63 protein-coding genes (2 of these 63 running past the window's edge) are annotated in these 57671 nt (G+C 35.8%); 28 read left to right on the forward strand and 35 right to left on the reverse strand.

Annotated features, from left to right (window positions below; translation table 11 throughout):
• The 3 genes in view from EZJ43_RS07915 to EZJ43_RS07925 are tightly spaced (at most 47 nt apart) and all read right to left on the reverse strand, a layout consistent with a single transcriptional unit that may run on beyond the window.
• Nucleotides 1–466: the 5' portion of a hypothetical protein gene (locus tag EZJ43_RS07915; RefSeq protein WP_133262165.1), read on the reverse strand. 296 nt of this gene lie to the left of the window's left edge; 466 of the gene's 762 nt are visible here — the first part of the coding sequence; the start codon lies at nucleotides 464–466; its stop codon lies off the left edge, out of view.
• 47 nt (nucleotides 467–513) lie between these two features.
• Nucleotides 514–1209 (reverse strand): TIGR02117 family protein, encoded by a 696-nt coding sequence (locus EZJ43_RS07920; RefSeq protein WP_207924590.1) that lies wholly within the window; start codon nucleotides 1207–1209, stop codon nucleotides 514–516.
• Nucleotides 1210–1242: 33 nt separating this feature from the next.
• Entirely contained in the window at nucleotides 1243–1983 is a 741-nt protein-coding gene (locus EZJ43_RS07925; RefSeq protein ID WP_133262166.1) for a hypothetical protein, read from the reverse strand.
• Nucleotides 1984–2388: 405 nt separating this feature from the next.
• Here EZJ43_RS07925 and EZJ43_RS07930 point away from each other — a divergent pair, with 405 nt between their 5' ends.
• Nucleotides 2389–2637, forward strand: coding sequence for a hypothetical protein (locus EZJ43_RS07930; RefSeq protein WP_133262167.1), 249 nt, complete (start codon nucleotides 2389–2391; stop codon nucleotides 2635–2637).
• 170 nt (nucleotides 2638–2807) lie between these two features.
• Here the strand turns inward: EZJ43_RS07930 and EZJ43_RS07935 are convergent, their stop codons facing one another.
• Nucleotides 2808–3047, reverse strand: a complete 240-nt coding sequence (locus tag EZJ43_RS07935; RefSeq protein WP_133262168.1) for a hypothetical protein — start codon at nucleotides 3045–3047, stop codon at nucleotides 2808–2810.
• Between the two features lie 151 nt (nucleotides 3048–3198).
• Here EZJ43_RS07935 and EZJ43_RS07940 point away from each other — a divergent pair, with 151 nt between their 5' ends.
• From EZJ43_RS07940 to EZJ43_RS07965, 7 genes are all read left to right on the forward strand, one after another.
• The gene (locus EZJ43_RS07940) at nucleotides 3199–4026 is read left to right on the forward strand and encodes a transthyretin-like family protein (protein WP_133262169.1); all 828 of its coding nucleotides are present in this window, start codon (nucleotides 3199–3201) and stop codon (nucleotides 4024–4026) included.
• Nucleotides 4023–4775: a hypothetical protein gene (locus EZJ43_RS07945; protein ID WP_133262170.1), complete on the forward strand. Its 753-nt coding sequence runs from the start codon at nucleotides 4023–4025 to the stop codon at nucleotides 4773–4775. Before EZJ43_RS07940 ends, EZJ43_RS07945 begins: the two co-directional genes overlap by 4 nt.
• A gap of 35 nt (nucleotides 4776–4810) precedes the next feature.
• A complete protein-coding gene (locus tag EZJ43_RS07950) occupies nucleotides 4811–5860 on the forward strand; it encodes a hypothetical protein (RefSeq protein ID WP_133262171.1) in 1050 nt (349 codons plus the stop codon).
• 11 nt (nucleotides 5861–5871) lie between these two features.
• Nucleotides 5872–6024, forward strand: a complete 153-nt coding sequence (locus tag EZJ43_RS17080; RefSeq protein WP_165953107.1) for a hypothetical protein — start codon at nucleotides 5872–5874, stop codon at nucleotides 6022–6024.
• A gap of 198 nt (nucleotides 6025–6222) precedes the next feature.
• Nucleotides 6223–6717 carry a hypothetical protein gene (locus tag EZJ43_RS07955; protein ID WP_133262172.1) on the forward strand — a complete coding sequence of 165 codons (495 nt, stop codon included), beginning with the start codon at nucleotides 6223–6225 and terminating at the stop codon, nucleotides 6715–6717.
• A 102-nt stretch (nucleotides 6718–6819) separates the two neighbouring features.
• Complete coding sequence (locus EZJ43_RS07960; protein ID WP_133262173.1) at nucleotides 6820–7623, forward strand: hypothetical protein; 804 nt, start codon at nucleotides 6820–6822, stop codon at nucleotides 7621–7623.
• 3 nt (nucleotides 7624–7626) lie between these two features.
• A complete protein-coding gene (locus EZJ43_RS07965; protein ID WP_207924591.1) occupies nucleotides 7627–8361 on the forward strand; it encodes a hypothetical protein in 735 nt (244 codons plus the stop codon).
• Nucleotides 8362–8536: 175 nt separating this feature from the next.
• Here EZJ43_RS07965 and EZJ43_RS07970 read toward each other — a convergent pair whose 3' ends face one another.
• The 9 genes from EZJ43_RS07970 to EZJ43_RS08010 form a co-directional block, all read right to left on the reverse strand.
• Nucleotides 8537–9052 (reverse strand): hypothetical protein, encoded by a 516-nt coding sequence (locus EZJ43_RS07970; protein WP_133262174.1) that lies wholly within the window; start codon nucleotides 9050–9052, stop codon nucleotides 8537–8539.
• Between the two features lie 31 nt (nucleotides 9053–9083).
• Complete coding sequence (locus EZJ43_RS07975; RefSeq protein ID WP_133262175.1) at nucleotides 9084–10010, reverse strand: hypothetical protein; 927 nt, start codon at nucleotides 10008–10010, stop codon at nucleotides 9084–9086.
• Nucleotides 10011–10106: 96 nt separating this feature from the next.
• Nucleotides 10107–10580: a hypothetical protein gene (locus EZJ43_RS07980; protein ID WP_133262176.1), complete on the reverse strand. Its 474-nt coding sequence runs from the start codon at nucleotides 10578–10580 to the stop codon at nucleotides 10107–10109.
• Nucleotides 10581–10722: 142 nt separating this feature from the next.
• Nucleotides 10723–11046, reverse strand: a complete 324-nt coding sequence (locus EZJ43_RS07985; RefSeq protein WP_133262177.1) for a hypothetical protein — start codon at nucleotides 11044–11046, stop codon at nucleotides 10723–10725.
• Between the two features lie 12 nt (nucleotides 11047–11058).
• A complete protein-coding gene (locus EZJ43_RS07990) occupies nucleotides 11059–11880 on the reverse strand; it encodes an XAC2610-related protein (RefSeq protein WP_133262178.1) in 822 nt (273 codons plus the stop codon).
• Between the two features lie 481 nt (nucleotides 11881–12361).
• A complete protein-coding gene (locus EZJ43_RS07995) occupies nucleotides 12362–13378 on the reverse strand; it encodes a hypothetical protein (protein ID WP_133262179.1) in 1017 nt (338 codons plus the stop codon).
• Between the two features lie 45 nt (nucleotides 13379–13423).
• Nucleotides 13424–14119, reverse strand: coding sequence for a hypothetical protein (locus EZJ43_RS08000; protein ID WP_133262180.1), 696 nt, complete (start codon nucleotides 14117–14119; stop codon nucleotides 13424–13426).
• 16 nt (nucleotides 14120–14135) lie between these two features.
• Entirely contained in the window at nucleotides 14136–14693 is a 558-nt protein-coding gene (locus EZJ43_RS08005; protein WP_133262181.1) for a hypothetical protein, read from the reverse strand.
• Complete coding sequence (locus tag EZJ43_RS08010; protein WP_165953108.1) at nucleotides 14693–15454, reverse strand: energy transducer TonB; 762 nt, start codon at nucleotides 15452–15454, stop codon at nucleotides 14693–14695. The genes EZJ43_RS08005 and EZJ43_RS08010 overlap by 1 nt, the downstream gene beginning before the upstream one ends.
• Nucleotides 15455–15855: 401 nt before the next feature.
• On the opposite strand from EZJ43_RS08010, the gene EZJ43_RS08015 reads away from it, so the two are divergent.
• Nucleotides 15856–17289 carry a hypothetical protein gene (locus EZJ43_RS08015; RefSeq protein ID WP_133262183.1) on the forward strand — a complete coding sequence of 478 codons (1434 nt, stop codon included), beginning with the start codon at nucleotides 15856–15858 and terminating at the stop codon, nucleotides 17287–17289.
• A gap of 49 nt (nucleotides 17290–17338) precedes the next feature.
• Here EZJ43_RS08015 and EZJ43_RS08020 read toward each other — a convergent pair whose 3' ends face one another.
• The 8 genes from EZJ43_RS08020 to EZJ43_RS08055 form a co-directional block, all read right to left on the reverse strand.
• Nucleotides 17339–18046 (reverse strand): ribosomal protein L7/L12, encoded by a 708-nt coding sequence (locus EZJ43_RS08020; RefSeq protein ID WP_133262184.1) that lies wholly within the window; start codon nucleotides 18044–18046, stop codon nucleotides 17339–17341.
• Nucleotides 18047–18157: 111 nt separating this feature from the next.
• Nucleotides 18158–18631, reverse strand: a complete 474-nt coding sequence (locus EZJ43_RS08025) for a hypothetical protein (protein WP_133262185.1) — start codon at nucleotides 18629–18631, stop codon at nucleotides 18158–18160.
• Nucleotides 18632–18873: 242 nt separating this feature from the next.
• A complete protein-coding gene (locus EZJ43_RS08030; RefSeq protein ID WP_133262186.1) occupies nucleotides 18874–19161 on the reverse strand; it encodes a hypothetical protein in 288 nt (95 codons plus the stop codon).
• Between the two features lie 27 nt (nucleotides 19162–19188).
• Nucleotides 19189–19785, reverse strand: coding sequence for a hypothetical protein (locus EZJ43_RS08035; protein WP_133262187.1), 597 nt, complete (start codon nucleotides 19783–19785; stop codon nucleotides 19189–19191).
• Between the two features lie 123 nt (nucleotides 19786–19908).
• Complete coding sequence (locus tag EZJ43_RS08040; protein ID WP_133262188.1) at nucleotides 19909–20685, reverse strand: hypothetical protein; 777 nt, start codon at nucleotides 20683–20685, stop codon at nucleotides 19909–19911.
• 156 nt (nucleotides 20686–20841) lie between these two features.
• Entirely contained in the window at nucleotides 20842–21183 is a 342-nt protein-coding gene (locus EZJ43_RS08045; RefSeq protein ID WP_133262189.1) for a zinc ribbon domain-containing protein, read from the reverse strand.
• A 233-nt stretch (nucleotides 21184–21416) separates the two neighbouring features.
• Nucleotides 21417–22352 (reverse strand): hypothetical protein, encoded by a 936-nt coding sequence (locus EZJ43_RS08050; protein ID WP_133262190.1) that lies wholly within the window; start codon nucleotides 22350–22352, stop codon nucleotides 21417–21419.
• Nucleotides 22353–22425: 73 nt separating this feature from the next.
• A complete protein-coding gene (locus tag EZJ43_RS08055) occupies nucleotides 22426–23205 on the reverse strand; it encodes a hypothetical protein (protein ID WP_133262191.1) in 780 nt (259 codons plus the stop codon).
• Nucleotides 23206–23591: 386 nt separating this feature from the next.
• Between EZJ43_RS08055 and EZJ43_RS08060 the strand changes: the two genes are divergently transcribed.
• From EZJ43_RS08060 to EZJ43_RS08075, 4 genes are read left to right on the forward strand one after another with little or no spacing between them, the layout of a single operon-like run.
• Nucleotides 23592–24362 carry an MlaE family ABC transporter permease gene (locus EZJ43_RS08060; RefSeq protein ID WP_133262192.1) on the forward strand — a complete coding sequence of 257 codons (771 nt, stop codon included), beginning with the start codon at nucleotides 23592–23594 and terminating at the stop codon, nucleotides 24360–24362.
• Nucleotides 24363–24367: 5 nt separating this feature from the next.
• Nucleotides 24368–25141 (forward strand): ABC transporter ATP-binding protein, encoded by a 774-nt coding sequence (locus EZJ43_RS08065; protein WP_133262381.1) that lies wholly within the window; start codon nucleotides 24368–24370, stop codon nucleotides 25139–25141.
• A gap of 7 nt (nucleotides 25142–25148) precedes the next feature.
• Nucleotides 25149–26177, forward strand: a complete 1029-nt coding sequence (locus EZJ43_RS08070) for an MlaD family protein (protein ID WP_133262193.1) — start codon at nucleotides 25149–25151, stop codon at nucleotides 26175–26177.
• A gap of 24 nt (nucleotides 26178–26201) precedes the next feature.
• On the forward strand, nucleotides 26202–26636 hold the full coding sequence (locus EZJ43_RS08075; protein WP_133262194.1) for a universal stress protein: 435 nt from the start codon (nucleotides 26202–26204) through the stop codon (nucleotides 26634–26636).
• A 34-nt stretch (nucleotides 26637–26670) separates the two neighbouring features.
• Here EZJ43_RS08075 and EZJ43_RS08080 read toward each other — a convergent pair whose 3' ends face one another.
• From EZJ43_RS08080 to EZJ43_RS08135, 12 genes are all read right to left on the reverse strand, one after another.
• Entirely contained in the window at nucleotides 26671–27561 is an 891-nt protein-coding gene (locus tag EZJ43_RS08080) for a F0F1 ATP synthase subunit gamma (RefSeq protein WP_207924592.1), read from the reverse strand.
• The gene (locus tag EZJ43_RS08085; RefSeq protein ID WP_133262196.1) at nucleotides 27561–29105 is read right to left on the reverse strand and encodes an alternate F1F0 ATPase, F1 subunit alpha; all 1545 of its coding nucleotides are present in this window, start codon (nucleotides 29103–29105) and stop codon (nucleotides 27561–27563) included. The genes EZJ43_RS08080 and EZJ43_RS08085 overlap by 1 nt, the downstream gene beginning before the upstream one ends.
• Before the next feature lie 4 nt (nucleotides 29106–29109).
• Entirely contained in the window at nucleotides 29110–29886 is a 777-nt protein-coding gene (locus EZJ43_RS08090) for a F0F1 ATP synthase subunit B family protein (protein ID WP_133262197.1), read from the reverse strand.
• A gap of 6 nt (nucleotides 29887–29892) precedes the next feature.
• A complete protein-coding gene (locus tag EZJ43_RS08095) occupies nucleotides 29893–30162 on the reverse strand; it encodes a F0F1 ATP synthase subunit C (protein ID WP_133262198.1) in 270 nt (89 codons plus the stop codon).
• 12 nt (nucleotides 30163–30174) lie between these two features.
• On the reverse strand, nucleotides 30175–30879 hold the full coding sequence (locus EZJ43_RS08100) for a F0F1 ATP synthase subunit A (RefSeq protein ID WP_133262199.1): 705 nt from the start codon (nucleotides 30877–30879) through the stop codon (nucleotides 30175–30177).
• 6 nt (nucleotides 30880–30885) lie between these two features.
• The gene (locus EZJ43_RS08105; RefSeq protein ID WP_133262200.1) at nucleotides 30886–31167 is read right to left on the reverse strand and encodes an ATP synthase subunit I; all 282 of its coding nucleotides are present in this window, start codon (nucleotides 31165–31167) and stop codon (nucleotides 30886–30888) included.
• Nucleotides 31168–31183: 16 nt separating this feature from the next.
• Complete coding sequence (locus tag EZJ43_RS08110) at nucleotides 31184–31474, reverse strand: AtpZ/AtpI family protein (RefSeq protein WP_133262201.1); 291 nt, start codon at nucleotides 31472–31474, stop codon at nucleotides 31184–31186.
• 6 nt (nucleotides 31475–31480) lie between these two features.
• Nucleotides 31481–31858, reverse strand: a complete 378-nt coding sequence (locus EZJ43_RS08115; RefSeq protein WP_133262202.1) for a F0F1 ATP synthase subunit epsilon — start codon at nucleotides 31856–31858, stop codon at nucleotides 31481–31483.
• Nucleotides 31859–33307, reverse strand: coding sequence for a F0F1 ATP synthase subunit beta (gene atpD, locus EZJ43_RS08120; RefSeq protein ID WP_133262203.1), 1449 nt, complete (start codon nucleotides 33305–33307; stop codon nucleotides 31859–31861). It lies immediately after the preceding gene.
• 50 nt (nucleotides 33308–33357) lie between these two features.
• Nucleotides 33358–34128 (reverse strand): PRC-barrel domain-containing protein, encoded by a 771-nt coding sequence (locus tag EZJ43_RS08125; RefSeq protein WP_133262204.1) that lies wholly within the window; start codon nucleotides 34126–34128, stop codon nucleotides 33358–33360.
• A 214-nt stretch (nucleotides 34129–34342) separates the two neighbouring features.
• Nucleotides 34343–35380: a zinc-dependent alcohol dehydrogenase family protein gene (locus EZJ43_RS08130; RefSeq protein ID WP_133262205.1), complete on the reverse strand. Its 1038-nt coding sequence runs from the start codon at nucleotides 35378–35380 to the stop codon at nucleotides 34343–34345.
• Between the two features lie 146 nt (nucleotides 35381–35526).
• A complete protein-coding gene (locus EZJ43_RS08135) occupies nucleotides 35527–37908 on the reverse strand; it encodes a phosphoketolase family protein (RefSeq protein WP_133262206.1) in 2382 nt (793 codons plus the stop codon).
• 477 nt (nucleotides 37909–38385) lie between these two features.
• Between EZJ43_RS08135 and EZJ43_RS08140 the strand changes: the two genes are divergently transcribed.
• Nucleotides 38386–39036, forward strand: a complete 651-nt coding sequence (locus tag EZJ43_RS08140; protein WP_133262207.1) for a BON domain-containing protein — start codon at nucleotides 38386–38388, stop codon at nucleotides 39034–39036.
• Between the two features lie 87 nt (nucleotides 39037–39123).
• On the opposite strand, the gene EZJ43_RS08145 is transcribed toward EZJ43_RS08140, so the two are convergent.
• Nucleotides 39124–40173, reverse strand: a complete 1050-nt coding sequence (locus EZJ43_RS08145) for a response regulator (RefSeq protein WP_133262208.1) — start codon at nucleotides 40171–40173, stop codon at nucleotides 39124–39126.
• Entirely contained in the window at nucleotides 40170–41366 is a 1197-nt protein-coding gene (locus EZJ43_RS08150; protein ID WP_133262209.1) for a PAS domain-containing sensor histidine kinase, read from the reverse strand. The genes EZJ43_RS08145 and EZJ43_RS08150 overlap by 4 nt, the downstream gene beginning before the upstream one ends.
• 231 nt (nucleotides 41367–41597) lie before the next feature.
• On the opposite strand from EZJ43_RS08150, the gene EZJ43_RS08155 reads away from it, so the two are divergent.
• The 14 genes from EZJ43_RS08155 to EZJ43_RS08215 form a co-directional block, all read left to right on the forward strand.
• Nucleotides 41598–42836 (forward strand): acetate/propionate family kinase, encoded by a 1239-nt coding sequence (locus EZJ43_RS08155; protein WP_133262210.1) that lies wholly within the window; start codon nucleotides 41598–41600, stop codon nucleotides 42834–42836.
• Between the two features lie 11 nt (nucleotides 42837–42847).
• On the forward strand, nucleotides 42848–45562 hold the full coding sequence (locus tag EZJ43_RS08160) for a cation-translocating P-type ATPase (protein WP_133262211.1): 2715 nt from the start codon (nucleotides 42848–42850) through the stop codon (nucleotides 45560–45562).
• A 228-nt stretch (nucleotides 45563–45790) separates the two neighbouring features.
• On the forward strand, nucleotides 45791–46045 hold the full coding sequence (locus tag EZJ43_RS08165; protein ID WP_133262212.1) for a hypothetical protein: 255 nt from the start codon (nucleotides 45791–45793) through the stop codon (nucleotides 46043–46045).
• Between the two features lie 116 nt (nucleotides 46046–46161).
• Nucleotides 46162–46992 (forward strand): hypothetical protein, encoded by an 831-nt coding sequence (locus EZJ43_RS08170; RefSeq protein WP_133262213.1) that lies wholly within the window; start codon nucleotides 46162–46164, stop codon nucleotides 46990–46992.
• A 25-nt stretch (nucleotides 46993–47017) separates the two neighbouring features.
• Entirely contained in the window at nucleotides 47018–47452 is a 435-nt protein-coding gene (locus tag EZJ43_RS08175) for a hypothetical protein (protein WP_133262214.1), read from the forward strand.
• Nucleotides 47453–47543: 91 nt separating this feature from the next.
• Nucleotides 47544–49043 carry a L,D-transpeptidase scaffold domain-containing protein gene (locus EZJ43_RS08180; protein ID WP_133262215.1) on the forward strand — a complete coding sequence of 500 codons (1500 nt, stop codon included), beginning with the start codon at nucleotides 47544–47546 and terminating at the stop codon, nucleotides 49041–49043.
• Between the two features lie 276 nt (nucleotides 49044–49319).
• A complete protein-coding gene (locus tag EZJ43_RS08185; protein WP_133262216.1) occupies nucleotides 49320–50468 on the forward strand; it encodes a porin in 1149 nt (382 codons plus the stop codon).
• A gap of 9 nt (nucleotides 50469–50477) precedes the next feature.
• Nucleotides 50478–51908 carry an anion permease gene (locus EZJ43_RS08190; protein ID WP_133262217.1) on the forward strand — a complete coding sequence of 477 codons (1431 nt, stop codon included), beginning with the start codon at nucleotides 50478–50480 and terminating at the stop codon, nucleotides 51906–51908.
• A gap of 29 nt (nucleotides 51909–51937) precedes the next feature.
• On the forward strand, nucleotides 51938–52603 hold the full coding sequence (locus EZJ43_RS08195) for a succinate dehydrogenase cytochrome b subunit (protein ID WP_207924593.1): 666 nt from the start codon (nucleotides 51938–51940) through the stop codon (nucleotides 52601–52603).
• Entirely contained in the window at nucleotides 52603–54513 is a 1911-nt protein-coding gene (locus EZJ43_RS08200) for a fumarate reductase/succinate dehydrogenase flavoprotein subunit (RefSeq protein WP_207924594.1), read from the forward strand. Before EZJ43_RS08195 ends, EZJ43_RS08200 begins: the two co-directional genes overlap by 1 nt.
• Before the next feature lie 21 nt (nucleotides 54514–54534).
• Nucleotides 54535–55281 carry a succinate dehydrogenase/fumarate reductase iron-sulfur subunit gene (locus EZJ43_RS08205; protein WP_133262219.1) on the forward strand — a complete coding sequence of 249 codons (747 nt, stop codon included), beginning with the start codon at nucleotides 54535–54537 and terminating at the stop codon, nucleotides 55279–55281.
• Between the two features lie 61 nt (nucleotides 55282–55342).
• Complete coding sequence (locus EZJ43_RS08210; RefSeq protein ID WP_133262220.1) at nucleotides 55343–56095, forward strand: YoaK family protein; 753 nt, start codon at nucleotides 55343–55345, stop codon at nucleotides 56093–56095.
• Nucleotides 56096–56187: 92 nt separating this feature from the next.
• The gene (locus tag EZJ43_RS17085; protein ID WP_165953109.1) at nucleotides 56188–56337 is read left to right on the forward strand and encodes a hypothetical protein; all 150 of its coding nucleotides are present in this window, start codon (nucleotides 56188–56190) and stop codon (nucleotides 56335–56337) included.
• A gap of 132 nt (nucleotides 56338–56469) precedes the next feature.
• A protein-coding gene (locus tag EZJ43_RS08215; protein WP_133262221.1) for a chemotaxis protein CheB crosses the window boundary here: on the forward strand, nucleotides 56470–57671 show its 5' end (the start). Its footprint extends 2332 nt past the window's final position; only the first 1202 of its 3534 coding nucleotides appear in the window; its start codon is at nucleotides 56470–56472; its stop codon lies off the right edge, out of view.

Raw genomic sequence — 57671 nt, forward strand, 5'->3', positions numbered from 1 at the left:
ATTTTGACGCTTTTACCATCACAAAGTCGCCATCTTCACTCTCAATCATATCCACCTTTGGAAAATAGACTGTATTTAAAACAGCAATTGTATCAGTTTCTTCGCTCCATGCAACGGTTTTGTAAGCATAACCAAAGGTTTTTATAGGCTTCAACTTTTTAGTCGTCCAACCACTTTTGCTATCAATGTATATCCTATCCGATGACTGACCATCTTTAAAATAACATAAGGTATCTTTAACAATAAATGGATTGTCTAAAAGTTTGGAAGCTTCCTCTTTATCTATTTTTTTTGGGTCTTTGGCCAGCGTTTCATTTGTTGTTTTTAATTTTTGATTATAAAACTTAGCTACATTAAAATTTGTAGTGATGTTAGCCAGATTTACAATTTTCTCTTCTTGCGCTGAACACGATGAAAGTGATAGCGTGATCACTGAAAGTAGGATGATGTTATTTAGTTTTTTCATTTGTTGAAAGGTAAGACTTCAAAAAATTTGATTTGTGTTTAAAATACTTATTTATAATGCTGGAAAATACCGGAATCTGTAGGCGTCCAAAACGCCGCTTTTTGCCCTGCAACTTTTAGTGCATTATTTGTCCAGGTATTGCAAGTGCAAAAGAAGCTATAGCGCCCACTTGCCTCATAAAAAGCATCATTTTCGCCGTAGACAGCATTTGTTGGGACTAAAATATTTTTACCGTCAACGTCCTTATCAAACTTGGTATCTATAAATTTGATCAAATCTTGGTATTGCTTTGAGGTTAAAAACATCTTTTTGCAGTCGTCGTCTTCTTTCATTTCGGTGTAGTAGGTGCAGTGTAAGGCAGACTCGCCTAACCAAAATGCCGCTTTAAACGCAGTAGAAAATTTGAGTTCAGCCCAAGTAGGAGTGTCGAGATAGAAGCCCTTGTCTCCCCATCCTATGCCAATGTATTGATAGTCTGCCGTAGCGTCTTTTGTATTAGCATAAGGAATTTTTGTGTTCCAGTCTATTTGTGTGCTTTTCACAGGCAACACAATATCGGTGTGCACACCGTTGGTATAAATATAGACGGGAATATTTGCAACATCTGTGGTGGCTTTTTTTGAAACTTCGATATAAGGCAAGGCTAATGCGAGAATTACATAGATGATTACGATAGCTAATATCCCGCCTAAAACACGCAGTATATTTATGATGATTTTCTTTACCATTGTTGCTGTTTTCAATTATTGAAAATGTTTATGTCAATTCAATTTTTCTTAGTCAAAAACCATTTTAAGGCTTCTATAATCTATCCACTCTGCAGATTTTTTGCTGATGGTGCTGATCACGATAACCGTTAATTTATTCTCTTTAGTCGTTAAGTTTTCTTTAGAAATTACGTAATAGTTGGCCTTGTTTTTATCATCATTCCATTTGGTGAGTTCTTGAATAATATGGTCTGTTTCTGGCTCCCCATTGTTATCTACAAATGCGGGACGAGCCTTCGTGCTTTCTACCTTTTTGTAGAAAGTGTTTTTTCCAAAATTATTCTTCAGTTCGGCTAATATTTTTTTACAATTAGGATTGTTTTCTAGCTCTAATTCATAGCAAAATGTAGATTTATCATTTTTTAAATAAAAAACCACCAAACTTTTTATCTTCCCGATAGCAACATCGTTGTATTTATATTTATATTTTACATCGAACGCAAATTCTTCATAATCTAAATTCACGTTATATTCCAAATTGCTATTGTCGTCCTTGGTTAAATTATAAGGCTTTAATAGGATGGCTAAAGGCTGATTGAGTTTTATACCATTAATCGGAATGGCATCGGTTTTTACATTAAACGAGGTAGTATCAATCTCTTTAATTTCTTTTGTAACCTGAGTTGTGTCAATTTCCTTAGCATTTTGAGTAGGGTTATCTTTAGCCGTTCTTTTAGTTTCGGCATTGCAAGAAATGATCAAAGGTAAAATGATGGCCATTAAAAAAGTTTTTTTTGTGAGTTGTTTCATTTATTTGCTGTAGATTCCTTCTTAAAGATGATGAATATTCTTCAATTTTTCAGGCTGTTTTATTATTCGTAGTGTTTGGGTTATTATTCGTGCTGAATTAATCTTTTAATGATCTTTGGAAGGCAAAAATTTCAAAATATATTCTACTCCCGAAATTTCCTTTTCGCTAAGGTATCACGCTTCTTAACAACCCCAGATTTAATTTCTATTACCAACTGAGTTTCTGGTTATTTTAACGAATAAGCTTTAAAAGCTGTCGAATAATTGTGCAAATCAATCAAATAATCATCTTTTCATAGACAAGTTTGAATTATATGTATTTTAGTGACTCAGATAAAATTTGTAAAATAAATGAGAGCACTATCAACAGCCTTTAATTTTTAGAAATTATTGTTCACAAATAATATGAGAAAACTCGTTTTGATCTTCTTATTTATTTTTGCCAATCAGTTGGTAAAAGCCAGCGAATGTTATGATTACCATACTTCCAGAACCACAAAATTAATGGTTAAAGGTGGTAAATTATATTTTCAATTTACAGAGAAAGACCATAATGGTTTTACTTATGTCAAACAAAATAACAGGATAGTAAAAGGTATTGATTTTGCGAGTTACAAATTTTATGGAGAGTACGAAAGTATGGATCGGAAGTAATAAATCTTATGCTTCATAAAGGCTTTTTAAAATTTAAATATGAAAAATTCAGCTTTCATTTTTTACTGCATATTGGTTAATCTAGTAATTGGAAATATTACGCTGTTATTTTTAATGCCGGATACATCAATTTTGTATCACTTAATTATTTTGTTATTCGTTACGCTTTTTTATATTCGCTTATTTTCTAATTTGAAAGCAGAGACCTCAAAAATATCCAATTGGAAGTTGTTTTTTAAAGCGGTAATTGCCAGCCTTGTATGTATGATCATTGCCTGTATATTAACTTCTATTGCTAATCGATTGCCACATGACGATATGGTAACTGCAGGATTAAAAGGAATTTTACCATTATCTGTTTTTGCGTTGTTTTTTTCAGCTCCAGTTTGGATTTTAATCTCGATTTTCAATTTTTTATTTTTCAAAAAAATTGTGCAGAACGAAAAAAATAATCTTTCTTGACCTAAAACGAATAATCTTCCATTTTTCACAGATTTAAGGATAAACACTACGCATAACAGTTCTCCAAAAAACGGTAGTGGATTTGTATTATATTTAACCATGCGTAAATCGAAAATTAGAAAAAGAGCTTTTATACTTTGTTTGCTATCCATAACCTTTGGCTCTTGCATTTCTAGATTATCAAGACCACAGATTACAGGTACGATTGTAAATTACGATAAAAAACCGATAAAGGGTTGTAAGGTTGGAGAAGTATTGACGGATGAAAATGGCCATTTTACCTTACCAGAAAGACGCTACAATGCTTTTCTTTTAACAGAAATTATGGTAATGGAAGCACCGCCTTTATTTGTTTTTGAACCTATTGAAAAGGAGGGTTTTGAGAGTGATGTTATTTCTATGAGCAATCCGTTTGGTGGCGGAAAACCAAAAGGAGCAAAATCACCTATCGATACTATTTTCCTCAAGAAAAAGAACCAGCAATTTGATTTACCCAAAATGCTAAATAACAGCAATTGGAAATTGGCCTATACCAAAAATGCCGACACCATTTATATGATAAAAGATGGTTTTGAAGAATGGTGCAAAACAGACCGCTGTGGTAGTTTTTTGATGGATTACAAGGTATTAACCGATAATTATTTTTATTCTAGCGCGAAGAATCTCCCGGAAGGAATGATTAAAAGATTTATAGATGTCGCATTTAAAAAAAATAATCCTAAAATTGAGATAATCCGAATTAGACAATATAATTCTACTTTTGATGGACCAAATATACCGCCAGATACGTTGAATACTTCTGGTGTTTGGAAGTTAAAAAATGACAGTTTGATCACGCTCAATATTGATAAAATAAAAGCCATTTCTGGAGAATTTAAAATTTCAGACATCGATTTATACCAATTAAAATTGATTAAAACCAAATGAAAAATTTAATAATAAACGGTTATTTAAGTTTAATTTTGGGAGGCAGTTTGCTTTCTTGTCAACAAGTAACGGAGCAAAAGCAAACCAAATCATCAGAACTTGAAAAAAGCAAGGTTGATAAAACTGACACTGCTCAAAACATTGCAGGTCAGAATAAAACCGTAAAAATAGTTACAGATACTGTCACTTTTGTGGAGTATGATGATAATGGCGATTATCCGCTTTTATTTGCAAAGAAAGGAGGGAAGCGGTTCACCTATATTTATAATACGGATAAAGATGTTGATTTCTTGAGGGATGACCAATTGTTGATAAAATGGAAGTTAGACAGTACTTGGATTGCTGGCGAAGGCGAAAAATTAGAAATGAGACCATGGATTACCGAGGCCAAAAAAATCAAAGACGGGAGCGTTGCCAATTATCGAAAGCAACATAAAAAGCCCCTAAAATATTGGACGGCAGAGAAAGATGGCTACAGCGATACTTTTAAAGATTATTTATACACGTTAGTAGAGTATTATTTGGCAAACACAAAAAACGAATTGGTGAAGCTCAATTTAAAATCGAATGCCAATTTAGTTTATTCTATAGAGGATGGGCAGAAAAACGGTCGCTCTTACACCATTTTAGGGCTTTCCACAGAATTTGAAGACCATTCTAGCATCATCGTTTGGTTGTATTTGGACAATGAAACCCGAAGGTTTTATGAATATGATTTGGCTAATGATAAATTGGTGGAGTTTAAATAAAAAACATAAATATTCTCCACCTCAAAATATTTAAAATGATGAAAATAAAAATATCTTTATTGTTGACCATGTTAGGATTACAAAGTTGTAAAGGTCAGGAGCAAAAAGTTTTACCAGAAGAATTCAATCAATACTCGGTTTTAAATACCAATTTTAAATCGGATAATTTCGAAATTGTGTTGTTATCGGAAGTGCTCAATTACATGCCTCCACATCCTATACGCTTGTTTTACAGCGTAAACAAACACGTTATTTTAGAGGAAAGTAGAGATGATAATCAGCAGGAAGAGGGCTTGCATTACTACAAGTTAGATGAAAATGCAAATGTTATAGATAGCCTTTACGCACCGTACTCTGGGGTAGAAAATCTGATATTCATCGGCGATTACAACATTCATAAACGCCATCATGAAGATTCTACTTATGATACCTGGCCATTAAACGGAGATAAAACGCAGAAAAAAATGGCTGTTTTAAACGAGGATTTAAGTTGGCCCGATGAAAAAACGGCTAAAAAAGAAGAAGAAATCGTAAGCAAAGCAACTTATTATTTTTACGATGCATCGTATAATACCAACACAAACAACCAACGATGGACTTTGCAAAAAATCTTTTATTTCATGGATGGGAATTGGCAGATATTGTACAGGCCATTTCCAAAGATTATCCGTATTGATGAAGACCTCGATTACAGACGTTATCGGGATAATTTTTTTTACAGCAGTGATGATGGACAATCTGATGCTGTCGAGAATTATAAATTAAAGCATTATCAAAAAGAAGAAAAACTTACCTATCTCCATTCTATTGGTGGTGGTTCGCAGAGTTCTTCTGTAAACGGATGGGTAGGTACTGGTTATTTCGATATTCCGTTACTCAACGATACCCTAAAAGTGAAGAAGTCAAATCTGATTGTGGAGGAGGCGACTCCGGCTGATCCTAAAACGCGTTACTATTTAAGCAACGGTAAAAAAGAGTCCGTTTCTCCATTCAATATTAATGTGTACACCAATCCTGTTTTAAATTTTGCCATATATTCTACCAGTAAGTATAAGGTTTACGCCATAAGAAAAAAGCAGAAATAAACCATTAACCGATGAATGTGAAATTAAATATCGGACTAGTTTTCTTAACGTTAAGCGTTTTGTTTTTAGGAATAAAAGTTGATGACGAATTTGATGATTCTACTCTATTTGTAAAATACAAAACTAGTTTTCAAATTTATTTTAAATCGCCATTAGGCATGTAAGATCTGCCAGCAAACTATCCTAAAGAATTAAGGGCGGTGGAAAATACTTATAATCAATTTGTTAGAAAAAAGCATTGGAGCGATCAACCTTTTTTTGATGTCAGCATTTCTGCGATCTTAATTTTAGGCACATTTTATTTTATGTTTACGGGGATAAAAAAGCAAATTCGCTATGCTAAATAGTACCAAAATAAATTTATGAAAAACATTGAAATCAAGAAGTGGCCAAAAAAGAGAAAATTTACTGCGATAGCAGGAATCATGATTTTACTGATTAGCGTTTTCATTATCTATCCGATAGAAATGGTTAAAGCAAATTTTGTTAGTGATTTTGTTAATACTTATTTAGGCTTAGCAGTTGCGCTGTTGCTTCTGATGTTAGGTTTAATGGGAAAATATTTTGTTCAAGGACTGTCATTCATGTTAATTAGTACTATTTTTGGGTTTACACTCATTGCAGTATCAGTAGAATTTGGCGCAATTTTAGGCTTTATAATAGGTATTCCGTCTGGTGTTATAGCAGGAATGCTGTTTTTAGTAATTAATTTCTACTTTTTAAAGGATGTTAAGCGTTACCGATTACCTACACAGATTATTTCCTATTGCATCATTCTTTGCATTGTTTCCTTTTTATTTTATCATGGAGGCGACTGGATTTACGACATTACACAATATTTCAACAATAAATCTTAATGTAAAACACAATTTAGAGAATTTTAATCGTCGTAAAAACACATTCATTTGCGCAAAGCGACAATCCTTTTAGTACAGAGAATGGTTCAAATACAAAATCACATGAATACACACAAGTTAACTTTTATTTTGCTCTGCACATTCTTTATTTTCGGTTGCAACCCTTTCCCAAGGACTGATGCGCATCCCGAAGTGCCATTATTAGAAGATTTATTGAAAGATAAATCTAAATTTAAAAAGATTGTAGGAATGGAAAATCTTACTGAAATTATTTTTCTTAAAGATGATCGAATTCTTTTAAAGCCTGATAATAGTAATCTGCCGTTCAAAATAATCAACCCTGAAAACAACGTGATTTTAGCAGATAAATACGATTGGAACCTGCCTTTTTACATTGACAAACAGGGAGAGTTATATTTTAATCGTAAAAAGTACTTTTATCCCGATTATAAAAAACAGGAAGGATTTAAAAACATAGTTGTTCAGGATAGTTTGAGTAAAATATCAGAGGAGAATAACGACTTGAATGATTCTATTGGACTTAAAATATGGCAGGATTATGAGGTTAAATTATTGAAGCCTTATGGTTTAGTGCCATGCGGAAATACAATCGTAAACACTGATCAGTGTGATTTTTTTGAGGTGAGAAACAACACTTTAGTTGTAAGACAGGATGAGCGTTTTAAAATTGATTTCGTAAAACAGAAGAATGATATTCCTAAATTTGATGATAACGTTTTAATTGCATGGCATAATGGAAAAATGCCAAACCCTATTTACTTAGCCTATTATCAAATCAATACGATAAAATTTAAATGTGATGATATGACTTATCCCCAAACAGTTGTGATTGCAGATAAAACATATCTTTACTCCGCTAGTGTAGGCCTATATCAAATACTATAAATTATGAAACAGATACTTCTTATTTTTATTTTAATTATCGTGAAAACGCCTTCATTTGCGCAAGATAAAAATCCTATTATTCCAACAACAGGTGCAAACCTAAAATCATTTATCCCAAAAGGCTGGAAAATGATTTTAGAAACCACTGGCGATTTAAACAAAGATGGCTTGGCAGATAAAGTAATCGTCATTGAAAATACAGACCCGAAAAATGTAATTGCTAATGACGGATTAGGGATGAATAAGTTAAACATCAACCCTCGCATAGTATTGGTGCTTTTTAAAACTACAGCTAATTTGTACCAATTGGGAGCTAAAAATTCTGGATTTATTCCTTCAGAAAATGATGCTGAGTCTAGCTGTTTAGCAGATCCATTAATGCAGGAGGGTGGTATCAGTATAGAAAAAGGACTGCTCAAAATTTCTTATCAATATTGGTACAGCTGTGGTTCTTGGTATGTAACCAATAAAAATTATACGTTTCGGTTTCAAAATCAAAAATTCGAATTAATAGGTTATGATGAAGATAGCTTTCATCGCTCAAGCGGAGAAATGTCTAGCACAAGCATTAATTTCTCAACTCATAAAATGAGCGAAACTAACGGCGGTAACGAGTTTAATGAAGAAGAGAATAAACCTAAAACGCGTTGGACTAAGATAAAATCAAAAGATTTACTGTCTTTGGATTATTTAACAAATGATAGGATAGATCATTTTTTGGAAAATATAAAGCCATAATTAATTGTAACATGTTAATTCCCCTTTGGTTGGTGTTATCACCAACCACTAAAATTCTTATGTTGCTAAATATGCACGCTAACCTATTACCCACTATATGGAGCACATTTAATATAATAAGATAGTGATGGATAAGGTAGTGATGGTTGGTGATAACACCAATCTGGTATATCTTTTATTCCCAAAACTTCCTTTTTACTAAAGTGTCATGCTGTTTGCCCATGTTGGATATAATTTCTAGCACCAATTCATGTTCTGTTTCTGCCAGAAGCTTAACTTCAAACCAGAATACGACACCGGTTTTTGTATTGTTGGTCGAAAATATTTCACTAGGTTTTTCCGAGATTGTTTTTTCTAATAAAAAATAACGCTCCACCACTTTATAATGGTCACGATAACCTTCTACTTGGTAGTGAGCTCCATCAATTGGTTTACGAATGTAAAAATCGAAACTGAGCAGTTGATAGATGCTTAAAGTGATAAATGCAAGTCCAAAAAATAGAGAGCTGAAAAACTTAGTTTTTGAACCAAAAACAATAAAAAGGTTGACGATAAACAGGATTAACCAATACCAGAAAAAAGTTAAATAAAGTAGTTCAATATTATAAAAGTAATTGGTTATCAGGTTAATAAATCCAATAATTGGTAATAATATAGCACCTGAAAAAAGTATCGTTTTAGCAGTTTTCAAAATATTTAATGATTTTACAATTTTTAGCAACTTACAATTTCATTCGATAATCTCCTTTCTCCACTACTTTAATTAAAGCAGACATTATATTTCCTTTTTCATAATAAGAAAGCTCGTTAGTTAATAAATTAGTTGCTACGTAATTGATATCCTCATAATTGTCATTAAAATTATTGGTAAGTATCCTAACGGCCTCCTGAAAATCTGAACAATCAGAATAGCTATATTTATCTGCTGTTCCGTAAATACTTTTTAGTTTATCCAAATAATGGTCCCTAATTACTTCAGGATACTTTTTAGTAATAAGAGGCATTAATTCTGTTTTTTCTGCCAAAAAATTAGCTAATGCATTTGCCAACTGTTTGTCGGTTAATACTGCGATGTCCGTTTTTAATATACCTTGTTGCTTGTAATAGGTCAAGAAATCTGCAGTTGGATTAATGCCATGCCCTATAAACCAATCAATTGTTTTGCTGTATCTATCTGTGGGTACTTTTAGGTTTTCTAGTGAAGCAACTGATTTTATATCGTCAATCAGTTTTTGCCAAACGGCTCGACTATCGTTGTTTTTGACTAAACCAATTATTTGATATTGTTTACCAATTTTTTTTAAGAAAAGGATTTCATAATAACTTTTATTCATTTCAAATGGATAACCTATTGCCGGAGCGCAATTACTTACATTAACTAAATAATCTTCATCCTGTGTCGCCACCCTAATTTCTGCCTTTTGAAAAACAAAACCGGTCTTGTTTTTAATGATGGTATCCACAGCAGTAATTTTATAGAAATAATTGCTCGAATAATCATTGATGATTTTACTGGAGTCAATCACGTTCTTTTGGTTGCAAAACAAAATGACATCGCTTTTTAACGTTATTTTTCTAACATCAAAGCTTTGTCCATAAGTGATGACCACTGTAAAAAGTAGGAGTATAGTTAAATAGATTTTTTTCATAGGAACGATTTTTATGAATGATGGATTTAAATTACACTTTCCATAACGAACTTTAAAACTGAATGCGCTTCTTAACTTTGATAACGCAGTTTTAAATTAGGTTTTGTAATAAAATAGGAAGAGAAATAATAGCATGTATATAACTGCAAGTATGCCAGTCAGATAACTTGAATTCATTTTATAATCTAAACGATGTGGTTTGGTCGTAAAATTTGGCATTAATAATTGTGTTATAGCAAGTAACAAAGCCACCCATGTGTATGCGACTAGGTAGTTGAAAAATCCTTCAGTTATAAAATAATTGTTTAAAATTAAAGAAATTACAATCAAGGCGACCACTACTGAGCCTAAAAATATAAATATTTTCCTTTTTGAGACGCTTCCAATTACACCGTAAAACACAAGAGAAGTGGCTAGATTGGCGTAAGGCCAAAAGAATATAATTGTGTATTTAAAGGAACCAAGTTTCCCATAATAGCTCACTTTGTCTTCGCTGAAATATATATAAGCGCCAAAAACGAGTAGAACAATGATCAAGCTGATTAGATATCTGAATATAAAGTTTTTCATTGATTCGAAAGTTAAAATTTAACTATGGCTTTGAATTTTTTTGGTAGCAACTTTACAAAAATATCAGTATTATTTCTGTGAGTTTTACTATGCTTTTAACTTCTATTTAGGAAGACTTTATCTAATAAAAAACGATTACTAATTAGATAAAAAACATTATAGCCAAACTTGCCATGACTACCAAAAAAATAAGCCAATAAGCAACCTTTTTGTTTTTATCAAAACGTCTGTAAATCAATTCTATAATCATAGCCAATAGCCAAATAACTACAATAAAACCACTAAAAATTAAGAAGCCAAACATGGGCCCCATGGTATGCCTGTGCTCATCGCCAATGCAACGTTCGTGGGGATTATAATTAAAAACCACCAAAAAATATAATATGACTATCGGCACTATTAAAAATGCCAATCTGATTAAAATCTGTAAGTACCTTAGTTGGTTTCTCCTTATCCTATTTTTCATGATAATCTAATTTTAATCTGCTTGCTTTACAGCAATTAATTTCCCTAATTCATCAAATTTATATGTGTATGTTAGCCACTTGTTGCCAACTTTGCACTTCGCTACAATTTGTTTGTGTGGTTTATTCAATTTTAAATCGCCAAAACTAACGCCTTTAGTAGATGTTGCTTTTTGTAATTTATTAAATTTTTTAGTTGCGGTGTTATAGATAAATATTTCTTTAATATCTTCCACAACCTCCACACCATTGTAAATAGAAGTGCTAAAAGAGATGTCGTTTATACCATCAAAGTTATAATCTTCTATATTGATATGTCTTGCATCATCTTTATTAATTGTACTCAAAAGTTGTTTGGTTTTACTTCCATCAGCGTAAACAAATGCTAAATTATCCTCATAAAAAACATAATAATGAATTTGTACCCCATGCAAAAGCGCCATATCTTTTCCATCGTAAGTCTCTTTTTCATCAATTAATTCAAATTTAAATTTCTTTCCGTCTTTATACCTGATGTAGTAAATATCAGCTACATTTCTAGGCCATTCCGTGATGCCATATTCTCCGGTAGCTTTACCGTTATACATTTCAGTATATTTATAACTGTAAAAATCTGGCTGACCACTTTCCCGTTCAGTGCTATCAATATCTAGAGCTTTCAATTTTAATGGGATAGGCACATTTTTCCCTTTGTACCAAACAAAAGCACCTTTTTGATGCTGGAATCCGAATGTGAATTCAATAGGTTTTGGGGTGCCAACGGATTTAAACTTCATCTGAGCGAAGGTTAATGTTGGTAATAATAAAGCAATGTAAATGATCAGGTTAATTTTCATTTTCTTTTGGTATTTATTTCGTCCCTCCTTGGATCCATCCCTCTATCAAACCCTATAATAAATACAGTCGCCAAAGCAGTAAACACTATAATTAACGCAATTGCTAAAATCAATATCTTCTTGCCGATGGAATATTTTGTATTGAAAACAAAAAAAGAAATTATTAAAATAATGATGATAATTAATGGTGTTATTCCCATAATTTATAGTTTTTCTAAAAATTTTAATTAATCGTTCGAACCAACAATTTTATCGTTTTTGATTTAAGCTTAATAAATTTTAGTCTCTGGATAAATTAAAATTTAACACACAGTAAATGGTAAAAAAAAGGATGAAACCTAATATTATAATCGCGATTAGCCAAGCCTTTTTTCTTGTAGAATAAGCCGATTGCATCACAACATAAGTTATTAAAGCAACGGATAGGAGGAAAGTTAGGTTTACCCACATTGTTAATAAGCGTTTTCTTTACTTGTTATTATTATTTTAAACTGATATTCTCAGACATTAAATAGTTGAAGTTGATGATTTTATTCATCTCTTCAGCATTTGGATAATTCTTGGTTTGGCGTCGATTAACATCAGCAAAAATGAAGATATGAGAATTGCCCGATTTGAAATATTTTAAAGTAAAAAAAGATTGCACTACTGCTTGTTCGCTATCCTCGTCATATCGGATTGTATATCCTACAATATTGTTTTTTTCTTTTTTGACAATAAACATATTAGGATTTTCCGAGTAATAATTTTCTATGTTAAAAGGCGTAGGATCGGTAGAAAACCAGACACTTACCTGTTTCAATCCATAGTCAATGTTTGGATATACGAGGTCATATATTTTAGAGTTTTTTTGAAACGTGCCAACCAAAATTTTTCCAAATTGCTCATTGTTTACACTTCCGGTTTCTTTTAGTTCAATTTCTTCAGGAATAAGTAATGCTATTTCATGATCAGATTTATCATTACTTATTTTTACCGTTTTTAAGGGGAGTTTTTTTACGGCATTCAAAATTATGGGAGATTGCTTTGCTAATTCCGATTTTAAAGCATTCATTTTTCTTGCGACCTCCTGCTTATGCGCAACATCTTTTGCGATATTCTTTTCAAAATCCTCTTTTGAAATTTGTTTAAATTCTATAATGCCGTTTTTTGGGTCGGTTAAAGTATTGTCTTTAAATTTTATTAAAAATTTGTCACCAGCAAATTCATGATTTTCCATTTTAAAATATTCTTCCTCATCTATATTTAGCTGACTGAGGCTTTTAAAATTCTTTAGACTTACTTTAAATTTTTGGGGTAGTTCAAAAAATAGACTGTCGTTTCGCTTTCTAAAGTTGAAATTTTTCTGAAAAATTTGATCCAGATAAAATTCTTTCATTCCCTTAATTGGTTTTTCATCTGGTCTGTAAACACTTGCAATTTGCCAATAGGTTTCCTTTTCTTGTCCGCAAGATTGTAGAGACAGGGAAACCATTAAAATGAGGACGATGTTTTTCATAATATTTTTTGGACTGTTATTAAAGAAGCTTGATGATTACTTAATTTATTTAACATAATTCTTTAAAAAGTAACTGTCGTTACCATCCTCTTTCTGTTTTTGATTAACAAAATCTTTGTAAGTATATTTTTTATTTTGATGTTCAGGCTTATTTTTCTCAAATAAATAATCACTATAATACCCAAAACCACCAGCGATATAGTAATTGTAGAGCACCTTATTCTTATTGTTTACCACATTCAAATCGGCTGAGATAGTTTTCTTCCCATTGAATTCTGTTGTATGGTTAATTTCCAAAAAATAGGTGTTTTGATTAGCTTCCCATATCCTGAAACTAAAATCTTTTTTATCATCATAATGGTAATCCGCTTCGCCAAACTTTTCTATTAAAGCTTTTTCTAACTTCAGTGATTCATCTTTGGTTACCAATCTCAATTCATAGGATTCAATTTTTCCCGTTTTTTTACTCAATTGGAATGTTACGCTATTGGTTCCGAAAAATGAACCTTCGTCAACCATGGTTCCCGAAAGTTTTTCCTCGCCAAAATATAACGCATTTTCATCTTTAACCCTTATGGATGTTACTTCTGCAAAATCTGATCTTTCTTTAAATTCAAACTTTTTGGTAATCGCATCTTTAGCCATCGGTAGCGTTAGCTGAGCCAAATCAAAATCATGCTTTTGGCAGGATACTAATGGCAAAATAAGCAACATTAACCACATTTTAGATTTTACTTTCATGAGTGTTTTATTTTTATTAATTGTTTTTTAGTAAAGTCATTTTAGACGTTACGTTATCGCCAGAAAACTGAATCGTCATGCTACTATCTGTTTCGCTAATAAACTTTGCATCTTGGATTGACCAAATGGCTATCCTAGTGCTGTCATTTATGGCAACATGCTGGTTCGTATTTGCAACCCGTTTCTCTATTAATCCTCTATTCTCCACAAGCTCCATCAACGGTCTTCCCATTACACCATAACCAACAATTTGAAGTCTGTATTCCGGCGTAATTTGTTTTTTAAAATGTAAGCCACCCCCGGTGGTGGATAATACGATGGCGAAAAATGGAATCATCATAGGTAAAATGCTTAAAATTATACCAGTTATAAGTAAACCAAAATAGATTTTAGTCAATACTTTTTTCCAAAATATTTTAATGATGTAAATTGTGCTAAAAAACCACATCCAAAACAAAATTCTATCGCTCCAATAACCAGCAATACTCAACTTATAAATTGAGTCGCCAATTACATTTGCAATGAGCAAAAGTGAAATTATGATGTACGCCATTAGCGCTTGTTTTTTACTCATTAGTTAAGTTGAAAATTAACAGGCATGCGCATTCTGTACCTGACATCGTTTCCATTTAGTTTAGCTGGGCTCCATTTAGGCATTCTCTTCATCACCCGCATCACTTCTTCATCTAAACCAAACCCCAAACCTTTATCAATTTTAATTTCAGTAACTGATCCATCTTTTTCAATTACAAAAGTGAGTATGATTGTACCTTCAATCCCATTTTCGAGAGCCTCAGCAGGATACTCAACATGCTCCCCAACATACTTGCGAGCATTGTTTATTCCGCCAGGATATTCTGGCAAAACATCAACTTCATCTGGCTTGCCAGAATTATCAACAGCGGTTATAACAGTACCAGAACTTGGAGGTGGTGGTGGAGTCATAGCTACTGGTACGCCGTATTTTAGAAATGATAAAAGTCCCTTACTATTTTGCATGTATTTTCTATAGGCGTCATCGGTAAAACCTTCTCGCTTAAAAATGATTGATTTAGGGAAGATCTCATAAGTAGTGTTTAGTTGAACTTCACCGCTACTTTTTTCTGTAATTTCCTTAATTTCTTTACCCAATACTTTGGTATTACCGACCCTATATAGTAAGTAGAAAGTAGTATCCGCCAGATCGGTATTTGGCCTGCCACCAATAGTGTATAAATTATAACCAACACTACCAAATTTGAAAGATTTTATAAGTTTTCTGGTTTGGGCAGAAGCATTTATCGTAACTAAAAAGAGTAACATTAATAAAATTTTAAATTTTTGAGTATTGTTCATAAGTATAGATTTTGTTAAGCTAAAGTACATTTCTATTTTATTAAAAATTTGCTTTAATTATTATTTGTGTACTTTTTGGTGGTATTTGTATGGTTTGTGATGTTATTCGTAATTAGAAAAACGTATTATCATTTTATAATACTAATTTGGCCGTTACCGAAGGATCTGGGCTATCCGCTTAATCTTTTTTGTTTGTAGTTTTGCCAATGCTTTGGCTAATAAACAAAAAAGCCTGCCGGAAAGGCAGGGATATTGCTTCTCTGTAGAAATTCTCTGGACTATCCTGCCAAGTGCATCTCTTTGAGACTAGCGCAAAACCGACTTTGCCAAAAAATCGTTTTATCCTAAAAATTAGCAAAGTAAATTGTTATTATTGGCTCGATTATTACGTATTAAAAACTATGAAAAAAATACTCTTTTTTATTTTTATGATTTGCTTAGGCTTAACGATAAATGTAGATGCACAAAAGATAAAGCCTATAAAAAAAGCGCCTCCAAAAATAAAAATTGTTGCACCAGAAGAAGCACCATTGCCTCCGCCTCCGCCTAAAAAGTTACTTGCAAACCCAATTATTATGGAAAGCCAAGAGGCAACGAATTTTAGAAAACAAAGATTTTGTTCGGATTGTGACACCCTTATATTAGCGCCAGAAAAAAAGCACATTCTTATTTATGATGTAAAATGGATGGCAAATAGCGAAGCGCAAACTTATAAGAAACAACCAACCGAAAGTGATTTAAAAAAAGATTATTATGCATTAAAGGAAGAAAATAAGAGAGAATGGGATGAATTACAGCAAAATTTTTCGCCGCAAGAATATATCTATCATTATATTTATAGAAATACTTACATAGAAATACCTAATAAACAGCATCAAATTTTAAATTTATTGGATAGAAAAGTTCGGCATGAAGGTTTTTTATTTTGGACTGGAAAAGAACTGGACAGTATAATTACCCGTAAAAATATGAGTTTACTAACCGAAGTTGTTTCCGAACAAACTGGGCAACATAAAAAATCATCGTACTATAAAAAATTTGTAACGGATAGTTTAACAATTGTTAATCTTCAAAAAACAAGTAATCCTTCGGCCAACCTATCAGCCAACATGAACACTATATTAATGCGAGAAGCCTTTGGTTCTAATATATTACCACTTCAATTTTTTAATTTAAGCAAGGTGAGTAAAGTGACCTTGAGTGCTAAAACTAAAGGTGGGGATATGCTCGTATTAAATTTAAACAAAAATGGCCAATTAACAGAAGTAATTGATAAGCACAATGGTATAGTAATCACTTATAAAGATAACCTACCAATTTTAGCTAAAAGCCCAGCCAAAACATTAAATTTTTATTACCGCAACGATACGCTAATTATTAAAGGTGAAAATTATTTAAAGGTGAACAAGCTTATTGGTAATGTTTTTTTTAATGTAAAAAATTTCAGGACTGAAGAAAGAGATTATTCGAATTTAACATTAGAAGATGGCCTAGAAATACAGCTAACAAACGACGGTGGTAATACTTGTTTAAGTCAAGCAAACACAAGCGAAGGCAGTGCAACCAAGCAGTGTTATAGTAATACCCGTTGGCAATTACCATTAACAATAACCAACGTAAGTGCTGGCGAAAGATATGATTTTACAAGCACAGCTTCTTATAGTGAAAATGATAATATTTTAGTTGTTGAAGACTTAAACAAGGCAAAATCTACAAAAATACAATATGGCTTAGTTGATGGTAAACCAACTACAATTACAAGTGCTTTTAAACGTGGCGAAGCCGAATATTCTGAGCCTTTTTTGGTAAACGTGAATTATGAATATTATAAATAACAACGCAAGTTTTTAAACAAATTATATTCAAGTAAAGCCATTAGTTGCTTTATTTATTAAATACAAAGTAGCAGACGGTTACTAAAATGATGGCCGCTAAAATTATCCATAGCCATGTTTTTGGTCGTTCCTCAACAAAAACAGAAGCAGTGGTGTTAAAATTATTTTCATTGAATTTCTGTTCATATTCTAGCATCAATTCTTTGTTCATCATCAGTTTTTTAACGTGCGCCCAAATTGGGTCGTTTGGGGTTACAAAATTCATTTTGCCGTTATTATCTGTGTAGGTTACTTTTATGTCGCCGTTATTTTTTTCTACACGAACACTTTCTTTATAACCAGTGCTTGTGGGTTTTGTGTAACCATCCCAATTTCCATCAGTTAAATTATCAACCAACTCTTTGGCCTCTTTTAATCCAATTTTGGCGGTTTCGTGTACTAATTTTACAGCTTCTAATTTTTTATTTTGCTCAATTAATTTCAGAATTTCCGCCAAATCCAATCCTCTATTTTTTAGCGTTTCCTTAAAGTTTTCTGCTGTATTGTTTCCTATTTCTCCACTGTTTGTTGGGGTTAAAAATCCATTTAAACTACGGCCTTCTATGGCTTCAACCATATCTTTCGCATCTTTTAATCCCAAATTTGTAAGGTCTTTTACTAATTTTACAGCTTCTACTTTTTTATTTTGGTTTAAAAGATTCGCTATTTCCAGCATATCAATTTCAGCTCCGTTGATGGTTATTTTATTTTTTTCCATAGCAAATGGTAATTATTTTTTTGACTGTATTCATAATATTTCTCTGCGTGTAATACTAAAACTCCAAATACTACGGTGGTTAAGATGGTTTAGGAGCATTTCGCTATGCTATCAAAGGCTAGTTTGGTTTACGTGCCCCATAATTGCACGAGTCTCCTCTAACAACGCCTCAACTTTTTCAAGTTTGTAGAATCTATTAATTTCTATCTGCTCAACCTTGTTATTTTTTTGAAATTTAATCATCAACGAGATTCCGGTCTTTATAAAGTTAGTTCGGTGCTTCGTTATTAGAAACTGAGTAAATTCATCAAAGCCACAAACCAGTTTCATGAATCCAAAAATGGAAAGCTCTACCGTTCTATCGTGGGTGTTTATAATTACTCGCTTACCGATAATCAATAGGTTTAATAAGATTATGACTATCGGAATAATTTTCATGTAAATGGAATCTCGTCCACTTTCCATAAAAAAAAGTGCCCAAATTTCTATTACGATAAAAAGGATTAATGTGATATAGGCTAAAATATTATTCTTAATAGGATAATATTCCGCTCCATTTTGTCTATAAAAAGATTTTGTTGTCATTAGATAATAAGGGTATATGTTAAATATTGAATTTGAGATTTACGACGTCTTTAAGCGAAACTTAGGTAAATATGGATTAGTAAATTACACCCGTTTTAAATTCGTACAAGTTTTCCATATTTCTGTAGCAATAGCTAAATTATTGGTTCTTTGAAGTACAGTGTGTTTAGCATCAAGTTCGAAGTACAAAGTGATGAACCCATTAGCTTTAATAACCGTAAAGCCAACACTTATACCAATCTTTACAGTTTCTTTACTAATAATGCGCTCTGCTTTCTCCTCTTCAGCAGAAATAAAAATCCAAAAGCGATAATGAATGCAACCACAATATCTAAGCCTAAATTTAACCAGTCAGTTGCGCTCGTTACACCGAACTCTTCTCCAGTTTTAGGATTCACACTAATGCTACAAGCGTCTTTGTAAAACCAAAATGGATAGCTTAGGCTGTTGTTATCTATTATTGCACTTATAAATACCAAAACCCCAAATAATACGGTGGTTAAGATGATAAGTTTTAAAGTAAATTTCATGTTTAATCGATGTATAAAAACTTCCATTTATTCCATCCTAAATGCGTAAATAATAATGCCTGAATCGCCAAAACTCACTGCATAAAGCCAATGCTCATCGCCCCTTAAAAAAGAAGTTGCATAACCACTGTCAACCATGTGTCCATTTGTCATTTCTGTTATTGTACTTTGTGGCACAGGGTGGTTAAGCATTAGTGATTTAAAGGTTTTTGACGTGCCCAACTTTTTCCAATCCGTTAAATAAAAATCTACGTATTCTTTCATATCCTCATTTGGTTTTTGAGTATTGCGATTTCGAAGTGCAGAAATGTCTACTTTATCTTTATCTACGGTATATCTTGCTGGATAAATATCTAAACTTTTGCTGTCGTTGGGTAAAAATATGGCAATGCCAACTGCATCTTTACTTAACATTGTAGCCTCTAATTTTCCGGCTTTTTGAAATTTGGTTATAAAAGTATCGAGGTATTTATAATTTGGATTTGTATGATCGGACGACGACACAGCATTGTTTAACCTTTCAGTATAATCTTCAACTGGCTTTTGTTGCGCTTTAATAACCATAAACGACAGGAGTAAAAGCAAAAAGACTGATGTTTTGATGATTTTATATTGGTGTCTCATAACTTTTAGTTCTTAATATTTGATTTTGAGAAGCCCCAAAAAGTAATTAAAAATTCTGTGTCTAATAATTTCGGTATTCTTTTCAGCAATGCTGAAATATATTGTTTAAAACGTTAATTCACATTACCAACCAGTTACCAATAATCCCCTTGCACCTTTAATACTGCATTTCTGATATTTTGCATAGGCCAAACTTGCCTTGGTTATGGCTTGTTCATTCGTGCCACCATTTACATAAACTGAAAGTGCATCGTGTATAGAATACGCTTCGGGACACATTAAATTGGTTGTCCAAACTAACGGATTTACATTTGCCTGCTTTAAGTGTGGGGTAAAATATTGCTTACTGGCACAGGCCAGAATAATTACATCGCGTTTTTTGTGGTCGGTATTTACAAATGTTTCGGTGAGTTTAAAATCCATTAAACCATTATGCCCAATGTAGGCAACTAAGGCAGCATTGCCACCAATGCCAATTTTCACACCATTAACATCGATTGTTTTTTTTGTGTTTCCAGCACTGCTGTTTAAAAAATCTAAAGTAGTTTGTTTTATAAATTGACCGTTGTAAGCATCTGCAACCAAATAATAATTTTTAATGGTGTGCTTAAAAATCAAGCGTTCCATAATATTGCCTTTCAATTTTTCGGCTTTTAGCAACTTCCATTCTTTGCTCTTTTTAAAATACGTACGGATACCATTTGCACAACCCCAATACAAATTATTATCCGGGTCTTGTCCGTTGCCAATTGCTTTTGGTACAGGTACAATCCCTTGATATTTATTATCGCAAAGCGCGACATAAATGTGAATGGTTTTAAAGTCAGTATTTCCGCCTTGCGCAAAACTAGTTGCCGTTAAAAATAGTGCGAAGATGATTAAAAAAGATTTTGTTTTCATTTATCTAGTTTGTAAGAACTTAATGAGGTATAATCATATAACGCAAGGCTTATGGTATTGCCTTTTATTTCTTTAATGTTAAACAAGATAAACATGTTGTTATTCATTTTTGCTCTATAAAACGTCGCCAACCAACTGATTTCTGACGTATTTTTTTTAGTTGAACTTACTAATAACTACGCTAACGATTGCAAATGCAAAGAATAAACCGATAATAAACAGACCGAAATAATGTGTTATTGGTCTTTTAGCTCTTTTGTTGCTCTCATCATAAACGGATTGTAATTCTATGGGCAGTTGGTTCGCATAAAGCGCTTGTTTACAGTGGCTACATTGGGTAATACCTATCTTAGTAGTTGGGAAAATCGGAATCCAGAAAATATGGAAATATTTTGCGAAGAAACTAATGCGAACTGTCCCTACCGAACCGCAATTTGGACAATTGAAGGCATTGGATTGTTGCTTCAAATAAGTACCTCTTGTGCCAAAAATAATCATAAATATAAAGTTATTGAGTGGAAAATATAATTGTAAACCTGCTAAATAAAACCGACAATTAAAGCGTGTATTTATTATTCGTTGGAAGGAAAAGAATATTCGTAAGCAGTTTTTAAAAATCCGTAAGTTTTCGGCTTACCCAAAAACGATGAATTTTTACGTGTATAAATTAAATCAATTTTAGGACTTAACTATTATGGCTTTACATTCAATTTCGCATTTTAATAAATTATTTACTCCTTACCGCAGTTAAAAATAAAAACAGAAGAATTTTCAACCGTGTAGGGCTGGTTAATTAAAACCTTTGGATTAACTTTTTGATATTCATAAATTTTGCTGGTGTTATGATAATCTTTGTCATCGCCTGCTTCGTTATACTTATCAATAAAATAATAAGCGCCTGCATATTCTTCTTTTTTATATTGCCCAGAATTTACATCTATACCTTTCATTTCAAAGAAATTATAAGCCGGATTGCAATAATAATTCTCAGATTCTGAATATGCTCTGTTGTACATTCCCAATACATCGTCAACCTCTGATTGACTCATTGAATTTTGTTCTTTTTCAAGAATTTCGCCTTCATAAATGAGTTTATCTTTGCTAACATTTAACGTCAAGTTTACCCTTAAATTTTCATCTTTTTGTGGCAAATACAACACAATAAAATCTCTGTAACCCTGATTGTTTTCAAATTCATATACTTCTTTTTTGCCTTGTATTGCAAAATAGAATTTTGAGTTTTCATTTGGATTATCAAGTACATTTGGATACGGAATGCAATTTGCATTAACGTTGAATGCTCGCTTCATTTTATTTAATGAATTATTATTCTCATCAAAATTAATTAATGTTTTAGCTTCATTAAAACTTTGGAACATAATCGTATTGCCCCCAACCCTCGATTCACTTTTTCTGCCATACAAAACAAAAGGCACTTTAGGTACGTAAGGTTTAATGGTAACCATATTTCCATTAATTTCAACAGTTCCTTTTACAAAAGCATTTTCTGCAAACATCATACAGGTATTGTCGGCATTAATGACTAATAATGAACCGCCAAATTTATACGACCCTGCAATTTTGCTCGAATTTTGAGCGCAGCAAGTAATTGTTAAAAACGATAGGAATAGTAGGAGGGAAAGTGTAAAGTATGGTTTCAATTTCATTTTTGGTTTTTTATGATTGATAAACGATCAAACGAGTTATTATCCTTTAAGTAATGTTGGTTATTGATAAAGCCTAATTAATTATTCGCTCCTTTTTCCCTGTCTTTTTCAAATGGATATATTTAACATCACATTCCCCAACTTTTAAGTAATGGTTCATCGCATTGCCATAATTTTGTATTATGATTTCGTTTTCGCCCAATAAACCTTGAATTACCGTTGGCAAATCTGCATTTGGTTCATCTTTATCCGGCTCATTTGAAATATCACCATCATCTTCTGCCCACTCAATCCCGTTAAAATTGATATACACTAGGTTTTCTAATAAACTTCTGCTAAAGGTAACTTTGCCTTTTAATGTTCGTGTTGTACTGTCAAAATTGTAAAAATACCCGTTATCGTTTTTAGTAATAACGATGTCTAATTTGCAGGGTTTCTCATAAAAGCTATATGCGCCAACAAAATTTTTCGGCAAAGCGGGAATGGGTTTATTCGTTGGTTTTAAAGTTAAAATAAGTGCTTTTTTAGTTGATAAACTTTCCCATTTCCCATCAAAACCATTTTTAGTTAATGTGCCAGTTATTTTTGCTTGTTTTTTGTTTTGATTATTTAGTTCATACAGAACGGTTTTGCCATTTACGGTTTCACCAATTAGCTTAATTTCAATGCCTATTTTATCGTAATAATAAAAGCCTGTCAGTTTACCACCATTATTTATCAGACTAAAAACAACATCAATGTTATTGTTTAATTTACCAATAAAGTTTTCGGTTTCTTTCCCTGCTGAGAATGAATTTTCAGCTGAGCAAAAACTAATAGGTAAAATGAAAAGTGAAGCGAAAAATATTCTCATAATTAATCTTTTTCAAAAATATTAAGTTTTTGTATTCCTAAGTGATTGTAAATTATGCTGAGTTAATTAAATTCTTTTCATCACTATACCATACCACAGTTGCCATAACAACAACTAAGCTAGTGTTAAGTTGCTGGTAAATTTATCAATATTATTATTGGGTTGCATCATTTCAATATTCGTTGGTGGTTTAGCATTATTCGTTTAAAACGTCGTGATCAAAAACTTTCGTTGTTAAATCGTTAATCAGGATAAACTTAATTAACAAAATTATATAATATCCATGATGAAGGTCATTTTTTCAGGGGAGTATGGTCACAGCAATAGACAATGTGAATGGGTAGCTTTATTAAATTTAATAGTTGTAATACAGCCCCAAAAAGTTTATGAGTATAGTAACGAATACAAAAGAATTTCTTGATGAAACGGGCGCTATTGCAAAGTTTACGGGCAGGTTTTTCACCACGGGCATCATGCCAAGATATGAAACCAAAGAGTTGCTTAATCAATGTTACATCATCGGCTATAAATCATTACCATTAATTGGGCTAACTGCTTTTATTATGGGTTTGGTACTTACTATGCAACTTCGTCCATCACTGGTTGATTATGGTGTAGAATCTCAATTGCCGGTAATGGTGGGATTGGCTATTGTTAGAGAAATTGGACCAGTAATTTCTGCCCTCATTTTTGCAGGAAAAATTGGAAGTAGTATTGGTGCAGAACTGGGATCGATGAAGGTTTCCGAGCAGATTGATGCGATGGAAGTGAGTGGAATCAATCCCTACAAATACTTAGTTGCAACTAGGGTTTTCGCCGCTACACTCATGTTACCCATTTTGGTTATCCTTGGCGATACGATTTCACTTTTTGGTGCATACATCGGTGTAAATATCAAATCTGTTACGTCTTTCGAGCTTTTCTTTCTTCAGGTATTTAAAAGCTTAAGTTACAGCGATATTTTACCAGCGGTAGTTAAAACTATCTTTTTTGGTTTTGCAGTTGGTATAGTTGGCTGTTATAAAGGGTTTAATTCGAGCAAGGGAACACAAGGCGTAGGCATATCAGCAAATTCTGCCGTTGTGCTATCATCTGTACTTATTTTTATTATCGACCTTTTGGCGGTGCAAATCACTGAAGTTCTTGGATTAAATTAATGAAAATGGAGACAACGGAAAAGAAGGTTAACAAAGTTGAAAACGATAAAAAAGATCCGGTTATTGTAATTAAAAACCTTAAGAAGAGCTTTGGCGAAAAAGTGGTCCTGACTGATTTTAATCTTTCCATCAAACAAGGCACGAATGTGGTTATTCTTGGTAAATCTGGCTCCGGCAAATCTGTATTAATTAAATGTATAATCGGTCTCCTTAAACCCGATTCGGGTAGCATCAGTGTATTTGGTGATGATATTACCCAAATGAGTTATGATGAATTGAACGAATCGAGGAATAGAGTTGGCTTTCTATTTCAGAGCAATGCGATATATGATTCGATGACGATTAGAGAAAACTTAGAGTTTCCGTTGCGCAGGCACTGGGTAGATATTACTGAAGAGGAAATAGACAGATTGGTGGCCGAAGGTTTGGAAAGTGTTGGGTTAGCGAGTACGATAGACATGATGCCTTCTGAATTATCTGGAGGGATGCTAAAGCGCATTGCATTGGCAAGAACAATGATTCTCAGGCCAGAAATTATTTTATATGATGAACCTACCACGGGGCTTGATCCAATCACTTCAAGAGAGATTGAAGATTTAATTCTTAGTCTGCAGAAAAAAAATAATGCTTCCTCTATCATCATTTCTCATGATATGAATTGTGTAAAGCACGTGTCAGATGTAGTAGTATTGTTATTAGAGGGCAAGTGTTACACAGAAAGTACGTACGCAGAAATGGCTGTTTCGACGGATGAAAATATTAAACAGTTCTTTTTATAAAAATAATATGGCAGACCAGAAAAAAAACAATATCAAATTAGGAATATTCGTTGTGTCGGGACTTGCATTACTAATATTTGCTTTCTTCATCATTGGCAAAAATCAAAACCTTTTTGGCAGCGATTTTAAACTTAAAGTTCGTTTCTCAAATATTGGAGGATTAACGCAAGGCAACAATGTGCTCTTTTCTGGTATCCAAGCTGGAACGGTGAAAGATATCGATATCATCAATGATACCACAATTGAAGTAACCATGCGCATTAACAGCAAAGTAAAAGCGTTTATTCATAAAAATGCTACTGCCACGGTGGGAACCGAAGGATTGATGGGGAATAAGGTTATTAATATTTTACCGGTAAAGGGAAAAAGTGCTTTAGTTGAGGAAGGAGATTTGCTATATGCGCAACAGAGCGCTAGTATGGAAGAAATTATCCAAACCCTTTCTAAAACCAATGAAAATGTACAAAGTATTTCGGAGGTTTTGAAGGGAACAGTACTAAAGATAGACAGTAGCGCCATACTTAAACTTATAAATGATGAGCAGATTGGCATTAGTTTAAAGGCTTCATTAGAGAACATATACGTTGCCACGAAAAATGCTAACCAGATGACCGCGGGATTGAATAATCTTGTGGCTGACATAAGGAATGGTAAAGGTGCAGCTGGAATGTTGCTTACAGATACGGCGGTTGCTAAGGAGCTTCAGTATGCAGTTTCAAAAATAAAATTGGCAAGTATCAATGCTAATCAAATGACAGTTGAGGCTAATGATTTGGTAAAATCATTAAACAATGAGCTTAAGAATGGTACAGGACCTGTGCATACTTTATTAAGGGATAGCACAATGTCGAGAGATTTAAAACGTTCGATGTCGAATATTCAAAAAGGTTCGGATGGGTTTAATCAAATTATGGAATCCCTAAAACACAGCTTTTTATTTAGAGGGTATTTTAAGCGACAGGACAGGGAAAAGAAACAGGAACCAAAAAAAGAAGAAACTTTAACTGAGCAGAAAGCCAAAGAGTTGGAACAATAAATATTTATTACTAAACTAAATGTTATGGAATTTCATAAGATACTAATCGCAATTGATAAAAGTCAAAGCGCAGAAAAAGTAGCCAAAAGTGGTCTTGAATTGGCAAAACAGTTTAATTCTGAGATTGCCTTAGTCACAATTATTGATGAAAGCGCAAACGAAAGCGGAGACCAGCCGACAGCAAGAGAAATTGAAGATATGAGAGGTCACAATCTTAATCACAGTCAGCGGCAGGTGATCGAAAAAGTATTTAAGGATTTTCCAATTAAAAGTTTTGTTGAGGATGGTGAGCCCGCTCAAGCGATTGTTAAAATTGCAGAATTATGGGGAGCAGATGTCATCGTTATGGGTACTCATGGTAGAAAAGGGTTGTCGCACCTTATTATGGGCAGTGTGGCGGAGGAGGTAATCAGAAATTCTAAAAAAACAATGGTTGTAATTCCGATTAGCGAAGCATAGTGGTTGTTGCTTTCCTACTGGCTGGATGACCTCTTTAATGTTCTTTCTTTAAGGCTTCAAAGCCCGAAACTACATCAAAGAGTTCTTCGTCGATCATACTTTGTCTTAAACTTTGGAATTTCTTTCCTAAGCTTTCCAACATATCACCGATACTTTTTTCGGCTCTTTGCATGGCGCCCAAACGGCTAGCATTTTCAGCAGCTAAAGATTCTGTGCAGGCCTTAAAAACTGAAACAAATAAATATGCATTAATTAGGGCTGTTAGCGTATCGGCAGGATTACCAATAATCTCGGGTAATTTATTTGTTGGCCATGTGATGGAAATTAGGTCTTGCATCCATTTCTCATCTAACGGCAATAGCCTTTGCTCTACTGTTTCATATCCCGAGCTGGTTTTTGGCTGATTATGAAACACAAAAAATTGTTTAATATTCCCGTCGGTACGGCTTTCTTCTATATCAATTAAAAGTTGTTGTATTAGTGGTGTAACCGCATCAATTGAACCTGGAACAGTGTACGATTTTGTAATATTCAGGCCTACATCCGCTAAAAGCGATTGAATACGCTCGCCAATTACCCAAATTTCTTTTCTACCATCGATATCCTGCAATGCGTTTTGTACATATCCAAAGATTTGATCGTTAAATTGGCCTACCAAGCCGAGGTCTGATCCAAAAACGATAATACAAACCGCTTGGTCTCTGTCTTGTCTGTTCGTAGGTTGTGCTACCACTTTTTGGATTTTTTCTGCCATTAGGTAGGCTTTAATTCCAAGGATCACGGTGTGGTAGTAATCTCCAAGTGAAGTAACAGCTTGCTCATATTGTGTAATATTCGAGGCTGCCATTGCTTTCATCGCTCTCACAACCGATTTAATATCTTTTGCACCGCTCAGCTTTCGGTTTAAATCTTCGAGTGTATCCATTATGTAGATGTTTTATCCAATTCCGCTTTTAAAAACGGAGCCAGCATTTCGTTGGTCATCTTCAAAATTAAATCATGATCCTCATCCTTCAAAGGCTGATCGCCAAATAAATTTTTCATTACATCGTCAGGAAATTGCGACATGTTCTTGAGGATTGCAGCCTCAGCTTCTGCTACTTTATCGATAGGAATGAGGTCAAAAAGACCATTAGTTAATGCTAAAAGAATCACGATCTGTTCGGGTACGGTTAGCGGATTTAGTTCGTTTTGTTTAAGACAGATTCGAATTCTTTGTCCATGATCAATTACTTTTTTAGTGCTTTCATCTAACCTGGTACCGAAACGTGAGAAATTTTCTAGTTCTTCAAACTGTGCATATTGTAATTTTAGTTTTACAATTGCTTTATAAACTGGTAATTGTGCATTAGATCCCACACGAGAAACAGATTTCCCGACATCAACCGCTGGTAAGTTGCCAGCTTCAAATAATTTAGGTGAAAGATAAATCTGTCCATCGGTAATGGAAATTAAATTAGTAGGAATATAAGCAGAAATATTTTGAGATTCGGTTTCTATAATGGGTAGGGCAGTAAGCGAACCGCCTTTTAGTTTATCGCTAAGGTGTGTAGATCTTTCTAATAATCTAGAGTGGATGTAAAAGATATCTCCCGGAAAAGCTTCTCGGCCCGGTGGTCTGCGCAATAAAAGTGAAAGTTCTCTGTAGGCTCGGGCGTGATGGGTAAGATCGTCATATACAATAAGCACATTTCTGCCTTTCTCCATAAAATATTCAGCAATACTGGTGGCGGCATAAGGCGCAATATATTTCAATCCGGCGGCGTTGTTTCCCTCGGCAACCATAACTATGGTGTACTCCATTGCGCCGTTCTTTTCGAGGTTGGCAATTACTTTGGCAACTGCGCTGGCACGTTGTCCAATAGCACAATAAACGCATATTACATCTTTTCCGCGCTGGTTAAGTATAGCATCAATTGCAATTTGGGTTTTTCCAGTTTGCCGGTCGCCAACAATTAATTCCCGTTGTCCGCGACCAATTGGAATGAGCGCATCAACTACTTTTATACCGGTTTGTAAAGGAGAATTTACAGCGGTACGGTCCATAATTGCTGGTGATGGTCTCTCGATTGGCAACCTTTTAGTTGACACTACTGTGCCTTTCCCATCAATAGGAGCACCCATCGGATCGATTACTCTTCCAATTAAGTGATCTCCCACCGGAATATCCATTACCCTTCCAGTCCGCTGAACTTCATCACCTGCGTTTAGCAAAGTATCTTCTCCAAGTAGGATTACGCCAATTTCTTCTTCATCAAGATTGTAGGCGATGCCATAAAGTGATTCGGAAAATTTTAATAATTCTTCAAAGCCAGCGCCTTTAAGTCCAGAAACTTTTACAATACCGGTAGCTACACTGGTTACATAACCAATTTCTTGCGCTGCAAAAGGGAAAACATATTCGGCTAATCCGCTATCTATTATGCTAAAAGCTTCTGTAATACTAGTTTCTAAACGAGGTACTGACATAATGTTAAATTAATGCGACTTGTTGGGCTTCGTTTTTTATGGAAGTCATATTTTTTTCGAGCGAATTTAGATATGCCGAAAAGCTCCAAGAAAGCTTATATCCGTTTGTTGCCAAATCTACGCCTCCAATCATTTTAGAATCCGTTGTAAATTCATATTTACTGTGGTCACCAAGCACACTATCAATTGCAGACTTGATGCTTTTATGGTCTTTCTCGGATAATTTGGATGCAGTTTTGATTACAATAGGAGAGGACTCTGAATGAAAAGCGTCGATAAATTGTTTCTTATCCGAATCAGAAATGTTTTTTATTTTATGGATAAATACCTCGACCAATTGCGCTTCTACATCTGTGGAGGTGAATTCTGAAAGTACCTTTTTAGTAATGTCAAAAACCTTCTGTTGCATTTTTTGCACTACTTCATTACTTAAATTTTCTTGTAATTCTGCGGACGCTGCATGCAACTTCAGTTTTACATCTGCAGCTTCTTTTTTTGCCGCATCTAGTAAATCTTGTCTTTCATTTGCTGCGTCTGCAGTGGCTTTAGCCATCATTTTCTTTTTATCCGAGTCAAAGGCCTCATTTTTCTGCTGAAACTCATCCTGCTCTTTTTTAGCTTCGACCATTTTGGTTTTTGCTTCTTTAAGTTCTGATGCGATCTTTTTCTCCCGCTCATCAACAGCCTGCAGAATTGGTTTATAAAGATATTTCTTCATTAACCAAACCAACACCAAAAAATTAATCATTTGTGCGATTACTGTAAACCAGTTAATTTGCATGATATGCTATTTAGCAATAATGTGAGTCCAAAATGGATTTGCGAAGATTAAGATCATTGAAACCACAAAACAATAAATAGCGGTTGATTCAATCATGGCCAGACCCACGAAAAGCGTTCGGGTAATTGTTGGTGCAGCGTCTGGTTGCTGTGCTATAGAGCTTAAAGCTGTTGATACGGCTTTTCCTTCGCTCAAGGCGGGAAACATACAGCCGATGCCTGTGGTTAAGCCTGCTGTAATAATTGATGCAATTGCAATTGATGAAACATTATCCATTTTATTTTAATTTTATTTGGGGTTATTTTTATACGTTAGTTTCTTTTTTTTGATGCTTTCCTGCACAGCTGCGGCGATATATACCGCAGCCAATATGCTGAATATATAAGCTTGCACCATACCCGTAAGCAAACCGAGTGCTTTCATTACGATAGGAATAAAAAGAGGCGATATACTCAGCAGGATTGCGATGATCATGCCACCACTCATTACATTGCCAAATAGCCTGATGGCAAGTGCGAGTGTTCTCGAAATTTCGCTGATGATATTGAAAGGCAACATGATAAAAGTTGGCTTGATGTAAGTTTTCAAATACGCAAAGAAGCCACTTTCTTGTATGCCGAAAAAAGGTACAGCCAAAAATACCGCTATGGCTAAAGCAACAGTTGTGGAGAGAGAGCCTGTTGGTGGCTCATAAAAAGGTAAAACAATCCAAAAATTACTAACGGCAATAAATAAAAATAGTGTACCTATAAAACCAATATATCGACTGGGTTTTTCTAGCCCGACTTCTTTAATCTGCTCGTTTATTCCGATTACAATCATCTCTAAAATGCATTGCCATTTAGATATTTTATGAGTGGTTTTTAGCTTTCGGGTAATCAGCACTGCACCAACAACCATAAATAGCATAACTGCCCAAGTAGTTAGTAAGGTGAGGTTGATGGTGATGAAGCTCCAATTCCAAAATATGGTCTGATCGGGAGATATGTTCATATCGGTTTAACTTTGAGTTGGTATATGCTTTTGTTCAAGTTGTTTGGTAATCCTGAAAACTAAAAAGCGAGCGATCACGAATCCTATTAAACAAGACGCAACTTGTGGTAACCCTTCACTCGAAACGTAATAAAATCCTACTAAAATGATCGTGGTTCGTATCATTAAACTTCCGAAAAACCAAAGAGGCGCATAAGGTGTGCCCAGCGCCTTTTTCACCGTAAACCATAAACCACCGAAAAATATGATTCCCAATGCCAATCCTACTATAAACGTGATGATCATCATGATGATTATTTTTAAATTATTTGTTCTCTTTAATTACCCAGTTCCACGCAATTACACAACCCGTCACCAATCCCACTATTAAGCATGTTATCGTCCATGAAAACGTTTGTGGATAGTTTTTGTCCAGCCAGATTCCACCTAACGTACCTAGAAACGTGGGTACAGTAATTGACCATCCCACCATGCCAAACATCCCTAAACCAAACCACTCTGATTTCTTTTTCTCGTTCAGTGCGTTTAGTTTTTGTTTTTCTTTTGCCAAGATGATTCTACTAAAATCACCACTCTTGTGTTTTTGATCTTCCATGGTAAATTACTTGAATTTCTTTAACCTAGAGAGCAAACCACTTTCTAACTTCGACGCCATTTCCCGAACTTTTACTTCATTTTCGTCAATATTTTTAAAGTCATTTTCAACCATTGTGGCTAATTTTCCCAATTGAACGCCGCCTACTGCATTTCTTACAGATACTAGAACCTGCGATCCTGTTTTGACCAGCAGGCCTTCATCTACCGCTAAGTAATGCGTCTGATCTGTTTCATAACTAAAAATGCCTGGTACCAATACGGCGACACAATCTAGTCTCTGCGGTAGAAAACCGAAAGAGCCATCGCTCGTTTCAGCGACGATGTTGCTTACGTTTTTGACCTCTGCAAACACTTTGTACGGAAGTAAGATTTTCAAGTCCATTTATTTTTGAGCTACAGGATTTTCCATGACCGGATTTGATTTGTTGTCTTTTTGTTTCAGTAAAGCATCTTCAATCTTTCCTATCATATAGAAAGCATTTTCTGGTACATCTTTAAATTCATCTGCTAAAATGCGCTCACAGCCATCTAGTGCGTCTTTTAGGCTAACTACTTCGCCTTTCACTCCACTAAATTGCTCAGTAGCGAAAAACGGTTGCGTTAAAAATCTTTCCAGCCTTCTCGACCGGTTTACCACAAGTCTGTCGCTGGTTGATAACTGCTCCATCCCAAGCATAGAAATTATATCCTTTAAATCTTCATATTGCGCCAATGTTTGCCTAATCTTTTGCGCAAGTTGATAGTGTCGATCACCAATTATTCCAGGTGTAGCCATTTTAGAATTCGATTGTAGAAAATCTATAGATGGATAAAGTCCTTCACTTGCCCGTTCTCGAGAAAGTACAATGGTTGCAGAAAGGTGAGAAAACGCATGTACCGCAGCTGGATCGGTTAAATCATCTGCAGGCACATACACCGCTTGTATAGAAGTAATTGCGCCATTGTCGGTATTCGCTATACGTTCTTCTAACGCCGATAATTCAGTTTCTAGCGTGGGCTGATAACCTAATCGTGACGGCATTTGCCCCATTAAACCCGAAACTTCCATGCCTGCTTGAATAAACCGGAAAATGTTATCTATTAACAACAAAACATCTTTATGTTCATCATCGCGAAAATATTCAGCCATTGTTAAGGCTGCGTGGCCCACTCGAAAGCGGGCACCAGGTGGCTCGTTCATTTGTCCGAAAAGCATAATCATGTTTTTTAACAATCCAGCATCTTTCATGGCTTCATAAAGCTCGTTACCCTCTCTACAACGTTCGCCAATGCCACAAAACATACTCACCCCCTTATTGTCGCCCACCATATTGTGAATCATCTCTGTTAACAATACGGTTTTGCCCACACCAGCACCACCAAATAAGCCACCTTTGCCACCACGTTCGAGCGGTATCAAAACATCTATTGCTTTAATTCCCGTTTCAAAAACCTGTGTTTGGGTAGAACGCTTGCTTAACGGGGGAGGTTCTTGATGGATACTTCTTCTTTTTCCTTCGGCCAAGGGTTTTAAATGATCTATTGTATTCCCAAACACATCGAACATTCTGCCCAATGTTCTTTTGCCAACCGGTACCATTAACTCCTCACCATTGGCTGTTATTTGCATGCCACGAGCTAAACCTTGTGTAGGCGTTAAAGCAATTCCCCTCACGGTTTTGTCATCCAGTTGTGAAAGCACTTCGATAGTAATTTCCTGATTTTCTCCTGCATGTAACACAGTGTAAACCGAGGGCAATGATTGCTCAAAATATGCATCAATAACACTACCGCGAACAGACATAATTTTCCCGTAATTTATTTTTTGTTCAACGGGTTTTAGAGGTTTCATTATCTTAATTCGTGTTGTTTTTAATTATTTAAGTGTTGAGAACATAACCATTAACCCACAGTAAACTTCGCGTAGTAATTGTGTAGATCTCCAACATATTTCTCCTCTACACCTTTATTTGGCACATATTCGGGGCTATTTTTTACATTTTCCACAGAAATTCTGAGGATGACTTCGGAACTATCCCAACTTATTTTCTTAATCAGTTTTGGTGATATCAATACCTTCTTTCCGGGAAACCAATCGCCTGTATCCACTTCGAAAAAGTCCAACTTCCAAGAAGTATCATCAACTATGAAATCGTCAACATCTCCGATTTTCCCATCAGTTGCATGTATCGTGTAGCCTGCTACCATATTTGTACTCCGCAAATGAGGGTCGACAGCTCCGACTTCTTTAATATCTTTGTTAACTTCTCTTTTCACTGCATCTTCGAATGGTTCGCTCGCCTCTGTCATCATTCCAGTAACACCCATACCGCCTCCCCAAATACCAGTGCCCCAATAGCTGGTCCACGGATAGTAATTATACATTTCAATTTCATGCTGACGAGAAACAGGGTTTTCCGTATCAACATTAGGGCTGTTCTTTACCTTTTCTTTTGAGAGATTAACTGGAAAAACCTTATTTTCCCAATCTGGCGTTAACAGCGCCTCAGGAGATATTAGCACCCTACGATTATTAAGCCAACTTCCGGTTTCTACAATTAGGTAGCGAACCGTCCAGCTGTGGTCATCAAAATAAAAATCTTTAACTTCTCCTATCTCACCATCGGTGGCACCCATGGTGAAGCCAATTAAACTTTTAATATTGCGTTTCATATCCTTTTTCTAGTGGTAAATTATTTTATGACTAAACTGATTTCGAATCTCTCTTTTAAACGGTATTTTGCCAAGTATATTCTGGTTTATGAGAATTCTCACAAGCGAAAACTACTTATAGCTCTCCAAGAAGCCAATCGTCACATGTAAAATCTATTTGTAAAGCCCTGCCGTGTTTTACGCAGAGCTCAAATCGTTCAATACCACAGTGTCATTAATTTTCTAAAATTACTTTTAATGCTTTTTCTTCGGCAGCGTTTTCAAAGGTATCGTAAGCCTTCATAATATCGTCTAGCTTAAAATGATGGGTAATCAATTTGTTAGGTTCTAGTTTTTTCGCATTGACTGTTTTAAGCAACATAGGCGTTGTAACCGTATCAACAAGACTGGCGGTGATGGTGATGTTTTTAGACCACAATGTTTCCAGATGTAGGGCTACGCTTTTTCCGTGGACACCAATATTTGCAATATGACCACCCGGCGCAATAATTTCCTGGCAAAGCTCAAATGTTGAAGGTACCCCCACTGCTTCCATAGCTACATCAACACCTTTGCCATTTGTAAGGCTTTTGATTTTTTCCACAGCATCTTCATTAGCACTGTTGATGGTAGTTGTAGCACCGAAATTTTTCGACATGATTAAGCGGTTTTCGTCCAAATCCACCATGATAATTTGAGCAGGTGTATAAAATTGTGCTGTTAAAAGTGCAGCTATGCCTATTGGTCCTGCACCAACAATCGCAATATTATCACCGGGCTTTACCTTTCCATTTAAAACACCACACTCAAAACCGGTTGGTAAAATGTCGCTCAACATTACCAATGCTTCTTCATCAGTTCCAGCAGGAATATGGTGGAGACTGTTATCTGCATGAGGGATTCTTACATATTCTGCTTGCGTCCCATCAATGGTGTTACCCAATATCCATCCGCCATCTTCACAGTGTGAGTACATTCCTTTTTTACAATAATCACATTTACCACAGGAAGTAATACAGGAGATAATAACATGGTCACCTTTTTTGAAATTGCTTACCGCTGTGCCGGTTTCTAGGACTACACCAACACCCTCATGACCAATAATTCGCCCATCTTCAACGCTGGGTACATCACCTTTTAAGATGTGTAAATCTGTGCCGCAAATGGTTGTTTTTGATATTTTAACGATCGCATCTGTAGGTTTTAAAATGCTTGGCATGGGTTTTTCTTCCCATGCTTTTTTTCCTGGACCGTGATACACTAACGCATTCATAATCTATTCTATTAATTGTGTAAATATTAATTAAAAAATAACCCATCTTATCAGATTTCGCAACTATAAGCCCGCTACTACTCGGTTCTATCTTTCGCCGAATTAGAGTCTATTGTGCTGTTTCTATGTTTGAATTTGCCATATTTCTAAACCGTATTCCATTTCCAATTGATCACCTCAGGCATATCTTCGCCGTGGATATCTATAAAGTGCTTATGTTGGATCAATTTATCTTTCATCATCTGCTTAAGATAGTCTCCTCTAGAACCCAAGTTTGGCACGCGATCTACTACATCCTGTACGAGGTGAAACCGATCAATATCATTCTGCACCCGCATATCAAAAGGAGTAGTTATTGTTCCTTCTTCTTTATATCCTCTTACATGTAAATTACGATTTTTTCGCCTGTAGGTAAGACGATGAATTAACCAAGGGTAGCCGTGAAAAGCAAATACGATATGCTTATCCTTAGTAAATAAGGAATCGTAATCATAATCGCTTAGTCCATGGGGGTGTTCGCTAGCCGATTGTAATTTCATTAAATCGACTACATTAACAACTCTAACCTTCAATTCGGGTAAATGTTCTCGAAGAATAGAAACGGCAGCCATTACTTCTAAAGTGGGTGTATCGCCACAACAAGCTAAAATTACATCTGGTTCGGTTTGTTGATCGTTACTTGCCCATTGCCATATTCCAATACCCTCTGTACAATGAATAATTGCAGCATCCATATTCAACCATTGGGGTAATGGATGTTTGCCTGCAACGACAACGTTTACGTAATTCCGACTGCGGAGGCAATGGTCAAAAACCGATAAAAGGCAATTCGCATCTGGCGGAAGATAAACCCTTACAATATCTGCTTTCTTATTAATTACATGATCTATAAAACCTGGGTCTTGATGCGTAAAACCATTGTGGTCCTGTTGCCAAACGTGTGAAGCGAGTAAATAATTTAATGATGCAATTGGCGGTCTCCAAGGCAGTTCTTTGGTTACTTTTAACCACTTTGCATGCTGACTAAACATAGAATCCACAATTCGGATAAATGCTTCATAGCTATTAAAAAGTCCATGTCTTCCGGTTAACAAATAGCCTTCTAACCAGCCTTCGCATTGGTGTTCGCTTAATTGTGCATCCATCACTCTGCCCGAAGGCGCTAAAAACTCATCGTTTTTTTGTTCTCTTGCGTCCCATTGGCGGTTACTTACTTCGAACACAGCCCCCAATAGGTTAGAGAGCGTTTCATCTGGGCCAAACACTCGAAAATTGTCTTGGTTTAACTCAATTATATCACGAAAAAACTTCCCTAAAACGGGCGTGTCTCCCAATTGGACCGCTCCAGGAGAGGGAATATCTACCGCATGAACCCTAAAATCGGGCATGCATAAATTTTTCAATAACAAACCACCGTTAGTATGTGGATTTGCGCCCATTCTTCGGTTTCCTTTTGGTGCCAAATCAGCGAGTTCTGGCATCAACTTTCCGCTTTCGTCGAATAATTCCTCGGGTTTATAACTCCTCATCCAACTTTCTAACTGTTCCAAATGTTCGGGATGTTTTTTATCAACCAAAATTGGTACTTGGTGTGAACGGAAAGTTCCTTCAATCGGCAAACCATCAACCATTTTTGGCCCTGTCCATCCTTTTGGAGATCTTAAAACAATCATTGGCCATCTCGGGCGACTATTATCATTGTTCCCCCGTGCATTTTTTTGATGATCTTTAATATCGCCAATGGCTTTTTCTAAAGTTTCTGCCATTAATTTATGCATGGTTGCGGGGTCATCACCTTCTACAAAATACGGTGTCCATCCACAGCCTTTAAAAAACTGTTCTAACTCTTCATGCTCAATTCGAGCCAATAAGGTGGGATTACTAATCTTGTATCCATTTAGGTGTAAAATGGGTAAAACAACACCATCTGTTATGGGATTTAAAAACTTGTTAGAGTGCCATGCAGTCGCCAAAGGACCAGTTTCGGCCTCTCCATCGCCAACCACACAAGCAACAATCAAATCAGGATTATCAAAAGCCGCACCAAAAGCATGGCTCAAAGAATAACCCAGTTCGCCACCTTCGTGGATAGAACCTGGCGTTGTAGGCGCAACGTGACTGGAAATCCCTCCCGGGAAGGAAAATTTGGTAAAAAGTTTCTTCATACCCGCTTCATCCTGCGGAAAATCTGGATAAACTTCAGACCACGTGCCTTCTAAATAAACATTGCCAACAAGTGCAGGGCCACCGTGACCAGGTCCGGCGACGTAGAACATATCTAAATCGTACTTTTTAATGATTCGGTTTAAATGAACATAGATAAAATTTTGTCCAGGAGTTGTGCCCCAATGACCAACAACCAACGGCTTTACATGCTCAAGTTTTAAAGGTTCTCGCAATAGCGGATTATCGTACAGATAAATTTGCCCAACAGAAAGATAATTAGCTGCCCGCCAATACGCATCCATTTTTTGTAAAAGTTCAGTGCTGATGCTTTCTTTTTCTGTATCTATGAGTGTTTCTTCCATTTTATTTGAGTCATTTTTAATGAGCAATATTTCAATCAGAGCCAAGTTGGCTTTTCATGTTTTATCCTTCCTAACAAATTTCAGTTTTGATAGCTGTTATGTGAATGACTGCGGTCACCCGATTTGAAGACGTTCGTCATTAAGGTGCCTTTAGAAAATTGGACTGAGCAACGGTAGTCAAAAAAAATTAAACCTTTTGCTAACGGTTATCGCGTTATTGCAACTCACAAAAATCAGTTTGTATGGCGTTTTGGTTGCATTTAAAAACGATAAGTAGCTGATTTTTTGATTACTGATTAACATCGGCTATACGTATGACAAATATCATTTGTATTCATTCATAATTAGGACAACTTTATGAAATCAATATTTTTTGGAATGTCGGGATCATGCAATCAATTTTTTCTGAAGCATCGCTTAAATGCAACCTGTCCAAATAAGTGTTGGTCATTTAACCGGATATTAATTTAATAAAAGATGAAGTACAATGAAGCACTTAAAAATGATGTCATAAATGCCTTCAGCGTCGAGCCACTACTTCAAGGAGTCAAAGTGCAGGTAAATGCAATTAATGGTACCGTCACTTTATCTGGAACTGTAGATAGTTATGTTAAAAAAAGAGCGGCAGAAAATGTTGCAAACAAGGTGGCAGGCGTAAATGCAGTTGTAGAGAAAATTAAGGTAAAATTTGATCCCGAAGAAATAGTTACAGATGAGTCGTTAGCATCGGAGGTGCTTAAAGTGATAAAATTTAGTCCAGATATTGCCGAAAATAGCGTATGTGTACTGGTTGAAGATGGCTGCATAACCTTGGAAGGCAGTGTGAGAACGGTTGCTGAGAAAATTCAAACTGAGCGTAATATCCAACATCTTAGCGGTGTGAAGATGATTGTGAATAACATTGCTGTGCAGTTTGAAAATGACGATGAAAGACAAACAATCGCTATCGAAAATGAACTGCTCAAGAATTGGGCAATAGATGATCAAGACATACGAGTAACTGTTGTTGGCAATCAAGTTACGTTACGTGGGAAGGTGACGTCAATGTATCAGCGAGATACTGCAGAGCGCATTGCATGGAACGCACTTGGGGTATGCAATGTTCATAACAAACTCACTATAGAATAACTAATTTAGTTTTAAATTATGCAATAGCTTGATAAACGATACTTTGTATTTAAGAGCCTAATGATAAAGGTTTTATCAATAGTTAGGTCAGTTTTTCATTTTTGAAAGACCTTCAAAATTCAGAATTGTAATTTTCGAACCCACACGGTCAATTAGTTTTTCGTCCTTGAAGTCCGAAAGCGTGCGGCTAACGGTTTCTGTAGCCATACAGGCCATGGCTGCTAAATCTTCTCTGGTCATGTTAAACGACTCATTTTTAATATACTTGTTGTGAAGCTTAACAATTGTGCCTGCCATTTTTTTCCTCACAGAATGATAGGCGAGCTGCAATAGCTGATCTTCTTTCTCCCGATTATCCTTAGATAACAAGTGAATAAATTTTCTGGCTACTTCTGGGTAAAGATTAAATACGGATTCCATCTGTTCTGTAGATACTAGGCATAACATGCTATCCTCTATAGAAGTTGCTGTGTCGCCACAAGTGCTATTGCTCAATACAGCGTTTATGCCAATGTAATCTCCCTCTCCATATATTCCTGTCATTAACTCTCTTCCATCCTCCGCCAATTTTATCGTTTTTACTTTTCCTTGGGTAATCAAATAAAGACCTTTAGCATGATCATCTTCGTAGTAAATAACCTGGTTCTTTTTAAAACTTCTGCTCTTTCTACCATCTATAATCTTGTTGAATTCTGCAAGTCCATCCGTTTTTGCGACAAGAACCTTGAAGTCGACTAAATTATTTTTATGAGCATTGTCAGCCAGGGCTTTTTTTCTGAGCCTGATATCGATCGCATTTAGCAATTCCATATCATCAAAAGGTTTGATCAGGTAATCATCGGCACCGAGTTCCATTCCTTTCCTCAAATCTGCATGTTCTGCCTTTGCGGTTAAAAAAATAAAAGGTATCCCTGATGTTTCCTCATGTTTATTTAACATATACAATACACCGTAACCATCCAATTCGGGCATCATGATGTCGCAAAGAATAATATCAGGGGCGTATTGGAGCGCCATCTCTACACCAATCTTACCATTTTCTGCCTGACAAACAATATAGCGGGCCATTTCTAAAATTTCGACCACGTTTTCACGTATGGCATCATGATCTTCAATGATCAGTACTTTTTTGCTCATGATTTGTAGGTTTGTGGAAAGGTAAGTGTAAATAATGTACCCTTGTTAATTCTACTCTGAAAACTGACTTTGCCATTCATTAAACCGGTGTATCTCGATAGAATACTAAGACCCAAACCATTTCCCGAGATTTTTCCGGTATTATGTGCCCTAAAAAAAGCAGCGAAAAGATGCTTATGGTCAGTTTGGGGAATACCAATTCCATTATCGCAAATCTTTATTGTACAATTTTTTTCATTAATTTTAGTATAAAAATGAATTTTGCTGTCCAATCCGGAATATTTAATGGCATTGTCGATTAAAATAATTATACAGTTTTTTAGTAGGTTCTGATCAAGATGGATCATGAGATCGGGCCCTCTGTGTTTAAATACTATTTCTTGATTTCCCCTTAGTGCAACCTGCATTTCTTCCGCAATTTCTTTGGCAGTATCCGATAGACTAAAAGTGCTTAGCTTTGGTTTTACCATTCCCGAATCCAATTTCTCGAGCGAAAGAAAGTCGTTAAGTATGGCAGTAACGTTTAAAACGGCATCTTTAATCTTTACTACATGTTTCTCAATCCCCTGCCTATCAAGGGTTTCCGCATATCGGTCAATAAGTGATGCAGAAAGGTGTATAGTGCTTAAAGGGGTACGAAACTCGTGCGATGCTATGGACACAAAACGACTTTTAAGTTGACCAAGTTCTTTTTCTTTATTTAAAGAAAGGTTAAGCTCATCTTGGGTTTTCTGCAACTTATCCAAGCTTGTTCTAAGCGAATGCGTCCTTTCTTCCACTTGCTCCTCCAGTAAAGCAGCGTATTCTTGTAGCTTATTTTCAGCTTCTTTTTCTTTTGTCAGATCATGAATAAATCCAGCGTAAATAATTCTGCCAGAATATTTCACCTCACTTAAACCAATTCGAAAAGGGAAACAGCTTCCGTTTTTTTTGAGGCCTACAAGTTCCCTTCCAACGTTGATAATACTTCCATTACCGGTTTTTTTATAATTAAACAGGTATCTCTCATGCCTTGTCCTGTCCTGCGGAGCCATGAGCATGGAAATATTATGACCTAGAACTTCATCTGGTAAATAATTGAAAAGCTTGCACGCAGACGGATTTATAGATTCGACAATACCGAGATCATCTATGGTAATTAGACCGTCTATTGCATTTTCAATGATTGCTTTAAGCAATACGGTATTTTCCATAAATTATTGATTCACAATTAAATAACTAATTGTCTGTAAAAAACAATCGGAAGCTGTATTTGTTTCATCCATTAGCATATTTACACAATTTATTTAAAATAATCCGATTTTCAGTGATAAGCATCATGATATAAATCGTTTAACGTCACTTATAGATCCTGGTACCTGAGTTACTTTTGTTAACATGGATGTTTTCGGTCGATTCTGATATTCCCCATCCTTTTCATCAATATGGAGAAGAAACAACAAATACCTGTAGGAAATTTTATATTGGTCATCAACGCTGGTTCTTCAAGCTTAAAGTTTGCCGTTTATCAATGCCAGACCATCAAAAGAGAATATTCTGGTCTAATAAAAAACATTGGCAAAGAATTTTCCAGCTTAAAGATAAACGATGCTAATAGCGTTGCGGTAAGTGTAAAAAAAGCAGTTTATCAAAACATTGATGAAGCTGCATCGGGAATAATTTCATGGCTAAAAACAATACAATCTAAATGTTTTATCTCGTCTGTTGGCTATAGGTTGGTACAGGGCGGTCCCCATCACCGTAGCCCTGAAGTTATAACCGATGAATTGTTGGAAGATTTAACCAAGTTTATTTTTTTGGCGCCCAACCATTTGCCTGATGAATTAGCACTGATCAAGAAATTTCGGTCTGCGTTTCCTGACCTAACACATGTGGCGTGTTTTGACACTAATTTTCATCGAGACATGCCCGATCAAGCTAAATATTATGCACTTCCGGAGAAATTCAAAGGTCAAGGATTAATTCGTTACGGTTTTCATGGCCTATCGTACGAATACATTATGGACAAGCTCGATCGGAATTTTGCATACATCAACCAGAAAAAAATTATCATCGCTCACCTTGGCAGTGGTTCAAGCATGGCTGCGGTTTCGTTTGGAAAGTGTATAGATACAACAATGGGCGTTAGCCCGATAGGAGGTTTGGTCATGAGTACGCGAAGTGGCGATCTTGATCCCGGCGCAATTCTTTTTATGCTTAAGCAAAGTAAAATGACCGTTGAGGAGCTCGATAATGTGCTCAGTCATGAATCCGGCATGAAAGCAATTGCAGGCACGGGAAACATGGAGGAGCTTTTGAAAAATGCAAGCTTTGATAAAAGGGCAGAGGCTGCGGTAAATTTATTTTGTTGCCAAGCCAAAAAATTTATCGGTGCACTTGCAGCTGCTCTCGGTGGTCTTGATATACTCATCTTTACCGGAGGCGTTGGCGAAAATTCTCCTCAAATTAGGGAACGTATTTGTGCAGATATGGATTTTATGGGGGTAAAACTTGATCGGCTCCGCAATCAAGACACTCAAAAGATCATTTCTTGCCAGAGCAGTAAAGTTAGTATCATGGTTTTTGAAACTAATGAAGAACGTATGATTGCACTACACACAAAGAAAATTGGATCGCATTTAGCGGAAGACGAAATGGCACTTAACGCAAGCGTCAATCCTTAAGAATTACCAATATGAGTATTGAATATCCCGTAAAAACTCCTTATTTACAAGCCCTAGAGGATCTGTCGATCGCTTTGTCAACTTCTGAGAAAGAAGGTATAAGTACTGCCGAGGCTTCTATTCGCACGAAGCAGTTTGGGCTGAACAGCTACAAAAGTCAAAAACAAAAAAGCATTTGGCAAATGGCTTTTGAGCAGTTTAACAGTCCAATTGTTTATCTACTTTTAGTTGCAGGACTTGTATCACTTTATTTCAAAAACTCGTTAGAGGCAATTGCCATATTCATCGTAATCGTTGTAAACGCAATTATTGGTTTTTTTATGGAGTTGCAGGCCAGAACCTCCATGCGGGCGTTAAAAAAAATGGATGTTAGTTATGCGAAAGTGGTAAGGGGAGGCAAGGAACTCGAAATTGCATCTGAACAGCTTACAATTGGTGATTTGCTGTTGCTCGAAGCGGGTGACGTTGTTTCTGGTGATGGAAGAATTGTTTTCTCAAATGGCCTTCAGGTAGATGAATCATCATTAACAGGCGAATCCTTTCCAGTTTTTAAAACTTCAAATATCGATAATGAGAAATTAGAATCTTCGCATGCGCTAAACATGGTTTATAAAGGTACCGCTGTTTTAAATGGAAATGCGAAGGTAATTATAACTGGAATTGCAGAACACACCGAGCTCGGTAAAATTAGTGAACTGGTTGGACGTTCTAAATCTACAAAAACACCGCTTGATATAAAAATTGGCAAACTTACTAAGAAGTTAATTTGGATTACATTAGTTTTAATTCTCGTTTTTGTAATTACGGGCTTGTTAGAAGGAAGAGCTTGGTTAGAAGTTCTAAAAACATCCATTGCATTGGCAGTTGCTGCTTTTCCTGAGGGTTTGCCGATTGTAGCGACCGTGGCTTTGGCCTATGGTATGTTGTTGATGGCTAGAAAAAATGCAATTGTTAAAAAATTATCTTCAGTAGAAACATTAGGCAGTGTAAATGTAATACTCACCGATAAAACGGGCACACTTACCGAAAATAAAATATCCGTAGAAATGTTGTCTTTTCCTGATCAGGAATTTCACGTTTCGATGAAAAATGGAAAACTTAAATTTAAGGAGGATGACATTGAGAAAAGTAAGGAAAATTTCGATTTCCTGGTTCGGATTGGAACACTTTGTAATAACGCACCTGTAAATCCTGATGCTAAAAATCAAAAAGCTTTTGGCGATCCGGTTGAAATTTCACTTTTACTTTTGGCTGATGCAGCCGGTTTTCCAGCACAAAAGACCGTGAGCGAATTTGAACGTTTATCTGAAATTCCTTTTAGCTCAGAGAGTAAGTTAATGGCAACGCTTCATAAAGCCAACAAATCTTTTTTTGTTTCGGCAAAAGGCGCTGTTGAGAAAGTTTTGTTGAAATGTAGCCATATTCAATCGGGCGATTCCATTTTGGATTTAAGCGCAGAAAAGAAAAAGGAAATTCTATCTAAAGCGGAGTTACTTTCTGCATCTGGACTAAGGGTTTTAGCTTTCGCTTACCAATCATCGGATACAAAACCCGATGAAGATTATCTTAAAGATTTAGTTTACGTTGGTTTGGTCGGTTTTTTGGATCCACCGAGAAGAGACATTAAGGGTGCAATTAGTGAGTGCCACTCCGCAGGTATAAAGATTGTGATGATTACAGGCGACCACCCAATGACCGCATTAAACATAGCAAAAAGAGTGGGCATAGCCGAAGAGCAAGACGATAAAGTAATTGCAGGTTCCGAACTTCCGGATATGGCAGCTTTATCAAAAGAGTGGAAAGGAAGGATATTAAGTACGACGGTATTTGCCAGAACGACACCGAAACAGAAGCTAGAGATTGTTGATGTTTATCAAAAAGCAGGCTACATTGTAGCGATGACTGGAGACGGTGTAAATGATGCACCCGCCCTTAAAAAAGCAAATGTTGGTATTGCTATGGGCCTCCGCGGAACACAAGTAGCCAAAGAAACAGCCAGTATTGTTTTAAAAGATGACTCTTTTGCTTCAATTACGCACGCCGTAGCCCATGGAAGAGAAATTTTTCAGAATATACAGCGATTTGTAATATACTTGGTGTCGTGCAACCTCAGCGAGATTTTAATTATAACCATACTTGGATTTTTAGCACAGGGAACGATGCTTTTTCCTTTGCAGATTTTATTCCTCAATATGATAACCGACGTGTTTCCGGCACTAGCATTGGGGCTTGGTAAAGGAGATTTAACCGTTATGCAAAGGCCACCGAGAGACCCTAAACTTGGTATTGTTTCCAATAGAAACTGGCTGGTAATTTTAATTTATGCCGTATTAATGAGTGGAGCTGTAATTTTAGCCATTTTTATGTGCAGGTTTTATATTACTTCTGATGTTAAAGTGATAAATAATGTTGCTTTTATCACATTGGCTTCCTGCCAATTATTTCATGTTTTTAACATGTCATCCTTACAATCGGGAATGATAATGAATGAGGTAACCAAAAATAAATTTGTTTGGTTGGCACTTCTACTTTGCTTTTTTCTACTTATTGTGGTCTATTTTTTCGAAGCTAGTCGCGAAGCGCTTAACCTTAATGTTATTTCAGGTCAAGCTTGGCTTATTGCAATACTTTCAAGTATGCTTCCGCTGATTTTTGTGCAATTATATAAGTTGTTTAGAATGCAAAAATCTCAATCTCAACAATCTACAAAAAACCTAAATAAATAACTCAATTCTAAAGGGGTAATTCGTAAAGTGATGAAAAATAAATTTTAAGATGACCAAGTCAAGCTTATTTATAAGGCATTACCTCAAGCTAAACATGTCGCATAACCGCTAAGAATATCCTTCTTGTACAAAATAATTTGATGATTACCATCTCACGTGTCGATGACGCGGATCATAACTTAGATGAAATTTTTAACTGACCTTCATTTAATCATAATCAATTAGAAAATGGATTCATCTACAGCCTATAATATAGAACAGCGTATTCGTGATGCAGGTAGCCTGCCTGAAATCGATTACCAGAATCAACTTTCCCGAATAGAGGAGAAGTTTCAAATATGGAAAAATAAGGAGTTTTTGGAAAGATCTACGATTTTTGAAAAAGTAGCTTGTTTAAGTAGATGCCATGGCGATAGCCTATCCGAATGGGTGATAAGCGAAATGGGGATTTTGCTTGAAAAAAGTGAACTGAGTTTTATTTAAGTAGGCTAGCAAAGTATAATCATGATTTTAAACAATTTCAGTCATGACCGCTGTCATTTTCTTTAATTGGACTGTTATCGACCTTTATAATCAACCACTGTTTTAATGGAAGCATAATGAAAACAATACTTATCATCAACGATCAAACTCCTGAAGCTGAACATGCAGCTGCTTTTGCATTGGTATTTGCTCAAAAAACAGAAGCCAACATTATTCTGGCGACTCATTCGAATGCAAATGGAGATTTAATTGATGATGAATGGGGAAGAAGTACAAATAGTGAAACCATTTTAGCGCCAGTTCATTCTGTACTGATGAAAAAACTATTAGCGCGCAAAAAAAGCTATATTGGTTTCAGTCCGTTAATTCAAGAAATTGAAGTGAGAGATGAGCAGGAAAGTCTTGTCTTTCTCACGACCAATAAAGGTATTTATATGGTGGTAAAAGGGATTGAAGAATTCATCCCTCACGCATTAATAAACGTTAAATTGTGCATAAGTGCCTTATTAAATAAACTTCAAGTTCCGCTTTTATTAATCCCTTCTTCTTGGTCAGAAATCGGATTTAAGAGATTGGTTTACTTAACCGACCTCCGCTTTTGTGGGATTCAAAACGTAAGATTTCTTGCAGAACTTGCAGGGAAATGGAAAGCTAGCCTTGTAATTGCACATTCTAAAGTAAGTGGTTTGCCTGAAATAGAAGTTGAGGAAGCCGAACATATTTTTAGCGATGCGATAAGCCTTAATATAAAATACGGAAATCTCTTTCTAAATATTCTTGAACAAGATAATAGTGAAAATGTTCTTGAGGTGATGGTGAGCCAAATGCATGCAGAATTATTGGTTTTAGTCAATCAGCATTTCCACTTCCATACGCTTACAAAGCAATATTTTAAGGATGGAACTGCGATTTTTAAACCAGTGCCTTTACTTATTTTCCCAGCTTAACATTTTTAGTCAATTTCCTACCACTATGAATACCATAAACAATAAATCAACAGCACACCAACAATACCACGCCATTGCTAAACATTGGGCATCTGATGTGGAATTTTTTAAAGTGGAAACTGTTTTTCTGCATCATCTGCTCGATGATTATTTCATTCGTTTATCTGATCCAGAACATCTGCAAGGATTAAACAGTGTTGGTTTAAAACTAATGCACCTAGAAAAAGATAAATTTAGCGTTGATCATCATCTGATCGACCACCTTAAAAATTTGGAGGGACAAACCGAGGATTTGGATTTTAATGATGGAGAATTACTAGCAAAGGCACATGGAAAACTCGAGCAAACAATGGCGCAGTTAACCAATAATTATAGATTACTTAAAACTGAGTTATTTACGTTGGTGCAAAAAGTTATTAAAGCACAAAATGATGCTTTGAAAATAAAAAATCAGGTTTAGCTTATTGTTATCTTGTTTTAACCTTAAATCAGCATTTTAAATTTGTTAATCGGTTGCAATTACGCTTAGTTAATTCTACGAAAACATAATCATGAAAATTAAATTTAAATTCCTCCATCACTCAAAAAATAATTTACTATTTACAGCTGTGTTAATATTTATGCTGCTAAATATTTCGGTGCAAAGTTCGGCTCAAAACTCGCCGATAATTTTTAATAAGGAGGCGAAGCAACAAAACGCCACCATATCTGATGATATTAAAATACAACTTATTGAATGTGAAAACACACTTAACTATCCACAATCAGTTAAACGCTTTTATGAGGAAAAAAATGACCAGCTAATTTGGGTGGAAAAAGGAAATCACAATCGCCAGTTGGCGCCAGCGATGATGATATTAGATTGTGTGCTCCAGTTTGGATTGAACCCTTTAGATTTTCATCCAAATGAGCTTATTTATGATCAGATTAAAATATTTACCGAGCAACCCGAAATGTTAAGTGACGTTGAGCGTGCTAAGTTTGATATTTTGCTAACTGATGCAATGATTACTTTTATGAACCATTTGCACTACGGGAAGTTTAACACCGTCTTCACCCGATCGAAAATTGATGCAGGCGGTTTAGGTAATTTTAGTGCTGAAAACCACTTATCGAAGTTGATGGAAAGCAACGATTTTTATACCGAAATCATTAACGTACAACCCAATACAAAAGAATATGATGATTTGCAAAAATATATGCATTTGGTGCGAGGACAATATGTAGAAGATAGTTATGAATTTCCCGAGAAGAGTGTAAGGAAAATGACCATTAATATGGAGCGCCTTCGGTGGTTAACCGCAAACGAAAATCCAAGGTTGATGATCAATATACCAGCCTACACCGCAAAACTGAAGCTTAAAGATAATAGCTATCTTTTTGAAGTGATCGTAGGTAAGCCATCTTCGCCTACGCCTGTACTAGAAAGTGCGATTACCCATTTCACCGTGGCTCCGGATTGGAAAGTGCCTTCAAAAATATTCGTAAAAGAGCTATTACCCAAAGCAATTAAAAATATCGATTATTTAGCAAATAACCATTATGCTATTTATGATGCTAAAGGAAAATTTGTCGAAATCACATTGAAAAAACTGAAGTTTATAAAGGCACATCCTTTCGGTTATTTCGTCAGACAGTCATCTGGTTGCGATAATGCTTTGGGTAAAATCGTATTTCGTTTCGCAAACCCTTACGATGTTTATTTACACGATACCCCACAACCTAAATTATTCCTTTCAGCCGAGAGAGCTTTAAGTCATGGCTGTATCCGCATTGACGATGTTGAAAAACTTGCAAGTTTATTGCTGGCTAATGATGGAGCATCAACAAAAATACCTTTAATGAAGAAAGCTGTTTTAGCGTATAAAAAACAGGATTTTTTATTGAAGAATCCGCTTCCAATAAAACTAACTTATGTTACATGTGAGCTGGTTGATAGTCAACTTATAATATACAACGATATCTACAACTTAGACAGAGGGTTGGAAATTGCAATGTACGGAGCCGAAAGACTCCTAGCCTCAGATCAAAAAATTTTCGAAAGGAAGTAATTAATTATAGTTGTAAAAATACGCTTTGCAATAGCCACATATTGATTAATTGTTTAGTTCTCGAGCAAATATATTTTGATGCTTTCTGCAAGTTAAATATTGATTTATATCACATTTCGTGTTGATTACTGTCATGGCAAAAAATTGTGCATTTAAACAACTTTGTATTAACAAAATAAGTTGCTACAAGCGAGGTAAAAGGAAAGATTTAGCGTAGTGATTAACAATATTTAAATTTTAACTTTTTGCAAGCCATTACATCTATCGATATTAATCATGAAAAAATTCGCTCTGATATTTTTAGTATTTCCTTTTGTATTTAATTTCACTTTTGCGCAACAAAAAGACCGGACTAAGCTCACCGACACAATAACAAACTATTCTGCGCATAAAAGAAAGATAACATTCGCAGGCGTTTTGCAAACGCGGTACGTAGTTTCCTTAAATAACAATGTTGATATTACTGGTAAAAACTTCGATCCTTCAACATCGAAAGCCATATCAAATACATTTTTAGTAAAACGAGCACGAGTGATGGTTAAAGCCGATATAAACGATCATTTTTCTGCTAATATCTTGGCTAATCTAGCCGAATTTAATGGCGACCCTACTAATAAGGTTTTGGAAAATGCATATATCAAATATTCACTCAATAAATATTTTCATGTTCAGGTGGGTCAGTTTCGTCCATTTTTTGGGATAGAAGATGCGCTGTCGGTGGACATTATCCGTTCGCTGGATTTCTCAAATCAATATTATGCTTTCGGTAAAAATGGTTGGCAGAGTTTCCAAACTGGGCTCTCCGTCTTCGGAAACGTTATCCCAAATGGAAAACTTCGATATTTTGTTGGTGCTTATAATGGCAACAATAAAAATAAATTATCGGATGATAACAACACAAAAAATTTATACAGTAGGCTAGAGGTCGATTTTTTAAAAGATTTTACTGTAGGTGTAAATGTGGGTTCAGGAAGTTTAGCTGCGAGCAGTATCGGTCAGGCTTATGGCGCCGATGCAACAGCAAAAATACCCTTATCAAAAAAATTCGATGTACTATTAATGACCGAGTTTAAAACAGGCGCAAATTTTTTAGCTTACAACTCAGCCAATCAGTTGGTCAATCCAAATTTAAATGATTATCAAATGAAAGGATTTTATTTCTTCCCGACACTTCGCTACAATCACGAAAGTAGAAGGCTTCGTGCTATTGAATTTTCTTGTCGGTACGAATATTTTGATGAGAATTACAAGTTGCAGTCTAACGCGAGGCAAACCATTATTCCCAATGTATCGTTAATTTTTGCTGATGATTTTTACGCTGCCATTCAGGTTGGGGTTGCAGTAGATCGTTTTAAAAATCAAGTCCCATTAACTACAGCCTATAACCACAGCTTGGGTTACGTTCAACTTCAAATACGCTTTTAAACAAATTATATGAAAGAAATTAATTTTAAATCGCTCATCATCACCTTCGTTGTTGGTATTGTGATCTGGTTTATTCCAGTGCCCGAAGGTGTAAAACCTAATGCTTGGCACTTACTAGCTATTTTTGTGGCCACTATTGTTGGCATCATTTCTAAAGCTGCATCAATGGGTACAATGGCCATTATCGGCATCACATTATGTGCAACTACACAGGTTCTGGCACCTGGCGATCCAAAAAATTCTATTTTGAACGCATTGAGCGGATTTGGTAATTCTACCATTTGGTTGATCGGATTGGCATTTTTTATTGCACGGGGGTTTATTAAAACAGGGTTGGGTACTCGGATCGCTTATAGTTTTATTAAGATTTTTGGTAAGAGTCCGCTGGGATTAGCCTATGGACTAAATACAGCCGATTTAATTTTAGCGCCTGCCATTCCGAGCAATACCGCAAGGGCGGGCGGTGTAATTTTTCCCATCATGAAATCTATTGCCGTAAACATGGGCTCTATACCAGAGAAACCAGAAACGCATAGGAAAATTGGTGCTTTTTTAACGCTGAGTAGTTACAACGCCAATATGATTACTTCGGTTATGTTTTTAACCGCAACGGCAAGTAACCCGATGGCACAAAAGTTTGCGAAAGATTTAGGCGTAACCATTACCTGGGGAAGTTGGGCAATCGCAGCAATGGTTCCGGGTTTAGTTTGTTTTTTACTGGTGCCTTTGTTTTTATATAAAGTTTTTCCTCCAGAATTAAAAGAGACCAAAGAAGCGCCTGCAATTGCCGCCAAACAATTAAAGGAAATGGGCGCCGTAACGTTAAAAGAATGGTTAATGGTGGCCACGTTTATTATTTTATTGGTGCTGTGGATTTTCGGTAATTTATTTCAAATAGATGCCACAACGGGAGCACTGATTGGTTTATGTATTTTACTTTTAAGCGGTGTGCTTACTTGGGATGATGTAAAATCTGAAAAAGGTGCTTGGGATACCATTGTTTGGTTTTCATCATTGGTTATGATGGGTTCTTATTTAAATTCATTGGGCTTAATTGGCTGGTTCGGACAATTGGTTGGCGGCCAAATGAAACACTTGAGTTGGCAATTGGCTTTTCCTGTTATTATTTTAGTTTATTCTTATTGCCATTATATGTTTGCCAGTGCTACGGCACAAGTTGCTGCAATGTATTCGGTTTTCTTAGCAGTTGGTATAGCAGTGGGCGTGCCAGGAACGATGCTCGCTATTTTCTTGGGTGCCTGTGCAACTTTAATGGGTTCGCTTACGCATTATGGCCATGGTCCAGCGCCGATATTTTTCGGGAGTACTTATGTAGATCTTAAAGATTGGTGGAAACAGGGCTTTTTTATGAGTGTGCTGTTTTTAGCCGTTTGGTTTTTAGTAGGTGGTATGTGGTGGAAAGTTATTGGATTGTGGTAGAAAAAATTAAAAGCACTATCGTTTAAAGCATGAAACAAACAACATTAATTTATAAAATGATTATGGCTGCCACAGGGTTATTCCTGTGTTTTTTCCTAGTCATTCACCTGCTGGGAAACCTGCAATTGCTTTTGCCAGAAGCTGAGGCGCGAGCACAGTTTAATTGGTACTCACATTTATTATCAGGAAATATACTAATTAAAATTATTTCTTATGTGCTGTATCTTTCATTAATCGGCCATGCCGTTTATGCACTTTTGATAACGTTAAAAAATAATAAGGCGAATGGACAAAAATATGCCTACGATAAACGTGGCTCAGTTAGCACATGGAATAGCAGAAATATGGGTATCCTAGGTGCCATCATTTTGATTTTCTTAGTCATCCATTTTAAAGACTATTGGTATGAATACAAATTTGGCGGGTTGCCATTAGATGGTAAGGGAAATAAAGACCTTTACGCAATTGTAATCAGCTCGTTCCAGCAGGGATGGTATATCATTATTTACGAGATTTCATTTTTAGCGTTGGGGTTTCATTTATTACATGGTTTTTTTAGTGCAACCAGAACCATAGGCCTTTATCATCCAAAATATGCAAAAGCTGTTCGGGTTTTCGGATGGATTTATTCTCTTCTAATTACGTTGGGCTTCATGCTTATTCCCCTTTACATTTATTTTAACCTCAATTTATAATGATGGATTCGAAAATACCAGAGGGTGATATCGCCGATAAGTGGAGCAATTACAAAAACCACGCTAAACTCATTAATCCGGCGAACAGAAAAAAGCTCAACATTATCGTCGTTGGAACTGGTCTCGCAGGTGCATCATGCGCAGCATCTTTAGCCGAGCAGGGGTATAATGTAAAATCATTTTGCTTTCAGGATTCTGCGAGAAGAGCACATTCTGTTGCAGCGCAAGGAGGTGTAAATGCAGCTAAAAATTATAAAAATGATGGCGACAGTGTTTATCGCATGTTTTATGATACGATAAAAGGTGGCGATTTTCGTTCTCGCGAAGCGAATGTTTACCGTTTGGCAGAATGCTCGTTAGCGCTTATTGATCAGGCAGTTGCCCAAGGCGTACCATTTGCCAGAGAATACGGAGGATACTTAAATAATCGCTCTTTTGGAGGTGTTCAAGTCTCTCGAACTTTTTATGCTCGTGGACAAACTGGGCAACAGCTTATGATTGGTGCTTACCAAGCATTAATGCGACAAGTTGCTGTTGGAAAGGTGAAAACTTATACCCGCCATGAAATGCTCGATTTGGTTTTAGTTGATGGAAAAGCAAAAGGCATAATTGCTCGAAATTTAGAAACCGGTGCTTTGGAGCGCCATGCAGCAAACGCAGTTGTATTGGCCACCGGAGGCTATGGTAAAGTATATTATTTATCTACGCTGGCAATGGGCTGTAATACTTCTGCCATTTGGCGGGCACACAAAAAAGGCGCTTTTATGTCTGGCGTAAGCTGGATACAATTTCACCCTACCTGTTTACCACAAATTGGCGAAACACAATCTAAACTAACGTTGATGTCTGAATCGCTCCGTAACGACGGAAGGATTTGGGTGCCGAAAAAGGCAAATGATGAACGTACACCAAACGAAATTCCTGAAGAAGAAAGAGATTATTATTTAGAGCGGCGTTACCCGGCTTTCGGAAATCTTTCGCCAAGAGATATTGCATCAAGGGCAGCGAAAGAAAGAATTGATGCCGGTTGTGGCGTTGGGCCGATGAAAAACGCAGTATGTCTCGATTTCTCAAAAGCAATTAAAGAACAAGGCAAAGATAAAATTGAGGAGAAATACGGAAACTTATTCCGCATGTACGATAAAATTAACGGTGTAAACGCTTATAAAGAACCGATGCTGATTTCCCCGGCGGCGCATTTTACCATGGGCGGTTTGTGGGTAGATTATGATTTAATGACCACCATACCCGGCCTATTTGCCTTAGGTGAAGCGAACTTTTCTGACCATGGAGCGAACAGATTGGGGGCAAATTCATTATTGCAATCTTGTGTAGATGGTTATTTTATCGCGCCTTATACCATTCCGAATTTTCTCGCCGGCGAAGCAAAGGTTGAAAAAGTAACGACCGATCATCCAGCTTTTGCTGCAGCCGAAGAAACTATTAAAAAACAAATTGAGCAATTTTTAAATGCTAAAGGTCATCTTTCTGCAGATCATTTTCATAAAACTTTAGGTAAGCTGCTTTACGATAAGTGTGGATTATCTAGAACAAAAGAAAGTTTAGAAGACGCCATTGTGGAACTTAAAGCCTTGAAAAAATCATTTGATAAAGATGTTAAAATAACGGGTGATGGGCAAATGAACTCCGAACTTGAAAAAGCAGGACGGGTTTCTGATTTTCTCGAACTGGGCGAATTGATGTGTCACGATGCTTTGCAGAGAGAAGAATCTTGTGGGGCGCATTTTAGAGAAGAATACCAAACTCCAGATGGAGAAGCAGTTCGTAACGATGAGGATTTCTGCTACGTATCGGCTTGGGAATGGAAAGGTGAAGGTAAAAAGCCCGAATTGCACAAAGAACCATTGATTTTTGAAGCCGTAGCGCTAACCGTTAGAAGTTATAAATAGTTAATTATTAAGTTTTTTATTATGAAATTATATCTGAAAGTTTGGCGTCAGGAACATAGAGAATCTAAAGGCAAAATGATCGATTATGAAGTAGGTGGTATTTCTGTTCACATGTCTTTTTTAGAAATGTTGGATATGTTAAACGAAAGGTTGATCCAAAAAGGGGAGCGGGTAATCGAATTTGATCACGATTGTAGAGAAGGAATTTGTGGCGCCTGTGGCATGATGATCAATGGTCGGGCGCACGGACCATTATCTGGCACTACAACCTGCCAATTGCACATGCGAAGTTTTAAAGATGGTGAAACCGTTTATATTGAGCCTTTTAGAGCTGCTGCTTTTCCTGTTTTAAGAGATTTAAAAATAGATCGTTCATCTTTTGATCACATTATTCAGGCCGGAGGTTATATTTCAACTTCAACTGGGCAAGCACCAGAAGCCAATAGCTTACCAATTTCGCATGATACAACGGAAGCTGCTTTTGATGCTGCGGCTTGTATTGGTTGCGGCGCTTGCGTGGCAACTTGCAAAAATTCTAGCGCTGCATTATTTACATCAGCAAAGGTTTCTCATTTGGTTTTGCTTCCACAGGGAAAACTAGAATCAGCAAATAGAGTAATTAAAATGGTCAATCAAATGGATGAAGAAGGCTTTGGTCATTGCTCAAATACCGAGGCTTGTGAAGTGGAATGCCCGCAGGAAATTTCTGTTTTACACATTGGTAGGATGAATTTTCATTACAATAAAGCCCTCATTTTAAGAAAATAAATTCAATTTTTAGTACAACGAATAGCATTTAGCACTCCAATTTTATAAAAGAGAAAATAAAATGTTAAGACATTTCGGCGTTAAGAGAACATATACCCATAACTTAAAATTGGCGGTGCTTTTAAGTCTTACTGCAGGTTTCGTAAATGCTGCGGGTTTTCTTGGTTTTGCAGCACTCACAACAAATGTAACGGGGCATGCAGCGCTGTTTGCCGAAGGTATTGCCGATCAGAATTGGGAATCGGCGAAGGCAATAGCTTTGTGGATGATGTTGTTTTTGTCAGGTGCTTTTACCAGTAGTTTAATTGTAACCAAAATTGGACACAACGGACGATTTTCTTTTACCATTCCCATTGTTTTAGAAATCATAATTTTGGTTTATTGTGCTTTTTCAGCTTATCAAATTGGCTTTGGTTTTTCTAAACATTTTTTTGCTGGTATTTTGCTTTTTGCTATGGGCATGCAGAATGCACTGGTTTCGGTAATTTCTGGTTCTGTAGTTAGAACCACACACCTTACCGGAACCTTTACCGATTTAGGGATAGAACTTGCACAACTGAGTGTACATAAGTTTGGGATGCAAACCGAATTGATTTCTAAAATTAAACTCCGAATGGCCATTATTTTTTTCTTTATGCTGGGGGCTTTATCAGGTGCTTATTTGTTTAAATTTATCAGTTTTGAAGCATTTTTAGTACCTGCGTCTATTTTAGGTTTTACGTTAATATATGATGTTTTTCGATTGAATATTAAGCGTTATTATTCTAATTTCCGCTACCGCAGACGGCCAATTTCTAAACCATTAGTAGAATAGGGGATACATAAGAAAGCAAATGCTTCTAAATATTTTGGCTAAAGCCAACAAGATTTTTAATAACCATCCGTCGGTTAAAACCGACGGCAATAGTGAAACCAATAGCCCTTAAATTTAGCCTAGGGATTTTATTAAATATGAAACAGGCTTTGGCCAAAAAACAAAATATAAATGAAGCAAATGATTTTTTTTATCAAAAGAATTTTAAAACCGTTTGCTTTGAAACAAATGATAATAAATAGCAATTGCCAAGTATTAATGGTTACATTTAAACACACTTTTTCTGCATTACCCATCTTTTTTATCAATACAAGTTTAGATTGCATTTTACCCAGATACATAGTGAACCTTGCCCACATAATTTATAATCCGTAATGAAAGATCCTCAATATATCATTGCCATTGGTGCATCTGCCGGTGGTTTAGATGAAATTAATTCCTTTTTTGATCATACCCCAATCGATAGCGTATCCTATATTGTGGTGCAACATCTTTCTGCAGATTTTAAAAGTCGGATGGCAGAAGTGCTCGCCAAACACAGTAAACTATCGGTGGAAGAAGCAACTGAAGGAGTTATTGTGGCAACAAATCGTGTTTATCTTATCCCTCACGATAAGGTGATGACTATTCAAAACGGTAAATTACATCTAACGGATAAGGAAGAATCTAAAGCGCCACATTTAACAATTAATACATTTTTTTATTCTTTAGCAAAAGATTGTGGTAATAAAGCAATTGTAGTTGTGCTATCAGGGTTGGGGAGTGACGGAACCGAAGGACTAATTGCAGTGAAGAAAGCCGGGGGGATGGTAATGGCCAGAAATCCAGAAACTTCACCATTTCCAAGCATGCCTTCTAAGGCCATTGCAACCGGAATGGTCGATTTTATTTTGGAGCCTGCTTCAATGCCGGGTGCTATCGAAGATTATGTAAACTATGAAGGTGAAATCAAAAACGAAGCAAAAGAAGATGATAAAAATCTTGCACTTATTGTAAGTTTAATTAAGCAACGCTCGCCTCTTGATTTTTCTGATTATAAACCCTCCACTATTATGCGGAGGACCAAGCGAAGGGCTACTTATCATGATTTTAATTCACTTGCCAAATATTACGACTTTTTAAAAAATTCACCAGAAGAAATTGAAGCACTTTCTAAGGATTTTATGATCAGTGTTACCGCTTTTTTCCGAGATAAAGAAGCTTTTGATTATCTGCAGAAAAATGTAATTCCTGGCATTTTAAAAAAATTAGTGCCCAATGAGGAGCTTAAAATTTGGGTAGCAGGTTGTGCAACAGGAGAAGAAGTGTACTCGCTTGCCATGATTATTGCTGAACAGCTTATTGGTGATTTAGCCTTTACCATAGTTAAAATTTTTGCGACTGATATCGACAGTGCAGCGCTTATTCATGCTGGAAAAGGCATTTATCAACCTGACGTAGTAAAAGATGTAAGCCCCGAAAGGTTGAACAACTATTTTATTAAAGAAGGGGATAATTATCGCATTGCGCCCGTAATACGGAAAATGGCGATTTTTGCCCAACACGACTTGGTAAAAAACCCGCCTTATTGCAACAT

The organism is Pedobacter changchengzhani, assembly GCF_004354365.1.
Lineage (GTDB): Bacteria > Bacteroidota > Bacteroidia > Sphingobacteriales > Sphingobacteriaceae > Pedobacter > Pedobacter changchengzhani.

Excerpts from the sequence above, each read along its gene's own strand:
- EZJ43_RS07925 (WP_133262166.1), bottom strand. The coding sequence starts at position 1,983 with ATGAAACAACTCACAAAAAAAACTTTTTTAATGGCCATCATTTTACCT.
- EZJ43_RS07930 (WP_133262167.1), top strand. The coding sequence starts at position 2,389 with ATGAGAAAACTCGTTTTGATCTTCTTATTTATTTTTGCCAATCAGTTG.
- EZJ43_RS07940 (WP_133262169.1), top strand. The coding sequence starts at position 3,199 with ATGCGTAAATCGAAAATTAGAAAAAGAGCTTTTATACTTTGTTTGCTA.
- EZJ43_RS07945 (WP_133262170.1), top strand. The coding sequence starts at position 4,023 with ATGAAAAATTTAATAATAAACGGTTATTTAAGTTTAATTTTGGGAGGC.
- EZJ43_RS07950 (WP_133262171.1), top strand. The coding sequence starts at position 4,811 with ATGATGAAAATAAAAATATCTTTATTGTTGACCATGTTAGGATTACAA.
- EZJ43_RS17080 (WP_165953107.1), top strand. The coding sequence starts at position 5,872 with ATGAATGTGAAATTAAATATCGGACTAGTTTTCTTAACGTTAAGCGTT.
- EZJ43_RS07955 (WP_133262172.1), top strand. The coding sequence starts at position 6,223 with ATGAAAAACATTGAAATCAAGAAGTGGCCAAAAAAGAGAAAATTTACT.
- EZJ43_RS07960 (WP_133262173.1), top strand. The coding sequence starts at position 6,820 with ATGAATACACACAAGTTAACTTTTATTTTGCTCTGCACATTCTTTATT.
- EZJ43_RS07965 (WP_207924591.1), top strand. The coding sequence starts at position 7,627 with ATGAAACAGATACTTCTTATTTTTATTTTAATTATCGTGAAAACGCCT.
- EZJ43_RS07975 (WP_133262175.1), bottom strand. The coding sequence starts at position 10,010 with ATGAAAAAAATCTATTTAACTATACTCCTACTTTTTACAGTGGTCATC.
- EZJ43_RS07980 (WP_133262176.1), bottom strand. The coding sequence starts at position 10,580 with ATGAAAAACTTTATATTCAGATATCTAATCAGCTTGATCATTGTTCTA.
- EZJ43_RS07985 (WP_133262177.1), bottom strand. The coding sequence starts at position 11,046 with ATGAAAAATAGGATAAGGAGAAACCAACTAAGGTACTTACAGATTTTA.
- EZJ43_RS07990 (WP_133262178.1), bottom strand. The coding sequence starts at position 11,880 with ATGAAAATTAACCTGATCATTTACATTGCTTTATTATTACCAACATTA.
- EZJ43_RS07995 (WP_133262179.1), bottom strand. The coding sequence starts at position 13,378 with ATGAAAAACATCGTCCTCATTTTAATGGTTTCCCTGTCTCTACAATCT.
- EZJ43_RS08000 (WP_133262180.1), bottom strand. The coding sequence starts at position 14,119 with ATGAAAGTAAAATCTAAAATGTGGTTAATGTTGCTTATTTTGCCATTA.
- EZJ43_RS08005 (WP_133262181.1), bottom strand. The coding sequence starts at position 14,693 with ATGAGTAAAAAACAAGCGCTAATGGCGTACATCATAATTTCACTTTTG.
- EZJ43_RS08010 (WP_165953108.1), bottom strand. The coding sequence starts at position 15,454 with ATGAACAATACTCAAAAATTTAAAATTTTATTAATGTTACTCTTTTTA.
- EZJ43_RS08015 (WP_133262183.1), top strand. The coding sequence starts at position 15,856 with ATGAAAAAAATACTCTTTTTTATTTTTATGATTTGCTTAGGCTTAACG.
- EZJ43_RS08020 (WP_133262184.1), bottom strand. The coding sequence starts at position 18,046 with ATGGAAAAAAATAAAATAACCATCAACGGAGCTGAAATTGATATGCTG.
- EZJ43_RS08025 (WP_133262185.1), bottom strand. The coding sequence starts at position 18,631 with ATGACAACAAAATCTTTTTATAGACAAAATGGAGCGGAATATTATCCT.
- EZJ43_RS08030 (WP_133262186.1), bottom strand. The coding sequence starts at position 19,161 with ATGAAATTTACTTTAAAACTTATCATCTTAACCACCGTATTATTTGGG.
- EZJ43_RS08035 (WP_133262187.1), bottom strand. The coding sequence starts at position 19,785 with ATGAGACACCAATATAAAATCATCAAAACATCAGTCTTTTTGCTTTTA.
- EZJ43_RS08040 (WP_133262188.1), bottom strand. The coding sequence starts at position 20,685 with ATGAAAACAAAATCTTTTTTAATCATCTTCGCACTATTTTTAACGGCA.
- EZJ43_RS08045 (WP_133262189.1), bottom strand. The coding sequence starts at position 21,183 with ATGATTATTTTTGGCACAAGAGGTACTTATTTGAAGCAACAATCCAAT.
- EZJ43_RS08050 (WP_133262190.1), bottom strand. The coding sequence starts at position 22,352 with ATGAAATTGAAACCATACTTTACACTTTCCCTCCTACTATTCCTATCG.
- EZJ43_RS08055 (WP_133262191.1), bottom strand. The coding sequence starts at position 23,205 with ATGAGAATATTTTTCGCTTCACTTTTCATTTTACCTATTAGTTTTTGC.
- EZJ43_RS08060 (WP_133262192.1), top strand. The coding sequence starts at position 23,592 with ATGAGTATAGTAACGAATACAAAAGAATTTCTTGATGAAACGGGCGCT.
- EZJ43_RS08065 (WP_133262381.1), top strand. The coding sequence starts at position 24,368 with ATGGAGACAACGGAAAAGAAGGTTAACAAAGTTGAAAACGATAAAAAA.
- EZJ43_RS08070 (WP_133262193.1), top strand. The coding sequence starts at position 25,149 with ATGGCAGACCAGAAAAAAAACAATATCAAATTAGGAATATTCGTTGTG.
- EZJ43_RS08075 (WP_133262194.1), top strand. The coding sequence starts at position 26,202 with ATGGAATTTCATAAGATACTAATCGCAATTGATAAAAGTCAAAGCGCA.
- EZJ43_RS08080 (WP_207924592.1), bottom strand. The coding sequence starts at position 27,561 with ATGGATACACTCGAAGATTTAAACCGAAAGCTGAGCGGTGCAAAAGAT.
- EZJ43_RS08085 (WP_133262196.1), bottom strand. The coding sequence starts at position 29,105 with ATGTCAGTACCTCGTTTAGAAACTAGTATTACAGAAGCTTTTAGCATA.
- EZJ43_RS08090 (WP_133262197.1), bottom strand. The coding sequence starts at position 29,886 with ATGCAAATTAACTGGTTTACAGTAATCGCACAAATGATTAATTTTTTG.
- EZJ43_RS08095 (WP_133262198.1), bottom strand. The coding sequence starts at position 30,162 with ATGGATAATGTTTCATCAATTGCAATTGCATCAATTATTACAGCAGGC.
- EZJ43_RS08100 (WP_133262199.1), bottom strand. The coding sequence starts at position 30,879 with ATGAACATATCTCCCGATCAGACCATATTTTGGAATTGGAGCTTCATC.
- EZJ43_RS08105 (WP_133262200.1), bottom strand. The coding sequence starts at position 31,167 with ATGATGATCATCACGTTTATAGTAGGATTGGCATTGGGAATCATATTT.
- EZJ43_RS08110 (WP_133262201.1), bottom strand. The coding sequence starts at position 31,474 with ATGGAAGATCAAAAACACAAGAGTGGTGATTTTAGTAGAATCATCTTG.
- EZJ43_RS08115 (WP_133262202.1), bottom strand. The coding sequence starts at position 31,858 with ATGGACTTGAAAATCTTACTTCCGTACAAAGTGTTTGCAGAGGTCAAA.
- atpD (WP_133262203.1), bottom strand. The coding sequence starts at position 33,307 with ATGAAACCTCTAAAACCCGTTGAACAAAAAATAAATTACGGGAAAATT.
- EZJ43_RS08125 (WP_133262204.1), bottom strand. The coding sequence starts at position 34,128 with ATGAAACGCAATATTAAAAGTTTAATTGGCTTCACCATGGGTGCCACC.
- EZJ43_RS08130 (WP_133262205.1), bottom strand. The coding sequence starts at position 35,380 with ATGAATGCGTTAGTGTATCACGGTCCAGGAAAAAAAGCATGGGAAGAA.
- EZJ43_RS08135 (WP_133262206.1), bottom strand. The coding sequence starts at position 37,908 with ATGGAAGAAACACTCATAGATACAGAAAAAGAAAGCATCAGCACTGAA.
- EZJ43_RS08140 (WP_133262207.1), top strand. The coding sequence starts at position 38,386 with ATGAAGTACAATGAAGCACTTAAAAATGATGTCATAAATGCCTTCAGC.
- EZJ43_RS08145 (WP_133262208.1), bottom strand. The coding sequence starts at position 40,173 with ATGAGCAAAAAAGTACTGATCATTGAAGATCATGATGCCATACGTGAA.
- EZJ43_RS08150 (WP_133262209.1), bottom strand. The coding sequence starts at position 41,366 with ATGGAAAATACCGTATTGCTTAAAGCAATCATTGAAAATGCAATAGAC.
- EZJ43_RS08155 (WP_133262210.1), top strand. The coding sequence starts at position 41,598 with ATGGAGAAGAAACAACAAATACCTGTAGGAAATTTTATATTGGTCATC.
- EZJ43_RS08160 (WP_133262211.1), top strand. The coding sequence starts at position 42,848 with ATGAGTATTGAATATCCCGTAAAAACTCCTTATTTACAAGCCCTAGAG.
- EZJ43_RS08165 (WP_133262212.1), top strand. The coding sequence starts at position 45,791 with ATGGATTCATCTACAGCCTATAATATAGAACAGCGTATTCGTGATGCA.
- EZJ43_RS08170 (WP_133262213.1), top strand. The coding sequence starts at position 46,162 with ATGAAAACAATACTTATCATCAACGATCAAACTCCTGAAGCTGAACAT.
- EZJ43_RS08175 (WP_133262214.1), top strand. The coding sequence starts at position 47,018 with ATGAATACCATAAACAATAAATCAACAGCACACCAACAATACCACGCC.
- EZJ43_RS08180 (WP_133262215.1), top strand. The coding sequence starts at position 47,544 with ATGAAAATTAAATTTAAATTCCTCCATCACTCAAAAAATAATTTACTA.
- EZJ43_RS08185 (WP_133262216.1), top strand. The coding sequence starts at position 49,320 with ATGAAAAAATTCGCTCTGATATTTTTAGTATTTCCTTTTGTATTTAAT.
- EZJ43_RS08190 (WP_133262217.1), top strand. The coding sequence starts at position 50,478 with ATGAAAGAAATTAATTTTAAATCGCTCATCATCACCTTCGTTGTTGGT.
- EZJ43_RS08195 (WP_207924593.1), top strand. The coding sequence starts at position 51,938 with ATGAAACAAACAACATTAATTTATAAAATGATTATGGCTGCCACAGGG.
- EZJ43_RS08200 (WP_207924594.1), top strand. The coding sequence starts at position 52,603 with ATGATGGATTCGAAAATACCAGAGGGTGATATCGCCGATAAGTGGAGC.
- EZJ43_RS08205 (WP_133262219.1), top strand. The coding sequence starts at position 54,535 with ATGAAATTATATCTGAAAGTTTGGCGTCAGGAACATAGAGAATCTAAA.
- EZJ43_RS08210 (WP_133262220.1), top strand. The coding sequence starts at position 55,343 with ATGTTAAGACATTTCGGCGTTAAGAGAACATATACCCATAACTTAAAA.